Source organism: Parasaccharibacter sp. TMW 2.1884, assembly GCF_023337695.1.
In the GTDB taxonomy this organism is placed as follows: Bacteria; Pseudomonadota; Alphaproteobacteria; order Acetobacterales; family Acetobacteraceae; genus Bombella; species Bombella apis.
The window spans coordinates 165,977-223,647 of the sequence record NZ_QORR01000004.1 but is presented as its reverse complement, the minus strand read 5'-3'; the positions used below and the strand labels follow the sequence as shown (position 1 = coordinate 223,647).

47 protein-coding genes and 2 tRNA genes (2 of these 49 running past the window's edge) are annotated in these 57,671 nt (G+C 60.5%); 32 read left to right on the top strand and 17 right to left on the bottom strand.

Annotation, left to right across the window (positions count from 1 at the left end):
- Positions 1-599, top strand: the 3' portion of a protein-coding gene (locus DTI93_RS07740) for an SDR family oxidoreductase (protein WP_103765305.1). 154 nt of this gene lie to the left of the window's left edge; only the last 599 of its 753 coding nucleotides appear in the window; the start codon falls outside the window, past its left edge; the stop codon is at positions 597-599.
- Here DTI93_RS07740 and DTI93_RS07735 read toward each other — a convergent pair.
- Positions 535-1,101, bottom strand: coding sequence for a hypothetical protein (locus DTI93_RS07735; RefSeq protein ID WP_146046901.1), 567 nt, complete (start codon positions 1,099-1,101; stop codon positions 535-537). The genes DTI93_RS07740 and DTI93_RS07735 overlap by 65 nt on opposite strands.
- Before the next feature lie 79 nt (positions 1,102-1,180).
- Complete coding sequence (locus DTI93_RS07730) at positions 1,181-1,498, bottom strand: TIGR02300 family protein (protein WP_043558425.1); 318 nt, start codon at positions 1,496-1,498, stop codon at positions 1,181-1,183.
- Between the two features lie 223 nt (positions 1,499-1,721).
- Between DTI93_RS07730 and aroA the strand changes: the two genes are divergently transcribed.
- The 6 genes from aroA (at position 1,722) to DTI93_RS07700 (ending at position 13,344) form a co-directional block, all read left to right on the top strand.
- A complete protein-coding gene (aroA, locus tag DTI93_RS07725; RefSeq protein WP_043557972.1) occupies positions 1,722-3,050 on the top strand; it encodes a 3-phosphoshikimate 1-carboxyvinyltransferase in 1,329 nt (442 codons plus the stop codon).
- Positions 3,047-3,700 carry a d(CMP) kinase gene (locus DTI93_RS07720; protein WP_181005183.1) on the top strand — a complete coding sequence of 218 codons (654 nt, stop codon included), beginning with the start codon at positions 3,047-3,049 and terminating at the stop codon, positions 3,698-3,700. The genes aroA and DTI93_RS07720 overlap by 4 nt, the downstream gene beginning before the upstream one ends.
- 244 nt (positions 3,701-3,944) lie before the next feature.
- Entirely contained in the window at positions 3,945-5,654 is a 1,710-nt protein-coding gene (gene rpsA, locus DTI93_RS07715) for a 30S ribosomal protein S1 (RefSeq protein WP_249080180.1), read from the top strand.
- Between the two features lie 229 nt (positions 5,655-5,883).
- Entirely contained in the window at positions 5,884-9,261 is a 3,378-nt protein-coding gene (locus DTI93_RS07710) for a glycosyltransferase (protein ID WP_249080178.1), read from the top strand.
- Positions 9,262-9,269: 8 nt separating this feature from the next.
- Complete coding sequence (locus DTI93_RS07705; protein WP_249080176.1) at positions 9,270-12,278, top strand: glycosyltransferase; 3,009 nt, start codon at positions 9,270-9,272, stop codon at positions 12,276-12,278.
- 31 nt (positions 12,279-12,309) lie between these two features.
- Complete coding sequence (locus DTI93_RS07700; protein ID WP_249080173.1) at positions 12,310-13,344, top strand: glycosyltransferase; 1,035 nt, start codon at positions 12,310-12,312, stop codon at positions 13,342-13,344.
- A gap of 99 nt (positions 13,345-13,443) precedes the next feature.
- Here DTI93_RS07700 and DTI93_RS07695 read toward each other — a convergent pair whose 3' ends face one another.
- Entirely contained in the window at positions 13,444-16,176 is a 2,733-nt protein-coding gene (locus DTI93_RS07695) for a pitrilysin family protein (RefSeq protein WP_249080172.1), read from the bottom strand.
- Positions 16,177-16,324: 148 nt separating this feature from the next.
- Here DTI93_RS07695 and DTI93_RS07690 point away from each other — a divergent pair, with 148 nt between their 5' ends.
- Together DTI93_RS07690 and DTI93_RS07685 are read left to right on the top strand one after the other, a co-directional pair.
- Positions 16,325-16,855 carry a hypothetical protein gene (locus DTI93_RS07690; protein ID WP_043558433.1) on the top strand — a complete coding sequence of 177 codons (531 nt, stop codon included), beginning with the start codon at positions 16,325-16,327 and terminating at the stop codon, positions 16,853-16,855.
- Complete coding sequence (locus DTI93_RS07685) at positions 16,845-17,399, top strand: MliC family protein (protein ID WP_249080170.1); 555 nt, start codon at positions 16,845-16,847, stop codon at positions 17,397-17,399. The genes DTI93_RS07690 and DTI93_RS07685 overlap by 11 nt, the downstream gene beginning before the upstream one ends.
- 168 nt (positions 17,400-17,567) lie before the next feature.
- Here the strand turns inward: DTI93_RS07685 and metE are convergent, their stop codons facing one another.
- On the bottom strand, positions 17,568-19,898 hold the full coding sequence (gene metE / locus DTI93_RS07680; RefSeq protein WP_103765300.1) for a 5-methyltetrahydropteroyltriglutamate--homocysteine S-methyltransferase: 2,331 nt from the start codon (positions 19,896-19,898) through the stop codon (positions 17,568-17,570).
- Between the two features lie 253 nt (positions 19,899-20,151).
- Here metE and DTI93_RS07675 point away from each other — a divergent pair, with 253 nt between their 5' ends.
- Both DTI93_RS07675 and metF read left to right on the top strand, forming a co-directional pair.
- On the top strand, positions 20,152-21,144 hold the full coding sequence (locus tag DTI93_RS07675; protein WP_227449691.1) for a metalloregulator ArsR/SmtB family transcription factor: 993 nt from the start codon (positions 20,152-20,154) through the stop codon (positions 21,142-21,144).
- Positions 21,145-21,170: 26 nt separating this feature from the next.
- Positions 21,171-22,049, top strand: a complete 879-nt coding sequence (metF, locus tag DTI93_RS07670) for a methylenetetrahydrofolate reductase [NAD(P)H] (protein WP_086442185.1) — start codon at positions 21,171-21,173, stop codon at positions 22,047-22,049.
- 152 nt (positions 22,050-22,201) lie between these two features.
- Here the strand turns inward: metF and infC are convergent, their stop codons facing one another.
- The 4 genes from infC to DTI93_RS07650 all read right to left on the bottom strand — a co-directional run bounded on the left by infC (position 22,202) and on the right by DTI93_RS07650 (position 26,649).
- Positions 22,202-22,762, bottom strand: a complete 561-nt coding sequence (gene infC, locus DTI93_RS07665; RefSeq protein WP_249080168.1) for a translation initiation factor IF-3 — start codon at positions 22,760-22,762, stop codon at positions 22,202-22,204.
- A 114-nt stretch (positions 22,763-22,876) separates the two neighbouring features.
- Positions 22,877-24,823: a threonine--tRNA ligase gene (gene thrS / locus DTI93_RS07660; protein ID WP_249080167.1), complete on the bottom strand. Its 1,947-nt coding sequence runs from the start codon at positions 24,821-24,823 to the stop codon at positions 22,877-22,879.
- 201 nt (positions 24,824-25,024) lie between these two features.
- Positions 25,025-25,984 (bottom strand): glycosyltransferase family 9 protein, encoded by a 960-nt coding sequence (locus DTI93_RS07655; protein WP_249080165.1) that lies wholly within the window; start codon positions 25,982-25,984, stop codon positions 25,025-25,027.
- 26 nt (positions 25,985-26,010) lie between these two features.
- A complete protein-coding gene (locus tag DTI93_RS07650) occupies positions 26,011-26,649 on the bottom strand; it encodes a nucleotide exchange factor GrpE (protein WP_052348887.1) in 639 nt (212 codons plus the stop codon).
- A 367-nt stretch (positions 26,650-27,016) separates the two neighbouring features.
- On the opposite strand from DTI93_RS07650, the gene DTI93_RS07645 reads away from it, so the two are divergent.
- The 6 genes from DTI93_RS07645 to DTI93_RS07620 all read left to right on the top strand — a co-directional run bounded on the left by DTI93_RS07645 (position 27,017) and on the right by DTI93_RS07620 (position 34,316).
- Complete coding sequence (locus tag DTI93_RS07645; protein WP_081562832.1) at positions 27,017-27,793, top strand: response regulator transcription factor; 777 nt, start codon at positions 27,017-27,019, stop codon at positions 27,791-27,793.
- Between the two features lie 59 nt (positions 27,794-27,852).
- Complete coding sequence (locus DTI93_RS07640; protein WP_249080162.1) at positions 27,853-29,601, top strand: sensor histidine kinase; 1,749 nt, start codon at positions 27,853-27,855, stop codon at positions 29,599-29,601.
- Positions 29,602-29,697: 96 nt separating this feature from the next.
- Positions 29,698-30,630: an RNase adapter RapZ gene (gene rapZ, locus DTI93_RS07635; protein ID WP_373364573.1), complete on the top strand. Its 933-nt coding sequence runs from the start codon at positions 29,698-29,700 to the stop codon at positions 30,628-30,630.
- A gap of 26 nt (positions 30,631-30,656) precedes the next feature.
- On the top strand, positions 30,657-31,178 hold the full coding sequence (locus DTI93_RS07630; protein ID WP_043558441.1) for a Fur family transcriptional regulator: 522 nt from the start codon (positions 30,657-30,659) through the stop codon (positions 31,176-31,178).
- Positions 31,179-31,369: 191 nt separating this feature from the next.
- Positions 31,370-32,770, top strand: coding sequence for a sugar porter family MFS transporter (locus DTI93_RS07625; protein ID WP_052348889.1), 1,401 nt, complete (start codon positions 31,370-31,372; stop codon positions 32,768-32,770).
- Positions 32,771-32,885: 115 nt separating this feature from the next.
- Positions 32,886-34,316 (top strand): sugar porter family MFS transporter, encoded by a 1,431-nt coding sequence (locus DTI93_RS07620; RefSeq protein ID WP_043557999.1) that lies wholly within the window; start codon positions 32,886-32,888, stop codon positions 34,314-34,316.
- 98 nt (positions 34,317-34,414) lie between these two features.
- On the opposite strand, the gene DTI93_RS07615 is transcribed toward DTI93_RS07620, so the two are convergent.
- Both DTI93_RS07615 and DTI93_RS07610 read right to left on the bottom strand, forming a co-directional pair.
- The gene (locus DTI93_RS07615) at positions 34,415-35,941 is read right to left on the bottom strand and encodes a glycosyltransferase family 2 protein (protein ID WP_043558002.1); all 1,527 of its coding nucleotides are present in this window, start codon (positions 35,939-35,941) and stop codon (positions 34,415-34,417) included.
- 30 nt (positions 35,942-35,971) lie between these two features.
- On the bottom strand, positions 35,972-37,030 hold the full coding sequence (locus DTI93_RS07610; protein WP_043558005.1) for a quinone-dependent dihydroorotate dehydrogenase: 1,059 nt from the start codon (positions 37,028-37,030) through the stop codon (positions 35,972-35,974).
- A gap of 139 nt (positions 37,031-37,169) precedes the next feature.
- Here DTI93_RS07610 and DTI93_RS07605 point away from each other — a divergent pair, with 139 nt between their 5' ends.
- The 7 genes from DTI93_RS07605 (at position 37,170) to hflX (ending at position 44,809) form a co-directional block, all read left to right on the top strand.
- Positions 37,170-37,451 (top strand): hypothetical protein, encoded by a 282-nt coding sequence (locus DTI93_RS07605; RefSeq protein ID WP_249080160.1) that lies wholly within the window; start codon positions 37,170-37,172, stop codon positions 37,449-37,451.
- Positions 37,452-37,538: 87 nt separating this feature from the next.
- Complete coding sequence (gene dusB / locus DTI93_RS07600) at positions 37,539-38,588, top strand: tRNA dihydrouridine synthase DusB (protein WP_249080158.1); 1,050 nt, start codon at positions 37,539-37,541, stop codon at positions 38,586-38,588.
- Positions 38,588-39,328, top strand: coding sequence for a helix-turn-helix domain-containing protein (locus DTI93_RS07595; protein WP_043558012.1), 741 nt, complete (start codon positions 38,588-38,590; stop codon positions 39,326-39,328). Before dusB ends, DTI93_RS07595 begins: the two co-directional genes overlap by 1 nt.
- Before the next feature lie 17 nt (positions 39,329-39,345).
- A complete protein-coding gene (locus tag DTI93_RS07590; RefSeq protein WP_249080198.1) occupies positions 39,346-41,703 on the top strand; it encodes an ATP-binding protein in 2,358 nt (785 codons plus the stop codon).
- 9 nt (positions 41,704-41,712) lie between these two features.
- Complete coding sequence (locus tag DTI93_RS07585) at positions 41,713-43,140, top strand: sigma-54 dependent transcriptional regulator (protein ID WP_248630674.1); 1,428 nt, start codon at positions 41,713-41,715, stop codon at positions 43,138-43,140.
- Positions 43,141-43,151: 11 nt separating this feature from the next.
- Positions 43,152-43,379, top strand: coding sequence for an RNA chaperone Hfq (gene hfq / locus DTI93_RS07580; RefSeq protein ID WP_081563414.1), 228 nt, complete (start codon positions 43,152-43,154; stop codon positions 43,377-43,379).
- Positions 43,380-43,486: 107 nt separating this feature from the next.
- The gene (gene hflX / locus DTI93_RS07575) at positions 43,487-44,809 is read left to right on the top strand and encodes a GTPase HflX (RefSeq protein WP_249080155.1); all 1,323 of its coding nucleotides are present in this window, start codon (positions 43,487-43,489) and stop codon (positions 44,807-44,809) included.
- Between the two features lie 69 nt (positions 44,810-44,878).
- Here hflX and DTI93_RS07570 read toward each other — a convergent pair whose 3' ends face one another.
- Positions 44,879-46,333: a SulP family inorganic anion transporter gene (locus tag DTI93_RS07570; RefSeq protein WP_043558022.1), complete on the bottom strand. Its 1,455-nt coding sequence runs from the start codon at positions 46,331-46,333 to the stop codon at positions 44,879-44,881.
- A gap of 274 nt (positions 46,334-46,607) precedes the next feature.
- Between DTI93_RS07570 and DTI93_RS07565 the strand changes: the two genes are divergently transcribed.
- Positions 46,608-46,683: transfer RNA gene (locus DTI93_RS07565), tRNA-His, on the top strand.
- 53 nt (positions 46,684-46,736) lie between these two features.
- On the opposite strand, the gene DTI93_RS07560 is transcribed toward DTI93_RS07565, so the two are convergent.
- Entirely contained in the window at positions 46,737-48,392 is a 1,656-nt protein-coding gene (locus DTI93_RS07560) for a hypothetical protein (RefSeq protein WP_249080154.1), read from the bottom strand.
- Between the two features lie 355 nt (positions 48,393-48,747).
- Here DTI93_RS07560 and rplM point away from each other — a divergent pair, with 355 nt between their 5' ends.
- The 3 genes from rplM (at position 48,748) to DTI93_RS07545 (ending at position 51,034) form a co-directional block, all read left to right on the top strand.
- Positions 48,748-49,218 carry a 50S ribosomal protein L13 gene (rplM, locus tag DTI93_RS07555; protein WP_043558027.1) on the top strand — a complete coding sequence of 157 codons (471 nt, stop codon included), beginning with the start codon at positions 48,748-48,750 and terminating at the stop codon, positions 49,216-49,218.
- An 11-nt stretch (positions 49,219-49,229) separates the two neighbouring features.
- Positions 49,230-49,733, top strand: coding sequence for a 30S ribosomal protein S9 (rpsI, locus tag DTI93_RS07550; protein ID WP_043558030.1), 504 nt, complete (start codon positions 49,230-49,232; stop codon positions 49,731-49,733).
- Positions 49,734-49,948: 215 nt separating this feature from the next.
- Positions 49,949-51,034, top strand: a complete 1,086-nt coding sequence (locus DTI93_RS07545) for a branched-chain amino acid aminotransferase (protein ID WP_043558032.1) — start codon at positions 49,949-49,951, stop codon at positions 51,032-51,034.
- Positions 51,035-51,058: 24 nt separating this feature from the next.
- Here the strand turns inward: DTI93_RS07545 and DTI93_RS07540 are convergent, their stop codons facing one another.
- The 5 genes from DTI93_RS07540 to DTI93_RS07520 form a co-directional block, all read right to left on the bottom strand.
- A complete protein-coding gene (locus DTI93_RS07540; RefSeq protein ID WP_154981130.1) occupies positions 51,059-51,814 on the bottom strand; it encodes a tetratricopeptide repeat protein in 756 nt (251 codons plus the stop codon).
- Between the two features lie 124 nt (positions 51,815-51,938).
- Positions 51,939-52,025, bottom strand: a tRNA-Leu gene (locus tag DTI93_RS07535).
- 16 nt (positions 52,026-52,041) lie between these two features.
- On the bottom strand, positions 52,042-52,713 hold the full coding sequence (locus DTI93_RS07530; protein WP_166651578.1) for a M48 family metallopeptidase: 672 nt from the start codon (positions 52,711-52,713) through the stop codon (positions 52,042-52,044).
- Positions 52,714-52,720: 7 nt separating this feature from the next.
- Positions 52,721-53,215, bottom strand: a complete 495-nt coding sequence (locus DTI93_RS07525; RefSeq protein ID WP_043558037.1) for a YcgN family cysteine cluster protein — start codon at positions 53,213-53,215, stop codon at positions 52,721-52,723.
- Complete coding sequence (locus tag DTI93_RS07520; protein ID WP_227449690.1) at positions 53,212-54,330, bottom strand: extracellular solute-binding protein; 1,119 nt, start codon at positions 54,328-54,330, stop codon at positions 53,212-53,214. The genes DTI93_RS07525 and DTI93_RS07520 overlap by 4 nt, the downstream gene beginning before the upstream one ends.
- Positions 54,331-54,684: 354 nt before the next feature.
- On the opposite strand from DTI93_RS07520, the gene DTI93_RS07515 reads away from it, so the two are divergent.
- The 4 genes from DTI93_RS07515 to DTI93_RS07500 all read left to right on the top strand — a co-directional run.
- The gene (locus tag DTI93_RS07515) at positions 54,685-55,128 is read left to right on the top strand and encodes a hypothetical protein (RefSeq protein ID WP_043558039.1); all 444 of its coding nucleotides are present in this window, start codon (positions 54,685-54,687) and stop codon (positions 55,126-55,128) included.
- A 348-nt stretch (positions 55,129-55,476) separates the two neighbouring features.
- Positions 55,477-55,671 carry a DUF1656 domain-containing protein gene (locus DTI93_RS07510; RefSeq protein WP_043558458.1) on the top strand — a complete coding sequence of 65 codons (195 nt, stop codon included), beginning with the start codon at positions 55,477-55,479 and terminating at the stop codon, positions 55,669-55,671.
- A gap of 14 nt (positions 55,672-55,685) precedes the next feature.
- Entirely contained in the window at positions 55,686-56,597 is a 912-nt protein-coding gene (locus DTI93_RS07505; protein WP_043558041.1) for an HlyD family secretion protein, read from the top strand.
- 1 nt (position 56,598) lies between these two features.
- Positions 56,599-57,671, top strand: partial view of an efflux transporter outer membrane subunit gene (locus DTI93_RS07500; RefSeq protein ID WP_043558044.1) — the 5' portion only. 436 nt of this gene lie beyond the right edge of the window; the window shows 1,073 of its 1,509 coding nt (coding positions 1-1,073); the start codon lies at positions 56,599-56,601; its stop codon lies beyond the right edge, outside the window.

The following is a 57,671-nucleotide window of genomic DNA, read 5'->3' as shown; positions in this document are numbered from 1 at the left end:
GGCAGATTGATGGTCATGGCTGTGTCGTGCAGGCTGATCTGGCGGAGGAGGCCACTCTGCTGCCCCTGTTGGCGGAGGTTGAGGCCAGGCTGGGGCCGGTTGGCGTTCTCATCAACAATGCGTCCGTTTTTGAACGGGATGAACTGGGCGGCGTGACCCGTGCAAGCTGGGATGCACATATGGAGCCGAACCTGCGTGCTCCGTTTGTTCTGTCCCAGGCTATGGCCGATTCCTTGCCGGACGGAGCGGAGGGGCTGATCCTCAACATGCTGGACCAGCGTGTCTGGAATCTGACGCCTCATTTTGTCAGCTATACCGTATCCCGCTCTGCCTTATGGAGCCTGACCCGCAGCATGGCTCTGGGGCTGGCACCCCGCATTCGGGTGAATGCCATCGGGCCGGGGCCTGTCCTGCCTGCCGCAGGCCAGTCTCTGGACCATTTCGAGAGCATGTGCCGCAGCACACCCCTTCAGCGGGGTGCGGGTCCGGATGAAATTGCTGCCATTGCCCGCATGTTCCTGATGCTGCCATCTGTCACGGGACAGATGCTGGCACCTGATGGCGGGCAACATCTGAACTGGTCGCCTGCGGCGTCCTGATCTCAAGGGCTGCCTTTTTGTAGCGTTCAACAAGATAGGAAAAACCACGCTGATCCACCCTGCGGTGGAGGATGGCCCGGTTTTCCAGCACGACGCCTGCGGGCAGCCCTGTGAAGCGGCTTCCAAGACGCTGCCGGGAAAAGGTGGTCTCACCAACGGCCTTGCCGAAAGGCACATGGCTTCCGGCCAGTTTCCGGCGGGCGTCTGGCGTCAGACGGTCGGGCAGGTATAGATTCCATGCCTCTGACCATACTGCCCGCCCGCAGAGAAGCTGGACGTGCCGGACGACCAGTCGTGTTGTTGGGGAGGCCTGCAGGGCCTGTCTGGCGTCCCGCTGGAGGGCAGGGGGCGCCGCTCTGTCCAGAAGATGGGCTGTAATGGGGCGGGGGCAGTGCTGTTGCAGGGTGGCTGTGGCACTGGCCCGTTGGCCCAGCTCGTGTGCGAGGGCCTCTGCTGTCGCTGGGCGGGGAGCTGCGGCATGGGCCTGCACGATGCCGGCCATGCAGGTGCCAATCCCCAGACAGAAAAGCCGCACCCGGGTGGGGGTGCGGCTCCTGCATGGGAAGAACAGGGAGAGCCCTTTATGAATCGTCCCGGTCATCCTTGTCGGTCGAGACCTCGATATCCTGGCTGATGTCATCATCGTCATCCAGATCATCATCACCGGAGATGACATCGTCATCATCGCCAGTGTCGATGTCCATATCATCCTCGTGCTCTTCCTGGGCGAGATTCTTGTCCTTCTCGTCGGCCAGCTCGTCCTCTTTCTTCAGGCGGGAGAGGTTTCCGGGCTGGGTTGTCCCACATTTCGGGCAGACAGCCGGTACGCGGTTGAGATCATAGAAGCGTGCATTGCAGTCAACGCATGTCCGTTTCAGACCGAGTTCTGGTTTTGCCATAATGCTGGAGCCCATGTTGCCACAAAAGAGAAGTGACTGGGCCATGCCACCGAAATGTCCCGCTGTCAAATATTTCTCCATGTGGTGGCAGAAGAGGCGGAGCTCTGCCTCGGGGTCCGTTCCTGCTGGCAGAATTGCCGCATGGGGGGACAGACTTTTCCAGATGGATGGAGTAGTCTGGTCCTATTGGATGATCCCACCCTTGATGATGTGAAGCAGGATTATGACAGCACAGCGTCCCTTGAAAGTCTCCTCTGCCCCGGCTGGGCTGGCCGGGCGGGTCCGTGTTCCCGGAGACAAGTCCATCAGCCATCGTGCGCTCATGTTCGCCGCCCTTGCCGAAGGGCGGACCCATATTTCCGGCCTGCTGGAAGGTGAGGACGTGCTGCGTACGGCAGAGGCCATGCGTGCCCTCGGGGCAAAGGTCGTCCGGGAAGAGGGCCGCTGGATTGTCGATGGCTGTGGTGTGGATGGGCTGAAAGAGCCTGCCGATGTGCTGGACATGGGCAATTCCGGTACGGCAGCCCGGTTGCTCAGTGGTGTTCTGGCGACGCATCCCTTCATGAGCATCATGACGGGTGATGCCTCCCTCCGCAGCCGCCCGATGGGGCGTGTCAGCGTTCCGCTGGGTGAGATGGGGGCACGATTCGTGACCCGTGCGGGCCAGAAGCTGCCCATGGCCGTGGAAGGAACGGGCAAGGGGAAACCGCTGCATTACCGCCTGCCGGTGGCCTCGGCACAGGTGAAATCCGCCATCCTTCTGGCAGGGCTGAACTGCGAGGGGGAAACGGTGGTGGAAGAGCCGGCCCCGACCCGGGATCATACCGAGAACATGCTGCGTCATTTCGGCACGGAGGTGAAGGTCGAGGAGCTGCCCGGAGCCGGACGGCGCATCACGCTGAAAGGCCCGGCCCGCCTCGTGGCGCAGGACGTGCTGGTGCCGGGGGACCCGTCATCAGCGGCTTTCCCCGTCGTGGCGGCCCTGCTGGTGCCGGGTTCGGAGATTGTCGTGGAGGCAGTGGGCCAGAATCCACTGCGGACCGGCCTGTTCAAAACCCTGAAGGAAATGGGGGCGTCCCTGGAGGTCCGTGATGAGCGGATTGAAGGGGGGGAGGTCATCGGAGACCTGCATGTTCGTGCGGGGCGGCTGAAGGCGGTGGATGTTCCAGCTGTGCGGGTACCCTCCATGATTGATGAATATCCGGTTCTGGCCGTGGCCTGTGCGTTTGCGGAGGGTACATCCCGCCTGCGGGGCCTTGCCGAGCTGCGGGTGAAGGAGAGTGACCGCCTGGCCGCCACCGTGGCGCTGCTGGAGGCCAATGGGGCGAAGGTGCATGTCGAAGGAGATGATCTGATCATCGAGGGGCAGAAAACCCTGCCCGGTGGTGGGAAGGTCCAGACCCACATGGATCACCGTCTGGCCATGAGCGCCACCGTGCTGGGGCTGGCGGCTGAGAAGCCGGTCCATATTGATGATACGGCCTTCATCGAGACCAGCTTCCCCGGTTTCGTATCCCTGATGAATGGTCTTGGTGCGGGGCTGGAGGCATGAGCCGGCGGGGCATGAAATATCCGGTCATCGCCATTGATGGCCCCGCCGCCGCAGGCAAGGGCACGCTCGCCCGCCAGCTGGCGGACACGCTGGAGCTGCCTTATCTGGATACGGGGCTGCTGTATCGGGCCGTGGCCCGCCGGGTGCTGGACCAGGGGGGCGATCCGGCTCATGACGGGCCGGAGCAGGCCCGTCAGCTCGTGCCGGAGGACATGCGCCGGACCGACCTGCGGGAGCCGGAGGTGGACCGGGCGGCCTCCGCCGTGGCCCGGCACCCGGAGGTCCGGGAAGCTCTGCTGGAGCGGCAGCGTCATTTCGGGCGGGCCCGGGGTGCCGTGGTGGATGGCCGTGATATCGGGACGGTCGTGTTTCCTGATGCCACCGCCAAATTCTTCATTACGGCCTCGGCAGAGGTCCGGGCCCAGCGGCGTTATGTGCAGCGGCATGGTCAGCCATGCACGTCTCCGGCCCAGCTGGCTGAGGAAGTGGCGGCCATCAATGCACGGGATCAGCAGGACGCCTCCCGCGAGACGGCACCGTTGCGCCCGGCCGAGGATGCCGTGCAGATTGTAACGGATGATCTGGATGCAGCCGACGTGCTGGACCGTGTCTGCCAGATTTTGCAGGAAAAGGGCATCATCCGGCGCTGATTCATATCTTCGCTGTTGACAGTCCCCCCCTTATGCGTGTTGGTGAGGGGGTATGACGCCGCACAGCCCGTGGTGTCATGAATCCCCTTGGGGGATCTGCGATTTGTGATGACTTCCGCTCCGGGCTGTGGGGTCGGGGGGAGACGTCGTTTTTTGGGCCCATCACTGTGTTTTTGGGCAGAGGGAGACGGCGCATGGCTGGGTGCCGGGCACTGGCTGCGGCACTCTGGAATGCTGGAAATACATGGCTTCTGCCACTCAGAATACACCGGAACACGGTAAAGAAGATTTTGCTGCCCTGCTGGATGAAACACTGGGCAGTGACAGTGCGTTTGACGGGACCGTTGTCCGCGGCCGTGTCATCCGTCTGACAGACGATCACGCCATCGTCGATGTCGGCCTGAAGAGCGAGGGGCGTGTTGCCCTGCGCGAGTTCGGCCCTGTTGGCACAACCCCGGATGTGAAGCCGGGTGATGTGTTCGAGCTGTTCATCGAGCGCTACGAGGACCGTGACGGTTCCATCGTTCTGTCCCGTGAGAAAGCCCGCCGCGAGGAGGCATGGACCGCTCTGGAGAGCGCTTTTGCCCACAACCAGCGTGTCAACGGCACGATCTATGGTCGCGTGAAGGGTGGCTTCACGGTCGATCTGGGTGGTGCCATGGCCTTCCTGCCGGGCAGCCAGGTGGACATCCGCCCCGTGCGTGACGTCGGGCCGCTGATGGGCCAGCCGCAGCCGTTCCAGATCCTCAAGATGGACCGGGCCCGTGGCAACATCGTCGTGTCACGTCGCGCCGTTCTGGAAGAGACCCGTGCCGAGCAGCGTTCCGAGCTGATCCAGGGCCTGAAGGAAGGCATGATCCTCGACGGCGTCGTCAAGAACATCACCGATTACGGTGCGTTCGTTGACCTCGGCGGCGTTGATGGCCTGCTGCATGTCACCGACATCGCCTGGAAGCGCATCAATCATCCGTCTGAAGCTCTGCAGATCGGCCAGCCTGTCCGCGTGCAGGTGATCCGCTTCAACTCCGACACGCAGCGCATCTCCCTGGGCATGAAGCAGCTTGAGGCTGATCCGTGGGAGAACGTGGCCGTCAAGTATTCGGTCAATGCCCGCTTCACGGGCCGCGTGACCAACATCACGGACTACGGTGCCTTCGTTGAGCTGGAGCCGGGTGTTGAAGGTCTGGTGCACGTCTCCGAAATGTCCTGGACGAAGAAGAACGTCCATCCGGGCAAGATCGTGGCCACCTCCCAGGAGGTCGAGGTCATGGTTCTGGATGTGGACAGCGCCAAGCGCCGCATCTCCCTGGGCCTGAAGCAGGTTCAGCGGAATCCGTGGGAGCAGTTCGCTGAAGAGCACAAGGTTGGCTCTGTCATCGAAGGCGAGATCCGCAACATCACCGAGTTCGGTCTGTTCATCGGCCTGTCCGCCGACATCGACGGCATGGTCCACATGTCCGACCTGTCCTGGGACGAGTCCGGCGAAGAGGTCATGAAGCGCTACGAGAAGGGCCAGGTCGTTCAGGCCAAGGTTCTCGACGTGGATGCCGAGAAGGAGCGTATCTCCCTGGGTATCAAGCAGCTTCAGGAAGACCCGGCTGCCGATGTGCTGGACCGCATCAACAAGGGTGATGTCGTCACCTGCGTTGTGACGGCTGTTCAGAGCAACGGGATCGAGGTCAAGGTCGATGATGTCCTGACAGGCTTCATCCGTCGTGGCGAGCTGGCCCGTGACAAGAGCGAGCAGCGTCCGGAACGCTTCGCTGTTGGCGAGAAGGTCGATGCCAAGGTGGTCGGTCTGGACCGTTCTTCCCGCAAGCTGTCTCTGACCATCCGTGGTCGTGAGGTTGAGGAAGACAAGCAGGCCATCAGTGAGTATGGCTCTTCTGACTCCGGTGCATCTCTCGGTGATATCCTTGGTGCGGCTATCCGTCGTCGTAGCTCCGAGGACTGAGAAGCTCATTTTCGGACCATGGCGGAATGGTAACATTTCTTCATGGATTCAAAGCGGTAAAAGGGCGGCCATTTGGCCGCCCTTTTATTGTTTTGTAATTATGTTGGTGGTAAATCTTTACTGGAGCTGCGCTTCAGACTGGCTCGTCCTCTGTAATTAAGCCGTTCTTACGGTCTGTCTGGTGCGGCCAGACTTGAAGATAGGTTTTTCTTGGAACTCAGGGTTGGCAATGGCGATTATCTACAACACGAATCATACCCATAACCCGAATGCCTATCTGACACTGGCAATACAGCGTGCGGCAGAAGAGCTGTTCGGGAAAGAAAACATTGTCGTTGCCGACAATATGAGTCTGGCCAGTGCGGCGGCCTCCGGCCAGCATGACACCCTGCTCTGTATTGATGGCCAGCGCATCAATCAGGCCCTGATCCGCCGTGTGCGCCCCGCCTTCAAGACCGTGATTCTCTGGACATTTGAAGACCCCTTCATGCAGGAGATAAACGGTCAGCTGGCTCCGCTGTTTGACCATGTTTTCACCAATGATCCGGCCTCCGTGTCAGTCTATCAGGGCAAGGGGCATTATCTGCCGCTGGCTGCGAGTCCCAGCCTGCATGAGCGGCCCGTGCGGGCTGCGGCTGATTGTGAGTATGATCTGTTTTTTGCCGGGACGATGTGGCCCAACCGGGTGCGGACTCTCCGGCGTGTTCTGGCCAGCTTTCCTGATGTAAGGCTGAAGCTTGTCTGCCCGGGCAATGAATATCTTCCCCCGCTGCCGGACGATATTGCTGCACTGGCCCTCCAGCGGCCTGTCAGCCATGAGGCCTTTATTGATTTCGCCAATGCCAGTGCTGTGACGCTGACCATGTTCCGGGACTACGCCAGCCATGGTGATGTCAGCCAGGCGACGGCGCCTGGTCCACGCTATTTTGAGCTTGGCCTCGCAGGGACAGCGCAGGTGGTTGAAGTGGCCCGTGGCATGGATATCGAGCACTTCAGGAGTGTGGATGGCGTTCATCTGGCCCATGATGATGATGAGGTGGTGGAGAGCATCGCCCGACTGCTGCGGGATCATGAGCTGCGGCAGGACTCCGCCCTGGCGGCGCAGAAGTCGGTCATCGGGCAGCATCTCTATGCGCATCGTCTCCAGTTCATCCGTGAAGTCACGCAGGCGGAGTTCACATGCCATGCTCCGGCCAGTGTGGTGCCGACACCACGCCGCAACCGCCTGCGGGTGCTGATGTGCACTCACTCCACCATTCATGAGCAGGTCTGGGGTGGGGTTGAGGTTTACCAGCGGGAGCTTTGCTCCTTTCTGGGCCGGGAGGTGGAGTTTTTCTTCTGGCTGCGGCGGGGGACGAACTGCCGCCTCCTGTCTGCCAACGGGCATGAGCTGGAGCGTTTCGATATTGCGGAATGCAGCTGGGATGATGTCGTCTGCGATGCGCAGGAAGAGATGCTCTTCTCCAGTGTGCTGAGCCAGTACAATATCGATGTGGTTCACTTCCAGCATCTGGGGCATCACGCTCTTTCCCTGCCGCTCATTGCCAAGGCAAGCGGGGCAGGCGTCCTGTTCTCGGCGCATGATTTCTGGCTGGTGTCATCCCGCTACAACCTGCTGAATCAGGAGATGCGGCATGTGGAGGACCAGTTTGGTTCCGTTCTGGCCATGGATATCATGCTGAAGCAGGCGGAAGGGATCGAGTATGGCGGGGAACAGACCCGCCGTGCCTTCATCGACCGGATGCTGTACCACGTTGATGCCATCATGTTCGGTACGGCCCATTCTCGGGACTTCATGCACAGGATCTACCCTGTGCTGGACAGGAAGATCAGTCTGGTCAACGGGATCCCGAGCCCCGACGTGACGGTGCCGGTTGTGCCCAACGCTTACAGGCCGCTGGAAGAACGCCCGCTGGGCGTGGCTGTTGTTGGCAATTTCGCCCGGACCAAGGGAGCGGATACCATCCTTTCCCTGATAGAGGCGGCCCATCCTGATCATTTCCATTTCCACATTCTGGGCTATGTCCATCCGGATTATCAGCCGGTGCTGGAGGGGATGAAACGCCCGAACGTAACGGTGCATGGGCGGTACGAAGTCGGCAATACGGATGTCATGAAACAGGCCGATGTGGCGCTGTTTCTCTCCATATGGCCCGAGACCTACTGCATCTCCCTCTCCGAGGCATGGCAGTACGGACTGGTGCCCATCGTGACGGGAATCGGGGCGCTGGATGACCGTGTGACGGATGGTGTCAATGGCTTCAAGGTACCGGTCAGCCGGGCAGACGTTGTGCTGGAACGTCTGGAGCTTCTGCGGTCTTCGGAGGATATCCGCCGGAAGATGATGGAGGCCATCACGCCTGATCTCTGGACGCATGAAGGAGATTATACGGCCGGGTTGCTCAGCCTTTACAGGGAGCTCGCACCAAAGCGTCTTCTCGGTGTGTCAGACCTGATGCTGGATGCCGGGCAGCTTGGCCTTCTGCCCATCTCTTCCTGGAAGAACCAGGCGCCGCCCCGTCATATTTTTGATCCCCCGCTGGTGCGGGATCTGGCCATCAATCTGCCATCGCACATCAATGACTGGTTCGCCATCCAGGGGGCCAACTGTTATCTGGATGACATCTGCCACCATGTGCTTGTTGAAGGGGCAGAGAAGACCTTCAAATCGGCTGATGAATTCCATCTCCGTGGCTGGCTGTTCATTCCTGGTGTCACGACGGCGGGACAGCTGCATGTCGTGCTGATCAGTGAAGATGAGCGGAGCCCGCTGATCTTCCTGAAGAGCGAGCGGGAAAGCCGGGGGGACATTTCGGAACTGTTCGGTGCCGATGTGCCGCGCCGGTCCGGTTTTTCCGTCAAGGCGGCGCTCCGGGGCAAATGGTGCGAGGGCTGGTACAGGATCGGCCTTGTCAACTCCATCAATGGCCGTGGGGCGTTCCAGCTGCTGGCCTATGGCCTGGAGGTCGAGGGCAGCAAGGTCAAGAGCATCAGGGCCTTCCGTCTGGACAATGATGTGATTCTGAACGATTTTTACAGGGTTGTGAATGATGACAATGTCCTGCGGGGTGTTCCGCTGACCCGTTTCCCGCGAGGGCGCCTCTTTGCGCAGGAGCAGGGGACGCAGTTCTATTTCATGGACCGTCTGGAGCTTCTGGCAGCCAATGAGGATACGACGCTGGTCGTGCCGCCCGAGGAGCTGGGGGGGGTCGTTCTGCGGGGCTGGAGCTTCATGGCGGGGCAGGGCCGGTCTGGTACGGTGTACGCTGCCATGGTCAGTGAGGAGACGGATGAGATCGTCCTTTTCGCCATGTCCCGTTTTGCCCGGGATGATGTCCGGACAGCCCATCACGATGCGCCACTCTGCTCTGGCTTTGAAGGGCTCCTGAGACCATGGAAGGGACGTGTCAGCCCAATGGGCGGCGTCTGGCATCTGGCTCTGGTGAATATCATCGGAGAGATTTTCGGGACGGTCGTGACGGATATCTGCATGCAGATGGAAGGGGGCCGTTGCCAGGTGCTTTACCGTGAAATGCCGACCGACGAGCAGCAGGAGCGTATCCGGCAGCTGGTGCTGGACCTTTCTGACCGACAGTCCCGGCAATGAGTTCTGGCGTGGCGGACAGGGCCGGTGGGCCATTGGGGGGACTGTCACCCCAGTGGCTTGAGTTCCAGCCGCAGTGGTATCTGCTGCGGTACCCTGATGCGCAGGAGCTGATGCTCCAGCATGGCTATGAAGATGCGCAGCGTTTCTACGAGGAGATTGGCTGCCACAGGGGGCATTCGCCCAACCGGTATTTTGATGAGATATGGTATCGGCAGGCCTATCCTGAAGTGCGACGTGGCCTGTTGGAAAAACGCTGGAAGTCCGGCTTCGAGCATTACCGGTCAGAGGGGTATCATCGCTTCTCGCCACACTGGCTGTTTGATGAGGTGGCCTATCGCCGTCGATATCTGGAGCTGACAGACCGTCATCTGGCGGAGCGTGGTTTCTGCAACGGGTATGACCATTACCTCTCCCATGGTGAGGCGCATGGGTTCAGGGCGGGGCCCTTTGTGGATGTGACGCTGCTTCAGGAAATGGCAGGCCGTCATGAGGAGTGGTTCGGCCCGGAGGGGCTGCTGGCCTCATGGCTGGTTCTGCCGGCCTATATCGCAGATGCTGCGCTACTTTCCTGGTATTTTGATGCCCCTTGGTATCTGGAAACCTACCCGCAGGTGCGTGACGCCATCGAGGCCGGGGATTATGGTAATGCGCTGCATCATTATCTGACAAATCCAACGCCGGAGGCCTTCAATCCGTCGCCCTGGTTCGATGAGGCCTATTACCGCAGGACATCCCCGGATATTCTTCCTTCTGTCGGTGCCGGGGGATTGCGGAATGGGTATGAACATTTCGTTCTGTTCGGGGCGCATGAGGGACGTTCACCAGCAGAGGGAATTGATCTGGCGCTTTATAAACGCCACCCTCTCGTCTGGTCTGATTGTGAGGGCGGTGTCTATGATAGTCCCTTTGCCCGTCTGGTAGCGGAAAAGGCTGGCCATGCCGTACCAGTGGGATGTGAAGACCCTCTTCCTGATGAGGACCAGACCCGCCAGCTGTTCCGGGATGATGCGGCCCTGCATCTGCCTGCCCTCGCCCGTCAGAAGCTGGATTTCCGGGTGCGGGGCATGGCGGAAGTCAGTGTCATCATGGTCGTGCATGACCAGATCGACCTCACCCTTCAGGCTCTGGCGTCCCTGCGGGCTGGATATGATGGAGCCATCGAGCTCATCATCGTGGATTCCGGCTCCTGTGATGAGACATCCGGTCTGGAACAGCTTGTCGAGGGGGCGATCATCCTTCGGCACAGGACCAATATCGGCTATCTGCTGGGCTGCAATGAGGCGCTGGAGCATGTCACGGCACCGGCTGTGCTGTATCTCAACAATGACATACGGCTTTATCCCGATGCGCTGCACCATGCGCTGAAGCGCCTGTATCGTCAGGAAACAACCGGGGCCGTGGCAGCCCGTCTGGTGCGGACCAATCTCTTCCTTCAGGAAGCCGGGTCCATCATCTGGAGGGACGGAGCGACCTATGGATACCGGCGGCAGGATGACCCCAACATTCCCGAGGCCAGCTTCAGCCGGGAGGTCGATTATGGCTCGGCAGCTTTTCTGCTGGTCAGGACAGGGCTGCTCCGGCGTCTTGGTGGGTACGATACCCGGTACTGGCCTGCCTATTTCGAGGATACGGATCTGTGTGTCCGGCTCCAGAAGATCGGGGCCCGGATTGTCTATGAACCGCTGGCGATGGTCGAGCATCTGGAGTTCGGCAGTTCCGGGCAGAGTGGCTCCCATCAGCTCATCCAGCGGCACTGGAAGGTCTTTGCCCAGCAGCATCAGGAGTTCCTGCGTCAGCAGCAGCCCCAGCATATCCGCAATGCCTTGCTGGGGCGCGAGCGGCGCAGGCCGGAGCGGCAGCGTGTCCTGCTGATCGAGGATCGGATCCCCTTGCGGGGTCTGGGTTCAGGCTATGTGCGTTCCAATGATATTGTCCGTGCGCTTGTGGCGCTGGATTATCATGTGACGGTCTTTCCCGTCATGCGGGAGCAGATACCGCCCTTCCTGCTTTACCGGGACTTCCCGGAAGAGGTGGAGCTGGTCTTCAATCAGGACATGTCCACTCTGCTGGAGTTTCTGGAGGAACGGGCCGGGTATTATGACCTGCTCTGGGTCGGGCGGACCCACAACATGGCCCGCCTTCTGCCTCTGCTGAATGAGGCAAGCCGCTTCCTGCCGCATTGTGGCTCCGTCCTGGATACGGAAGTGGTGGCGGCCCCGAGAACTCTCCTTCAGCAGAAGGTGACGGGCCTGATGGCTGATGGCAGCCCGGCTCCGGAGCTTGCGCCGGAAGCCTGGGAGGAAGAGCAGGACCGGCTGCTGGCGGAGGAGCTGCGCTGTGCCCATTACTGCCAGCAGATCGTGGCTGTGACAGAGCATGATGCCGGGCTGATCCGCCGGGCGGGCTATCCCAATGTGATGGTTTTGGGGCATGGCATGGCAGTCGAACCGACATCCCGGCCTTATGGGGAGCGGCGGGACATCCTCTTCCTTGGGGCCTTCCATAGCGAGGCCTCGCCCAATTACGACAGCATGACGTGGTTTGTCGAAGAGGTCCTGCCTTTGCTGAAGGCGTTGCCGGAAGATGTATGCCTGCACATTGCCGGGTATGTTCATCCTGCCGTGGACATGACCCCGCTGGGACAGCATGACCGCGTCGAGATTCTGGGAGCGGTGGATGATCTTGGTGCACTGTTTGACAGGTACCGGGTGTTTGTGGCGCCGACACGCTTTGCCGGTGGTCTGCCCTTCAAGGTGCATGAAGCTGCTGCCCGGGGTCTGCCCATGGTCGTGACGGATCTGCTTCGGGAGGAGGTGGGCTGGCAGGCTGGGGAGAGCCTGTTGAGCGCACCGGGAACGGACCCGGCAGGTTTTGCCGCAGCGGTGGAGCAGCTGTATGATGATGAAACACTCTGGCAGCGTATCCGCCAGTCTGCCCTGGAGGCTGTGAAACGGGATACCGATCTGGGGCAGTTCAGACATAGATTGAAACAGATTGTGGATGCCTCCCTGAACTGACATGGGGCAAGGCGTTGTGGGGGAGTGACAGATGAGCGCAGGTGAAGGGCAGACCGCCGTGAAGGACAAGGACAGCCGGAAGAAGAACAGGCCCAAAAGAAAAGAGCACAAAGTGCTGCTCTGTAGCGGTGGCCGTTATGAGAGCCACGCCAATGCCCAGGTGCGTGCCACCATCATGGAGGGACTGGAAGACTGCTTTGGCAAAGGGAACGTGGTGTCCGTGCATGTGACGGCCGCTGCCTCGGCCATCCATACCCTTCAGCCGGCCCTGGTGTTTGCCATGGGGTCTTACCTGCCGGAGAGCACCTATTTCGGGGAGGTCTCACGGGCTGCGAAAAAGGTTGGTGCCGTGACGACCTTCTGGGCCACGGAAGACCCCTATGAGCAGGATGCCCATTACCAGATCGCCAATGATTTTGATGTGATCTTTTCCTGCGACCGCTGGGGGCACAATTTCTACCAGCGTGACCGGGTGTTCCATCTGCCGCTGGGGGCCTGCCCCAAACAGCACTATGTGCCGCTCGACAGGCAGGCGGACAAGACCATAGATGTTCTCTTCTGCGGTGTGGCTTTCAGTTCCCGCAAGGAGGTCGTGCGCAACCTCATGCCGGTGCTCCAGAAGCTCAATATCCGTATCATCGGGCCGGGCTGGGGTGAGATGGGTGTGGGCTTCTCAGATGCCCGGATTGAGAAACAGCAGCTCATCGAGTTGTATAGCCGCTCACGTCTGGTGCTGAATCTGGGCCGCTCCCTGCATTTTGAGAACAAGCGCTTCATGATTTCCCCGTCCACGCCGGGCCCACGCACGTTCGAGGCTGCGGCGGCCGGGGCTTTCCAGGTTTTTCATGAGGAAACCTATGAGCTGCGCCGGTATTATGAAGCAGACGAGATTCCGGTTTTCTCGAACCGTGATGATTTCGAGCAGATCGTGAACCGGTATCTGCGGGATGATGACCTGCGGTTCGAGATGGCCAGGAAGGCGCAGGAGCGGACCATGAAGGAGCATCTGTATGGCAACCGCATCCTCCAGGCCGTGAATTATCTGATGGATGAAGGCCTGCTCTGACCTTCAGTGCGCCATGGGTCACGCTGACGTGTGGCAGGTATGGAAAAGGGCACCCGTGGGGGTGCCCTTTTTTTGTTCAGGGGGTTGAATGACTGCCCTTCATCGTGCCGGTGCGGGCCCCATGATGATGCGGGCCAGGTCTGTCGGGCGGATCCACCGGGCGAAGGCTTTCTGCACATCCGTTGCTGTCATTTCATAAACGGCTTTGGCGGCCTTGTCCGGGTTGTCCAGCGGCAGGTCGAGATCAATCAGAGAGAGCCAGAGACCGGCAAGGGAATCGAAGCTGGCCCGGCTCATCGGGAAACTGCGCAGAAGGCTGGCCTTGGCGAGGTCCAGCGTCTCGTCAGAGACAGGTTTTGTCCTCAGCCGGTTCAGGTCCTTGATGGCCAGGGCCTGTGCGGCGGGTACTTTGGCCGGGTCCGCTCCGAAGGTGATGGAGAAACTGCTGCGTGTGCGGCTGTAATTCAGTGCACTGCCAACACCATAGACATACCCTGTACGGACACGGAGGTCCTGCATCAGGAGGGATGAGAAGCCATCACCCAGAATGGTGTTGCCGACGGCCAGAGCATGACGGTCCGGGTTGGTGACGGTCAGGCCCAGTGTTTCTGTCAGTGTTACCTTGTCCTGGGAGCGCCCGGGGTCGGCAACCACCGTTCTGCTGGCACGGCTGGGGGGAATTGGCGGCAGGTCAATCTGCGGGGCCGGTCCCTTGGCCTGCCAGCTGCCAAAGGCAGCCGTGATTTTCTGTACGGCATCCTCTGGCGTAATGTCCCCGATGATGACGATGGTTGTCAGGTCTGGCCGGTAGGCCAGCCGGTAATAGGTGTTCACATCATTGAGGCTGAGGGCCCGGATACTCTCTGGCGTGGCTTCACGCAGGGTCGGGTCCTTTGCCGGGACCAGTGCTTTCTTGACAGCCCGGCCGAAGCGATAGGCGGGGGATTGCAACGTGCCCTGCTGGCTGCGGGCTTCCTGCTCCCGTGTGATGACGAAGGCCTGGGCCGGGAAGGCTGGGTGCAGCTCGTGCTCTGCCAGAAGGGACAGGCCCGTGGTGAAGGAATCTGTCAGGGTGCTGAGGCTGAAGCTGCTTCCGGCTTCTTCTTCGGCAGAGATGTCATCAAGGGCACGGGCCAGCGAGAGCCGGTCATGCTGCGTGCTGCCATAGAGGAAAAGCCGGTCCGTCAGGGAGGCTATACCCTCCTTGCCCTGTGGCTGCTCCAGGGCGGGGTTCTGGCGGATGCTGCCATACAGCTCGATTGTATGGCTTACATGCTCGGGCTGGACAATCAGTCGCAGGCCGTTGGGCAGTGTGGTGGCATAAGGCTGGGGGGAGGCTGGGGGCAGGGTCAGCCGGGCAAGAGCCTGCTCTGCCCAGTCCGGCAGGGTGACATGCTCCTTGGGCGGATTGGTGAAGGATTCGGCACCACCAAAGCCTTTATCTGCCAGCGGCTTGCCAGAGTTGCTGGGTGTCAGCGTCGCACTGATGGCGTGGTTGGGGTCCAGCCATTCCTGTGCCAGGGCATCAATATCGGCTTTGGTGACGGTCTGGAAGGCCCGGATCATGTCACGGGGATTGTGCAGGTGCTGGATGGCCACAGCCTGGGACCAGCTTTCCGCCTGTCCGCTGATGCTGTTGGCGTTGAATTCCAGCGCAGCGATTTCCCGCCGCCGTGCCGCTTCGATGAGGTCTGCCGGCAGGCCTGAGGAGCGGTAATGCTCCAGAATGGAGGCCATCTTCACCCGGACCGGGTCTGGATTGCCACCCTGCGGGAAGACCGCATAGGCCGTGGCAATGCCGCCCTGGGCTTCTGGTGCATACATGAAGCCGGTCTCAAGTGCTGTTCCCTGCGGGACGAGGGCAAAGAGATCAGCCCGCTGGCTGGCCAGCACGTCGGCCAGAAGCGTGGCGGCGGCAAAGCGGGGGTCACGCTGCCCGGGCATCTGCCATGCCAGCGTGACCAGTCCAGCTGGCAGGTCCGTTGGCAGGGACAGGGTCTGGCTGGCGACAGGTTTCGGCACAACCCGTGGGTGTTCTGGCAGGGTGCGGGCTGGCAGGGACCCAAAAGCGGCGTCAACCTTCTTCAGCGTTTCGGTCGGGTCCACATCACCGGTGATGACCAGCACGGCATTGTTGGGGGCGTACCAGCTTTCATAGAACTGCCGCAGCTGATCGACCGTCGTGGCATCGAAGGACGGGCGGCTGCCCAAGGCATCGGCTTCGTATGGTGTCCCCTTGTAGAGCAGGCCTCGCACCTGTGAGAGGTAACGATAGATCGGGCTGGAGAGATCACGGGAGACTTCCTGCTCGATGGCACCGCGCTCATGTGCCCATTCATCTCCGCTCAGAGTCAGGCCCTCCATCCTGCCTGCTTCGATACGCAGGAGAATGTCCAGATCACTGGCAGGGGCGGTGAAGTAATACTGGGTGACGTCTGCTGTCGTATCGGCATTGTCGTTGTTGCCGAGCCGTGCGCTGAGTGTGGCCAGCTGGTCCCGGCTGAGGGACTTCGAGCCATTGAACATCATGTGTTCAAGCGCATGGGCCGTACCGGGGAACCCTTTGGGGGTATCCACGGACCCGACTTCGTAATTCATCATTGTCTGCACGACCGGGGCCAGATGGTTCTGGACGATGATGACACGCAGGCCGTTCTTCAGGGTCGCCCGGGTAACGCCTTCCTCATCGGTTGTGGTCAGGGCAGCTGGTGCCGCTGGGGTCCGGGTCGGTTGGGGAGGCGTTTCGGCCAGGGCGGGCAGGGCCGTGAGGCTGGTGGTCAGCAGTGTGACCGCAAGCAGGGCCGGACGGAACAGTGAAGCGGGTAGAGCCATGAGGGCTGCGCATCCTTTCAGCAGGGGAAGGGTCTGTGTCTGTTTTCGGTGTGTTGGTTACATATCGTCAAGGGGTGTGTTCTGTTATACTCCCGGCTAGGAGTCAGGCCACGCCAAGATGGCATGGTATCAGAGAAAAGGAGACAGGATGAAGGAGGGGGTTCTTCAGGCACTGGATGATTTCATTCTGGACAGGCTGTTCCAGCCCGTTGCGGACCGTCTGCCGGGTGCCATGTCTGCCTGGAGCATCGGCATCAATTTTGAGCTTGGGTCCGTCGTTCTCCAGTTTGCCTGCCTTCTGGCACCGTTGCTGATGTACGGGGCCTCCATCAGCGAGAGTGTCCAGTCCGTTCTGGTACTTCTGTGCAGTATCGTGCTGTTTGTCGGCTTCCAGCGGTTCCGCCCATTGGTGAGGCCGAACACGCTCAATCCCCTGCGCCCGCTGATGCGCAGCCTGCGGCTGATCTGTCTGGCCTTTCTGGTCTATGAGACCATATCCGTTTTCATGGCTCCGTCTTCTCCGGCCACATGGTTGTGGAACCGTCTGGGCCTGCTGTCGCAGCTGGCGTTTGTGACGGGTCTGTATTTCATGGCCTGTCAGCCCCGTCCGCCGGAGGAAGAACGCAGGGCCGCAAGACGTCGTGTCGAACTGAGAGGAGTCGTGACTGATGGCATATGACCGGATGAAGGTAGCCTCCCTGTGTGGGCTGCTGCTGGGCGTGGTCTGGACTGGGGGGCATGAGGCCGTGGCAGGTGATGAAACGGCTGCGTCTCTCCAGGCTCAGTCTGTCGCACCGGTACAGGACAGAAAGCCTAGTCCATCATCCCGCAAAAAGGCCGTCCCAGCCCGGAAGGCCGAGAATCATCTCCTGATTCCCCTGCCGGCCGATGAGGTCGTGGGGCGGCAGGATGTCGATTATACATGCAGCCTGGATGAGAAGAAGGCGGGTGATGATGTCCGGTCCCTGCGGACTTCCCTGCCTGCTGGCCGTTTCACGGTGACCTATCTGACAGCAGATATCATGGCATTGGCCATTCTGCCCGTGGATGGTCGTGTGCTGGTGTTTTCCAATGTCGTGGCGGCTGATGGTGCCAAATATGTGGCAGGCAGCTATAGCTGGTGGTCGAAGGGTGATGAGGTCACGTTTGCCCGTGAGGGGAAGGATGATGTGTTCTTTTCCTGCCATGTCGTCCCTTCCGGTGGGAAAACGGCTGATCATTGAGCATGGGGCAGATGCCCTGCAGCAATGGAAGCGGAAATACAGAAAAGGGCTCCCCAGAGAGGGAGCCCTTTCCATGTGGGGGAGACTGTTTTAAATCGCCCCCCGGAACCCGGCTTCATTGGATGGATCGTGCTAGGTAACGAAGCCGGATTCCATCTCTTTCAGCCATCAGCCACGCAGGATCTCGGCAGCCTTGACCATGTTGGTGATGGCCGGGCGGACTTCCTTCCAGTTGCGGGTCTTCAGGCCGCAATCCGGGTTCACCCAGAGCTGGCGGCGGGCAACCTTCTTCTCTGCCGCACGCAGCAGCTCGACCATTTCCTCGACGGACGGAACACGGGGGGAGTGGATGTCATACACGCCCGGGCCGATCTCGGCAGGGTATTTGTGATCGGTGAAGGCTTCCAGCAGTTCCATCTTGGAGCGTGCCGTCTCGATGGAGATCACGTCAGCATCCATGTCGGCGATGGCCTGGATGATGTCGTTGAACTCGGAGTAGCACATGTGGGTGTGGATCTGCGTTTTGTCCTGCACGCCGCTGGCCGTGACACGGAAGCTTTCCACGGCCCAGTCCAGATAATGCTGCCAGTCCTTGCGGCGCAGGGGGAGACCCTCACGCAGGGCGGCTTCGTCAATCTGGATGACGGGGCAGCCAGCCTTCTCCAGGTCCTGCACTTCGTCACGGATGGCGAAGGCGATCTGGCGGCATGTCTCCGAGCGTGGCTGATCGTCACGGACGAAGGACCAGTTCAGGATCGTGACCGGGCCTGTCAGCATTCCCTTGACCGGCTTCCTGGAGCAGGACTGTGCATACTGCCACCAGTCGAGCGTCATGGCTGCCGGGCGGGAGACATCACCAAAGATGATGGGCGGGCGGACATAGCGGGAACCGTAGGACTGCACCCAGGCATGTTTGGTGAAGACGAAGCCTGAAAGCTTCTCACCAAAATACTGCACCATGTCGTTGCGCTCGAACTCGCCATGCACGAGGACGTCCAGCCCGACTTCTTCCTGCCACTTGATGGCGGATGCCGTCTCCTTCTGGAGGAAGGCCACGTAATCCTGCGTGGAGAGTTCCTTCTTGGCGTGGCGGGCACGGGCCTGACGCACTTCCTTCGTCTGCGGGAAGGAGCCGATGGTGGTGGTGGGGAAGAGCGGCAGCCTCAGGGCCTCTTCCTGCGCCTTCTGGCGGACAGGGAAGGCGGACTGACGCTGTGTCAGCTTGGCATCCTTCTGGGCGGCACGCTTCTTCACATCCTGATTATGGATGCGTGTGGAGGTGCGGCGGCTCTCGGCAGCAGCATCGGAGGCGTCCAGAACGGCCTTCACGCTCTCATGGCCTTCGTTGAGGGCCTTGGCGATGGTGGCGAGTTCGGCAATCTTCTGCACGGCAAAGGCCAGCCAGTTCTTCACCTCGGCATCCAGCTGCGTCTCACGCTCCAGATCAATCGGCGTGTGCAGCAGGGAGCAGGACGGGGCCACGATGATGTCACGCTTGGCGGCAACCGGAGCGATGTGCTTCAGAATTCTGGAAAGGTCGGCCTTCCAGATGTTCCGGCCATCAATCACGCCGAGGGAGAGCAGCAGGTCCGGGCGTGCCTTGGCAACAACGTCCTCCAGCTGGTGCGGGGCACGGACCAGATCGACATGCAGGCCATGAACCGGCAGGGACAGGGCTGTCTCCAGATTGTCACCCAGCCCGCCGAAATAGGTCGTCAGCAGCAGCCTGATGTCAGGAACGGCACTGGTGAGGCTCTGATAGGCCAGGGCAAAAGCCTTGCGGGTGGCATCATCAAGGTCCAGCACCAGGGTCGGCTCATCAATCTGGACCCATTCGGCCCCAGCCTGACGCAGCTCACGCAGCACCTCGGTATAGACGGAGAGCAGCCCCGGCAGCAGGTCCAGCTTGTTGAAGGCTGCACCGTGGGCCTTGCCCAGCAGCAGGAAGCTTACCGGCCCCAGCAGGACAGGGCGTGTCTCGATGCCCTGGGCCTTGGCTTCCCTGTATTCGTCAATGATCTTGGTGGAAGAGAGGCTGAAGCTCTGCCCTTCTTTGAATTCCGGCACGAGGTAGTGATAGTTCGTGTCGAACCACTTCGTCATTTCCGCAGCGGGAACATCGGTGGCGGCATGGTGATGACAGGAACAGTCGTGGGCATGGTCCCCGGCCTCTTCCCCACCGGCGACCTGACGGCCACGGGCGATGGCAAAATAGGTGGTGAGGTCCACCTTGCCACCCTTGTGGCCATAGATATCCGGCACGGCTCCGACCAGGGCGCTGGTATCCAGCACATGGTCATAGAGGGAGAAATCGTTGGAGGGGATGATGTCCGCTCCCTGCTCCTTCTGGCGGGTCCAGTTCTCCTTGCGGAGGCTGGCGGCGGTCTGGAGCAGCTCGGCCTCGCTGCTGTTGCCAGCCCAGAAACTTTCCAGAGCCTTTTTCAGTTCACGGCGACCACCGATACGGGGAAAGCCCAGTGTTGCGACGCGTACGGTCATGACATGCCTCCTGGCGTTGGGTGGGCACCGTTCCATTTGCCTTCCACCACCCTGCGGGATGTGCCGCCGGGGGAGAAAGGCAAACGGGCGGGCGGTATCTGCCCCACCGATGAGATCGGGACTGCCTCTGGGAGGCAGCCGGGAAACGCGTCCGGTCCATCTCCTGCACGGGGTGGGGAGACAGGCCGGGCTGTGCTTCGGGAACCAGAAGTGACAGGGCTTTTTAAATGTGTCAACAGATATTGCATATATAATGAAGTCATTATATATAGTCTGCATGGATCGTGCTCTTATAATCTTTCAGGCTCTTGCAGAGCCGACGCGTCTGAGAATTTTGCGCCTGCTGCGCGAAATGGAGTTGTCAGTTGGCGAACTGGCCCAGGTTCTGGGCCAGAGCCAGCCGCGGGTTTCCCGGCATGTGAAGGTGCTGGCGGAGGCCGAACTGGTGGAGCGCCGCAAGGAAGGAAGCTGGGTTTTTCTTGCCCTCGGGGACGAGAATGACCTGGAGCCCATTTTTGCAGCGTTGGACCATTGGCGGCGTTATCACGAGGAGGATGATGACGAGATGGGCCGGGCGGACCGGCAACGCCTCCAGGCCGTGCGGAATGTCCGCATGGGTGAGGCCGAGGACTGGTTTGAGGTTCATGCAGCGGAGTGGGATGCGATTCGCTCCCTGCATGTTTCGGAAGAATCTGTCGAGTCGGCCATCGTGAAACTGGTGGGTGATGGACCGCTCGGGCGTGTTGTGGATATCGGGACGGGGACAGGGCGCATGCTCGAGCTTCTGGCCCCGCAGTGTGAAAGCGCCATCGGGTTTGACCGCAGCCCCTCCATGTTGAGGTTGGCCCGGGTCAAGCTGGAAGAGAACCGGACGGCGGATGGAGAAGAGATCAAGCTGCGGCAGGGCAATTTCTATGCCCTGCCACTGGCTGCAGGCTCGGCTGATCTGACCATTCTGCATCAGGCGCTGCGTTATGCGCAGCACCCGGCCGCCGTCATTGCCGAGTCGGCCCGGATTCTCAGCCCTGGCGGGCGTCTGCTGGTGGTGGATTTTGCCCTGCATGACCGTGAGGAACTCCGCACACGGGATGCCCACATGTATCTCGGCTTCAGTGATGACCGCATGAAACAATGGTTCGAGGCGGCAGGGCTGGAAGCAGACCCCCCTGTCTCTCTCGATGGAGAATTGACGGTGAAGCTCTGGATGGGCCGCTTGCCGTTGGATCAGCAATCAAGGGTTACGTAGAACCGTATGTAAAAGGAACTGGCATCATGCCTGAGGTCTCATTTGAATTCTTCCCGGCGAAAACGGATGAAAAATCCGCAGCTCTGCTGCGTGTCGCCCAGCGGCTCACGGCTTATGAGCCCCGCTTCATGTCTGTCACCTATGGGGCAGGCGGTTCCTCACGGGAACGGACTCTGGAGACCTTGCGGCAGATGTCGGCCAGGGTATCGACTCCTCTTGCGGGGCATCTGACCTGCGTCAATGCGTCCCGGGGAGAGGTGGACGATGTGGCCAGAGCCTATTGGGACAATGGAGTGAAGCATATCGTAGCGTTGCGGGGGGATCCGCCGGTGGCAAAAGGGGCGGCGGCAACGCCCTACGTGCCACACCCGCAGGGCTACCGCTATGCAGCAGACCTCGTGGCGGGGTTGAAGAAGGTTGCTCCTTTCGAGATTTCTGTCGCAGCTTATCCGGAGACTCATCCGGAAGCGGAGTCGTCCCAGTCAGACATCGATCATCTCAAGGAGAAGTTTGATGCCGGGGCAGACAGGGCCATCACGCAGTTTTTTTTCAACCCCGAGAGTTTTCTGCGTTTTCGGGATCGTGCCGTGAAGGCAGGAATCACCAGGCCCATCGTGCCGGGCATCCTGCCCATAGGTCGGGCGTCGCAGGCATGGCGCTTTGCCCGGATGTGCGGTGCCTCCGTGCCGGAGGAACTCAAAGCCCTGTTTGAGGGGGTGGATGATCTGGCTCCGATCCGCTCCCGCCTGAGTGCCGTGGTGACAGACCGCATCTGCCAGCGTCTGAGAGATGAAGGGGTGGAGCATTTCCATTTCTACACGCTCAATCAGAGCGCACCCACGTCAACTCTCTGCACGTTGCTGGGCCGCCAGCGCTGCCATGCTCTGGTGGAGAACGTGGCCTGAGGGTGTTCCCGTATTCATGCGCTCCTTCTTCACCGGAGGGGCGCTGCAACGTGGGGGTCATGAAGGTAAAAACCCCCGGCTCTGCCATGCAGGACCGGGGGTTTTCATGGAGCATGTCTCAAGCCACCTTCAGGACAGGGTGGCTGGAAACATCATTTGGTGTCCCGCTGCTTGCTCGGGGCCAGAATCATGATCATCTGGCGATTCTCAAGGCGAGGCATCTGTTCGGCCTTGGCAATATCTTCCACGGACTCACGGATGCGATGCATCATCTTGGCACCGAGGTCCTGATGGGCCACTTCACGCCCTTTGAAGCGCAGGGAAACCTTGACCTTGTCACCTTCCTCCAGGAAGGCGCGGACGGCCTTGGCCTTGGTCTGGAAGTCGTGCTCACCCGTACCCGGGCGGACCTTCACTTCCTTGATCTCGATGACCTTCTGCTTCTTGCGGGCTTCGTTACGTTTCTTCTGCTGTTCGTACTTGAACTTGCCGTAATCGAGGATCTTCGCAACCGGGGGCTCCGCCGTCGGGCTGATTTCCAGCAGGTCCAGTCCTTCAGAAAAAGCACGGGAAAGAGCCTCACGCGTCGGCATGATGCCGATCATTTCGCCTTCGGCGTCGATAACACGTACCTGCGGCACCCGGATCTCTTCATTGACACGTGGCCCATCGCGGTTCGGGGCGGCGTGAAACGGCGGTCTAGCTATGGTCATCTCCTGTTGATGCTGTGGCCCCATCACTGATGAAAGAGCAACGGGACTCAAACTACCTGTTCAGATTCATACCCCCCGCACCGGTATGGTGCAAGGGGGCAGACGCAGGAGAGATCAGGCCGTTTTCCGGGAGGCAGCCCGCAGGATATCCGGCGGTGTGGCTTCCTCTACCAGTGCGGCGATGATCTCATCGGCAGCCATCACATTCTGTGCCTGTTCACCAAGACGGCGGACGCTGACAGTGCCTTCTTCCGCTTCCCGGCGGCCGACCACGAGCATGACCGGCACCCGGGCCAGACTGTGCTCACGCACCTTAGCGTTGATCTTCTCATTGCGGACATCCGCCTCGGCATGAAGACCGGCCTTGCGCAGACGTTCGGTGACTTCCAGCGCATAATCGGCGGCATCGGTGACGATGCTGGCTACCACAACCTGCGTCGGGGCCAGCCAGAGCGGGAACTTGCCTGCATACTGTTCGATCAGGATACCCAGGAAGCGTTCGAAGCTGCCAAGGATGGCACGGTGCAGCATGACAGGGCGGTGGCGGGCACTGTCCTCGCCGATGTAGGAGGCATCCAGCCGTTCCGGCAGGACGTAGTCCACCTGGAGTGTGCCACACTGCCAGTCACGCCCGATGGCATCGGTCAGGACAAATTCCAGTTTCGGACCATAGAAGGCCCCTTCACCGGGATTCAGCTCATACTCCACGCCGACCATTTCGCAGGCCCGCTTGAGGGCCCCCTCGGCCCGGTTCCACACCTCGTCAGACCCGGCACGGGTTTCGGGACGGTCGGAGAATTTCACACGGAAACTCTCGAAGCCGAAATCCCTGTAGACCTCGCCCAGCATGGTGACGAAACGGGCCGTTTCTTCGGCGATCTGGTCATCCGTGCAGAAAATGTGGGCGTCATCCTGCGTGAAGCCCCGCACCCGCATGATGCCATGCAGGGAGCCGGACGGTTCGTACCGGTGGCAGGCGCCGAATTCCGCCATGCGCAGTGGCAGTTCACGGTAGGAGCGCAGGCCGTGACGGAAAATCTGCACATGGCAGGGGCAGTTCATCGGCTTGAGGGCGAGGGTTTTGTCCTCATCCTCCACCGTGGCGATGAACATGTGCTCACGGTACTTGTCCCAGTGGCCGGAGGCTTCCCAGAGGGTCCGGTCCACCAGCTGCGGGGTGCGGACTTCCTGATAGTCATTCCGGTTCTGGGCACGGCGCATGTAATCCTGCACCGCCGTGTAGAGGCGCCAGCCCTTCTGGTGCCAGAAAATCTGGCCGACTGCCTCTTCCTGAATGTGGAAGAGGTCCATGTCCCGGCCGATGCGGCGATGGTCCCGCTTTTCGGCTTCCTCAAGCCGTAGGAGATAGGCCTTCAGTTCCTTCTTGTCCCGCCATGCCGTGCCGTAGATGCGGGTCAGCATGGGGTTGCGGTGGTCACCACGCCAGTAGGCCCCGGCCACCCGCATCAGCTTGAAGGCGTTGCCGACATCCGCCGTGCTGCGGAGGTGTGGCCCACGGCAGAGGTCCAGCCATTCGCCCTGACGGTAGATGGAGATTTCCTCACTTTCCGGCAGGTCCCGGATCAGCTCGGCCTTGAACTTTTCACCACGTTTCTCGAAGAAGGCAATGGCCTCGTCCCGGTCCCACACCTCACGGGTGAAGGCATCGCCCCGTGTGATGATCTCGGCCATCTTGGCCTCGATGGCTTCAAAGTCGGCTGGTGTGAAGGTTTTGTCCCGGAAGAAGTCGTAATAGAAACCATCCTTGATGCTCGGGCCGATGGTGACCTGCGTTCCCGGCCAGAGCTCCTGCACGGCCTCGGCCATGACATGGGCGGCATCGTGGCGGATCATCTCCAGCACGTCATCATCCTTGCGGGTGATGAAGCGGACGGTGCTGTCTTTGCTGATCGTGAAACCAAGGTCCACGGCTTTGCCATCAACTTCCATGGCCATGGCGGCACGGGCGAGACCCGGCCCGATGGCCTCGGCGATGGTTGTCCCGGTCACTGCCCCATCGAAGGTGCGAATGCTTCCATCGGGCAGGGTAATGGCGGGCATGGAGGAACTCCTTGGTTGTTGGTCAGAAGAGGATGCTGCCCTTGTATGAAAGGAAAGGCGCAGCAGACAGAGATGGGGGCGAAAATGGCCTTTTATGGCGCTGTCCTGCAAGCCCTAATATGCAGCCAGATGGAGAAAGGGCGGTTTTTTGCCGGTTCCTGCCAGTTTTCGGGGCAGGGTCGGCTGGTCACGTTTTGTCGATCAACCATGCCCCTGAAGCGTCAGGCGGGCCTGCATGAGGGGTCGGCCCCAGTCTTCCAGCAGTCTGAGAACCCGTTCAGGGTGCAGGGTGGAGAGGTCGGGGCAGTCCAGTACCCGGCTCTGCCCGGGCGTGATGCTGAGGGGGGCACAGCGTCTCGGGTCACTGTCGGCGGAAAAGAGGGTCAGGGTTGGGCAGTCCATCGTGGCGGCCATGTGCAGCGGGCCGGTGTCATTGCCTATGCAGAGCAGGGCACGGTGGAGCAGCCCGGCCAGAGCGGGAAGGTCCGTCCGGCCTGTCAGGTCCAGTGCCTGCGGAACCCGGGAGCAGATGATGTCTGCCAGTGGGCGGTCCGCCGTACTGCCGATGATGACGGGCTGGCAGCCCCACGTGTCGAGAGCCTGTGCCAGCGTGGCAAAATGGAGGGCAGGCCAGCGTTTCGCCGGGCGGTGTGGTGCGGCCCCGGGCACGAGCACGGCATAGGGGGCGGGCAGGTATGGGCCTCGGTTCTTGAGAAATTCCGGGACGGTACGGGGCAGGGAAGGGAGTCCAGCCGCCCGGAGCTGATCGGCCTGCCGCACGAGCGTGTGCATCTGGCGGGCCTGTGGATTGAGATGGGGCAGGCTGGCCCGCCTGTTCTGGCCGGACCAAACAGTGCCGGGGCGGACAAGATGGAAATAGCGGGCTGTCCGGCCGGAATTCTGGAGGTCAAACACCATGTCCATCTGTCGCAGGATGTGGCGGATTTTCAGCCAGTGGCGCAGATTGGTGAAGGGAGGCCGGTCATCCGTGGCGATGGCATCGAACCACGGGCAGCACGAGGCCAGATCATGATAGGGACTGGCTGTCAGGAGAGTGACATGGTCGTGGGGGAAAGCATGACGGATGGAGGCAAAGGCTCCAAACGCCTGAAAGAGATCTCCCAGAGCACCATGACGGATGATCAGTATCTTCTGCGGCATGAGGCTCCGGGTGATCGTTCCGGGAATCAGTCCTTCTTTTCGGGAGGCTGACCCGTTGAGGAAGCGTTGGAGACGATGACCATGGCTGGCTTCAGCAGGCGGTCTTTCAGCATCCATGTTGGCGTCCATGCCTGCACGACATGGTTGGGCGGAAGGTGGTCGACTTCCTGCTCCTGCATGGCCTGATGCAGGTTGGCATCAAACGGTCCGTGTGTCGGGTCCAGTCTGGTGATGCCATTCCGTTCCAGAATGGAGAGGAAGGAGCGCTCTGTCCCTTCGAATCCTTCCCGCAGGCGGGTGATCAGGGCATCCTCGCCCTCTTCATGCGGGGGCAGGGCGGACAGGCCACGGTGCAGGTTCTCGGCGGCTTCGACGACATCACGGGCGAATTTCTGAACGGCGTAATGGCGGGTGTCTTCAATCTCGCGCTTGTGGCGGGCACGGAGATTCTGGTTGTCCGCTTCGGAGCGCTTCCAGCGGTCTTCCATCTCAGCCAGTTTCTCTTCAAGGGCGGCAATGCGCTCCTCGGCAGTGCCGGTCCCGGCCTGTTCTTCCGTAGCGTGAGCCTCATGCGCCTCGGCCTGGGATGCCGTGTTGTGCGGCTGGGCTTCGTGCTGTGTGGTATCGGTCTGTGGCATGTCGGTATGAGAAGTCTGTTCTGTCATATCGTGACCCTGTTTCCGTCTTCGTGAGCACATTTCCTGCGGACTCGACTCACTATGCCCTTTCGGGTTTTCGTGATTGCAGTGGCAGGATGCGCTCCTTTCGTGCCTCTAGGAGATAGTGTCCCATGCGGCAAAAGCAAGGGGGGAGGTAGTGCTGGGGAAGGGTGGCGCTGAATTTTGGATGGCAGCGTAAAAAAACACAATTTACATAATGGGCTAGCGGAATTACCGGGATTCAATGTATAATGTTGTCAGAATAGTGGCATGTGTTGGCAGTCGTCTTCCTGTTAATATTTGCTGTAAACAGTCTTAACTTTGTGTTGAGATTTTTTTGTTGCTTGTTATGTTGCAAGGCACAGGAGTTTGCATGAAGAAGACCACTTTCCCTCCCGTGGTTCCGTCTCACACGGAAGAGAAACATGGTTCCAAGGCCCAGCAGGTTCCGGTCATTGCCCTGGTGGATGATGACCGGAACATTCTGACATCTGTTCAGATGACGCTGGAGGCCGAGGGTTTCACGGTTCATGTCTATACGGATGGGGAAAGTGCCCTGCAGGGTATCCTGTCCCGCTCGACATCCCTGGCGGTGCTGGATGTCAAGATGCCCCGCATGGACGGGATGGAGCTTCTGCGTCGGCTGCGCATGCGTTCGAGCAGCCTGCCTGTCATTTTCCTGACCTCCAAGGATGAAGAGATGGACCAGCTCATGGGGCTGCGCCTGGGGGCGGATGATTATATTACCAAGCCTTTTTCTGTTCGCCTGCTGGTGGAGCGGATCCGTGCCCTGCTGCGTCGGCATGAGGTCAGTCAGGCGGAAATCACGGGGGAGGCTGGGGCAAGCAGCAGCATCCTGGTCCGCGGTGCGCTGGCGCTGGATGAAGCCCGGCACCAGTGCCTCTGGAATGGTCAGGAGGTGGCGCTGACAGTTACCGAGTTTCTGCTCGTCAAGGCACTTGTCGTGCGTCCGGGGCTGGTGAAATCCCGCGACCAGCTGATTGATGCGGCTTATGGGGACAGCATTTATGTTGATGACCGTACGATCGACAGTCACATCAAACGGGTCCGCAAGAAGTTCCGTCGGGTGGATGAATGTTTCAATCATATCGAGACCCTTTACGGTGTCGGGTACCGCTATCGGGAGTGAGGTGATCCTATGGCCTGCCCTGGAGAGATCATGTCTGTCGGCACTGGCAGGGTTCTGTCATGATTACCGGGCATGACGAGCTGATAAGCCCCCTGCGGAGCACCTGGGAATATCTGCGTGCCGTGCGGCTGCGGCGCTGGGTTTCGCCGCTGACGAGCCGGCTTCTGCTGGTCAATTTTCTGCCGCTGCTGTTCATGGGGGGGCTGCTTCTTTCCATCAATGAGGTACGCAACACGCTGCTGAATGACAGTGTGGATAGCCTGCGGGAGCAGGCCCGCATTTATGCCTCTGTTCTTCAGCAGGCGCAGAAGGTCGATCCTGAAAGCGGGGAGGTCGAGCTGGATACGAAGGTGGCCCACCTTTTTCTGGATGACATGATCCGTTTCAGCCGCAATGCGCAGGTCCGGCTTTATGCGCCCAACGGGTCCTTGCTGACAGAAAGCGCCAGGGGCGGCGTCCTGACGGCATCCGGCACCCGCTGGCAGCCGAATGTCAATGTGGTTGACCGTATTTATGGCTGGGTCCTGTCCCTGATTCCTCTCAGGACCAGAGAGGGGGATGTCCCTCTGGACAATTCGACGACATCACAGAATTTCGGGCAGGATACGGGTGAGGATGTCCATCTCAGTGCCCGGGAGGACCTGCCACCCTATATTCGGCAGACTGCCCAGCATGAGCTGGTCATGACCGTTGTGGCGCCCGTCGTGGTGAATGGGGAGACGGTCGGCGTCCTTCAGCTGACCCGTCACAATGCGGATATCGACCGGGCCATCATCAAGGTGCGATGGGTCATCGTCATCATGATGCTGATGAGCATGGGAGCTGCCGTCCTGCTGTCGTGGTATTTTGCGATGACACTGTCCCGGCCCTTGCGTCGCCTTGTCGTGCGGTCGCGGGAGATGCGTGAGCCCGGGCAGGGGCGGGTGGATGGTCTGCCCTATGCTCTGCTCAGCCGCCGGGATGAGATTGGTGAACTCGCCCGGACCCTGCGGGAGAGTGCACTGGCCCTGTGGGCCAGAATGGATGATGTGGAACGTTTTGCATCGGAAGTCAGCCATGAGCTGAAGAATCCGCTGTCTTCCATCCGCTCGGCTCTGGATACCCTGCCCCGCATTGCGGATGTTCAGGCCCGGGACCGGCTGCTTGGTATCCTCGGGCGGGATGTCCAGCGGCTGGAGCGGCTGATAGCGGACATTTCCTTTGCCAGCCGGGTTGAGGGAGAGCTCAAGCGGGGCGGGCGTGTGGTGGTTGATGTCGTGGCGCTGCTGGAGCTGTTTGTCGAGGTGAACCAGGCCACTCGCAAGGAGCATGCTGCCAGGCTGGTGCTGTCCATTCCGGAAGGGGAAGAACCCCTCAATGTGATGGTCGGGCGGGATGGGCTTGTCCAGGTCCTGCATAATCTGATCGGCAATGCGAAGTCCTTTTCCCCGCCGGATGGTATCATCCGGCTTGCTGTCCGTGTCATGAAGGGGCTGCCGAAGCTGGCCGAAGATGGCACCATCTACCCCGGTGGCCCGACCATAGAGATTGCCGTGGAGGATGACGGGCCTGGCATACCGCCTGCAAAGCTGGACAGCATATTTGAGCGCTTTTACTCGGAACGTCCCCCCGGGGAGAATTTCGGGAAGCATTCCGGCCTGGGGCTGGCCATCAGCCGGCAGATCATTCTGGCCTTCGAGGGAACCCTGCACGCAGAGAACCGGGAAGAGCTGGATCCGGAAACCCAGCAGAGCTGCATCTGTGGGGCCCGCTTTGTCATCCGTCTGCCCCGCTTTACGGCTGCGGCACTTCCGCCTGTTCCGGAGTAGGCAGGCGGGGGTCTGTTTCTTGTGGGTTGGAGACTGTGATATGCTCCACTGCGCTGGCAGTTCCGCCAGCGTGATGCAGGGAAACAGGTCATGGGTATGAGGATGCAGGGCCGGTCTTCACGGGGTATTGTTCTGGTGACGGGTCTTTCCGGCGCCGGGAAGGCCTCCATCCTTCATATGCTGGAAGACCTTGATTACGAGGTGGTGGACAATCCGCCGCTGGACCTGTTTGAGGCGCTGATTACCCGGACAGGGTCCCGTCTGGCCATCGGGGTGGACGTGCGCAGCCGGGGGTTTGATGCCCATCGGATCGTGGATTTTCTGACACTGGCCCGTCGTGAACCAGACTGCTCGGCTCAGCTGGTTTTTGCCACGGCGGATTATGATGTCCTGCTGCGCCGGTTCACCGCCACAAGGCGGCGCCATCCTCTCGCCGGGGAAGGTGGCCTGCGCCCTGCGCTGGAGCAGGAGGCCGGACTGCTGGAACCGCTGCGGGCCGTGGCTGATTTCGTGATAGATACCAGTGACCTGCCCCTGCCGGACTTGCGCCAGATGATCGAGGCCCGTTTCAGTGCCGGGGTTGGGACCATGCTGTCCGTGGCACTCATGTCTTTTGCCTATCCGGCAGGTCTGCCGCGGGAGGCAGATATCGTGCTGGATGCCCGTTTCCTGAGAAATCCGCATTATGATGAGGAGCTGCGGCCCCATACGGGGCTGGAGGCCAGCGTGGCGGAGTATGTGAAGGCGGATCCGTTCTACCAGCCTTTTTACAGCCATGTATTGGGGCTGGTGCAGACCGTGTTGCCCCGTTTTGCGCAGGAAGGGAAAAAATACGTCACCATTGCTGTTGGCTGTAGCGGGGGGCGGCATCGTTCCGTCACGGTCGTGGAGGCGTTGGCACAGGACTTGGCAGCCGACCCGATGATCGGGGAGCTTCGGGCCCCGGTGATGGTGCTGCATCGGGAGCTGGCCCGCAACGGACTGGCCTCATGCCGCTGGGCCGTGCCACCATTGGATGGTACGGCATGAAGGCGGCGCATGGGAAGCCGGACAGGATGGAGGAACCGGGCGGGCCGGCGTTCAGCCGGGATGTCATGGCCCGGCTGGAAGAGGCCACTTGCTGGTGCCGACATCACGGGCAGAAACTGACCCCGGTCCGCCGCCTGGTTCTGGGACTTGTTCTTTCGGAAACCAGACCGCTGGGCGCTTACGATATTCTTTCCCTTTTGCGGGCCTATCAGCCAAGGGCCGTGCCGCCGACCGTCTATCGGGCTCTGGATTTTCTGCTGGAGCAGGGGCTGATCCACCGGATAGAGCGCCTGAGCGCCTTTGTGGGCTGTCATCACCGGCTGGACTGTGAAGAACATTGCACGTCCCATGGTGCGTGGGGTGCCCATAGGGCCCAGTTCCTGATCTGTCGGAGCTGTGGTCAGGTGCAGGAGCTGGAGCAGGATGTTGTGGCGGCGGTGCTGTTGCAGTCTGCCCGGGGGCAGGGGTTTCGGGCTGAGGCCGCCACGGTGGAGATTGAGGGAGTCTGTGCCCGTTGCGCCGGAGAAAGGAAGGTAAGGGAAAATTAAGGCCTGCCCTGTTTTCCTGCCATGCAGACATATGGTTTGTCTTTCTGAAAGATCAGGTAGATCAGGGAGTTATGCGACCTCTCAGAACTGTGATCCTCTGGTCAGTCATGGTGCGTAGGTTAAATTGTTTTTTATGATATGGAAGATTCTCTTCAGGGAGTTTTCCCTCCAGTAATAAAGGTCCGATTGTTATGAACGGGACAGCTGAATCTCCACGGTCTGCTGTGGATCCCGCTGCCAGGCGGAGAGTGCTTTTCATCTGCATTCTTGCCTCTTTGGCGGGGCTGATGTGCGGTATGGACATCGGGGTAATTTCCGGTGTGCTGAGGCCGTTTGGTATCGAGTTCCATGCCTCCACCGTGGCGCTGGAGTGGATTGTTGGGGGTATGCTTGTCGGCGCCACGATTGGCGCCCTGACAGGGGGACAGCTGACCCAGCGTCTGGGCCGCAAATACACGCTGACGACCGCTGCGGCTTTCTTCTCCATAGGGGCGGCTGGCTGTGCGGCTTCCCAGTCCATCACCATGATGATCATCTGCCGTGTGCTGGTGGGCATGGGCATGGGCCTTTCCGACTTCTGCACGCCACTTTATCTTTCCGAGGTAGCCCGGACGGAACAGCGTGGTGCCATGGTCTCGCTGTACCAGCTGCTCAAGACGATCGGTATTTTCCTGGCCTTCTTCTCCAACAGCTGGTTCGCCCCCTCCGGTGCATGGCGCTCCATGATGGTGGTAGAGGCCGTGCCGGCTGTCGTGTTTCTGGTGATTTTCCTCTGCCTGCCGCAGAGCCCACGCTGGCTGATGCTCAAGGGCCGTGAGGAAGAGGCTCTGGAGACGATGACAAAGCTGCGTGATGCGCCGTCCCAGGCCCGGCAGGAGCTGAAGGCCATTGGCGAGCAGTTGCAGACCAAGGAAGAGGGCTGGAAGCTGCTGCGGACCAACAGCAACTACCGCCGTTCCCTCGGACTGGGCATGTTGCTGATGGTCATGCAGCAGTTCGCTGGCATCAACATCATCATGTACTACGCCCCGCGTATTCTGGAGACAGCCCATTTCAGCCTTGAGGCCCAGATGTGGTGTACGGCGCTGATCGGCCTTGTGAACGTGCTGATGACATTTGTGGCCGTTGGTTATTCCGACCGCTGGGGCCGCAAGCCGATCCTCTATGCCGGGTATGCCAGCATGGCAGCCAGCATGGCCATTCTTGCCTTCCTGCTGTGGTACGGGACGACGACCCTTGCTCTTCAGCTTCTGGCTCTTGGCATGATCATCATCTTCGTGGGTGGGTTCGCCATGTCCGCCGGGCCGCTCATGTGGGTCATCTGCTCGGAGATCCAGCCTGCCGCAGGGCGCAGCCTTGGTATCTCCATCTCTACCGGGACAAACATGCTGAGCAACCTTCTTATCGGCACGACATTCCTCAGTGTGCTGGAGCTGATTGGCGGCCCCAATACTTTCTGGCTGTTTGCCGGATTCAACGCCATCTGTGTCGTGTTACTTTATCTCTTCGTTCCAGAAACAAAGGATGTTTCGCTGGAAACTATTGAGAAGCGCCTCATGAGTGGTGTAAAATTGCGTGATCTTGGTAGTTGATTGAAGATCAGCCCTGTTCATGCACTGCCGGGCAGGAGGGACAGTCCGTCTCTTCTGCCCGGTTTCGTGTCTGGCTGGTGGGGCTGGTCTGCATCAGGGAGGTTGCGCCCTTTACATGGTAGATGAAGTTGATCCCCGTTCTGTATCCCCAGGGACAGGCGATGATGACGATGCGTCATTTTTCGATCCCACGAAATTCAAGATTCTTGTCATTGGTGGTGTTGCGGCCCTTGCGGGGCTGATGTCTGGTATTGATATCGGCGTGGTTTCCGGTGCGCTGGATCTGTTTTCCCGGGAGTTTCATCCTTCCACACTGGCGCTCTCATGGGTTGTCAGTGCCATGATGGCCGGTGCGGCCCTTGGCTCGGTGAGTGCCAGCAAGCTGGCCCAGAAGGTCGGGCGCAAGCGGGCGTTGATCTGCGGGGCCGCAGTGTTCGTGATTGGGGCACTGGGCTGCTTCCTGAGCTGGTCTGTCGCCTCCATGATCTCCTTCCGGGTTGTGATGGGCTATGCCATCGGGCTGTCCGCCTTTACGGCGCCGCTCTATCTTTCTGAAATTGCCAGTGAAGATACCCGTGGTGCGATGATCTCCACCTACCAGCTCATGCTGACGATCGGCATATTCGTGGCTTTTCTGGCTGATGCCTATTTTTCCTATCGTGGCAGCTGGCGGAGCATGTTTGCTTTTGCAGCCTTCCCGGCAACGCTGTTTCTTATCGGGGTTCTGTTCCTGCCTTACAGTCCGCACTGGCTGGTGATGAAAGGCCGCCACAAGGAGGCGCGGAGAATCCTGCTGGACCTGCGGGATGACCCGCTGGAGGCCGCCAAGGAGATTCAGGCCATCCGCCAGCAGCTGGAAACGAAACAGGAAGGGTGGGCACTGCTGAAGCGCAACAGCAATTTCCGTCGTTCCGTGCTGCTGGGTATTGGCCTTCAGGCCATGCAGCAGCTGGCGGGCATCAATATCGTCATGTTTTATGCTCCGAAGATTCTGCAGGCTGCCCATTTTGATACACATGCGCAGGTCTGGTGTACGGCCATCATCGGGCTGGTGAACATGCTGGCCACGTTCGTGGCGGTTGGTCTGGTGGACCGCTGGGGCCGCAAGCCCATTCTTTATGTCGGTTTTGCCGTCATGGCGCTGACAATGGGGGCTCTTGCAGCCCTGTTGCATGAGGGTATGGCGGAGCAGGCTTCCCAGATGATCGCCGTGTTCGTGCTGATGGTTTTCTGCGCCGGTCATGCCATGTCGGCGGGGCCGCTCATGTGGGTGCTGTGTGCAGAGATCCAGCCCATTCAGGGGCGCAATTTCGGCATGTCCGCTTCTACCCTGATGAACTGGCTGGCCAATATGGGCGTGAGTGTCAGCTTTCTGCCGCTGATGGAGGCCTTTGGGGCCTCTGGCACGTTCTGGCTTCTGGCCGTTCTGAACTTCATTTTCATTGGTCTGACATATCTGTACGTGCCGGAGACCAAAGGCATGTCTCTGGCCAAGATTGAAGAACGGCTGATGAGTGGTGTGAAGCTGCGCAAACTTGGGCGCTGAGCCATGGCGGTCAGCCTGTCTGGCACGAAGAGAAAAAAGGCTCACCAGAGGACTGGTGAGCCTTTTTCAATGAAGGGAATGGGCCTGCTCCCCTGTTCTTACAGGATGAAGGGGGCCAGGGCGCCCAGATGGCTGTGCAGTTCCCTGTATTGTGGCGCCTGTAAATGGAGGGCCAGAAGAGGGAGAAGCCATACGGTGGTTTCCCGGTCGATGGCTGTCAGGGTGGAAATGGTGTCCAGCGTGAAGGTTGGAGCGCCCAGAGCCATCTCCAGCAGGTTGAAGGGCGACAGGCTCAACCAGGAGGCCCCTGAGGGTGTGGTCTCCTGAGGAATGGTGATGAAACATTCCCAAAGGCTGACGGCCTGCCTGTCAGGCGCCATTGGTTCCGTGGGAGGAGAGCAGAGAAAACGTTTCTGGCCCCCATGCTGCCTCAGGGCAATGGCGGTCTGTTCGATGACAGGCAGGATGTCGTAGCGGGGCAGGCCGGTGAGGCGGCCATCATGCAGGATGAAGAAGTCCCGTATCCTGTCCTTTTCATCCAGGCCGAACAGAAAGGCGGCTTCGGGATGGATCAGGCTCTGGATCAGGAAAAGCTGGAACTCACCCCCCTGCTGCTCGGCACTGCCAAGGTCCTGGAGCAGATCATTGACGAGACCGGGATGGCGGGCATCCTTCGGATGCAGGGAAAAGACCCGGAAGCCAGCCGGATTCTGCCGGGTTGAGGGGGGAGTCAGGCCGGGGATGGGAGGGTGCTGACGTCGCATCTCTTCCAGCACGGTCATGGCCCCTGCCGTGATGACCGGCCTGACCCAGCGCAGAACGTCCGACGTCTTTTCACGGGGGACCGTGTCTTCAATGTCGTTCCATTGGGCCAGCTGGTGGTCTGAAAGGGTGAGCTGGAGGTCTTTGCGGTTGAGGACCCGTTTGACGAACTGTTCCAGACTGCGCCGCTGGAAATGCATCAGGCTGGCAACAGCCCAGTCAGGATACCCTACCGTAATGCCGGGTACGGCAGACCAGGCAACAGGCGCACCGGATGAGGTGACATAACGCCCTTCAGCCAGCGCAAAATAATGGACATTGACCCATTTGCCTTTCTTCCAGCAATGAGGGCGGATGAAGCTCTTTACATGCCGGTTGATGGCCTCTCCCGCCGTGCTGTGGCGGCTGAAACTGTGGAAAGGCGGCAGGCTGGGTGTCGTGATGTGGTTGTCATGGCCATAAACCTGCCAGTGCAGGGCTACTGCACCGGCATCGGCAGGCAATGATTCCAGAAATTCCGGCAGGGTTTCGTGGGCGTACAGCCTGACATATTCGTCCGTATCCAGGAAACCCACCCAGTCGTAAGACTGTTCATCCATGGCAATGGCCGACAGGGCATCGAGATAGACCTGTCTCTGGCGCTCTGCATGGTCCTGGCTGGACAGGTCAAGGCTGTGCTCACGGATATGGAAAAGGCGCACATCCCAGTGCAGGCTGGCAGCCGTGATGAGATCCCTCGTGCCATCATCTGAATCATCATCAAACAGGATGAAACTGTCCACACCGAGGAGGGCATGCCAAGCCAGCCAGTACAGTATGTCGTGTGCTTCGTTTTTGACGATGCCGACCAGAGCAGTCTTCATGGTGCTACGTGGCCCCTGCGTTACGGTGATTCAGCGCCGGAGAGAGGCGAGGGTGCGGATACCGGAGCGGCTCATCTCGTGCAGCAGCTCCTGCTTCAGCCGGGTGAGGACGGCGGGCCCTTCGTAGATGAAGGCCGTGTAGACCTGTACGAGGTCCGCCCCCATTTTCAGACGCTCGAGAATGTCTTTTCCGGTTTCGATGCCGCCGGAAGAAACGAGGCAGAGGCGGCCATTGTTCAGGTCGCTCACGAGCTGGAGCACATGGCGGGCCCGTTCGGCCAGTGGCGCACCGGAGAGGCCTCCGGCCTCCTCACGGTGAGGGTCCGTCAGGCTGGCGGGACGGGCCAGCGTGGTGTTGGTGAGAATGAGACCATCAGCGCCACCGTCCAGTGCCGTCTGGAGGATGGGGCCATAGGCGTCATCTTCAAGATCAGGGGCAAGCTTCACCAGCAAAGGGGGGCGGTCGGGATGGGCGGTCTGTATGGCATCCAGCAGGCGGGCCAGCATGTCGGTAGCCTGAAGGTCCCGCAGGCCGGGGGTGTTGGGGGAGGAGAGGTTGATGGTGATATAATCGGCGTAGGATTTCGTCCGGCCTACCAGGGCGGGGTAGTCCACAAGCGGGTCTGCCCCTGTCTTGTTGATGCCCAGATTGATTCCCAGCGGAACACCGGCGGCTTTTACGGTGCCATTCCCGTCCGGGCGGAAAAGGGGTGTCAGGTTCTGGCAGAACCGGTCAATCCCACAGCTGTTGAAGCCCATGCGGTTGATGATGGCGTGGTCATCGACCAGACGGAACAGGCGGGGCCGGGGATTGCCCGGCTGGGGCCGGGGTGTGACCGTGCCGGTCTCCACAAAGCCGAAGCCGAGTCTGGCCAGCCCCCGCACGGCCCGGGCATTCTTGTCGAACCCTGCTGCAAGGCCGATCGGGTTGGGGAAGGAAAGCCCCAGAGCTTCCGTCCGGAGGGCCGAATGATCGGGTTTGCCGCGACCGGCGAGGCCGTGGGCAATGCTGTGGATGGCAAGCTCATGTGCAGTTTCAGGGTTGAGACGGCGCAGAAGCCACGTGGCTGTTTTTCCGATATCGAGCATTCACTCTTCCCTTACTGACAGTTAAGAACCTTTCAGAACGCATGGTCGTTCTTGTCAAGACAATTTGCGGTATTGATGACTGTTGTGTGGCTTTGCAGAGAGGGAGTTGCGCCATGTCGATGAAACGGGAGCCGGAGCCATGAGCTGGGATGACCTGTACCTGGAAACCTGCTGCCGTTCGGCCCTGCACCGGCTTGTGCTGAGCGGTGAAACGGGCCGCCCGGTCGGCCCCCCGCCGGAAGGGCGGATGCCCGATTTCCGGGCCTCTCTCAAGGACCGGTCCTGCCTACTGCGGCTGGCTGGCATGGGGCTGGCCCGGCAGAGGGATGACGGACGTTTTGAGGTCACACCGGCTGGGGAACAGCGTCATGACCGGGAGATTCTTTCCATGAGGCGGGCCCGGCGGCGCAGGCAGGGGTGAGGCAGCCGCCATTTGCGCTTTGAAGGCCGTAACTGTAGAATCCCGCCCCGGTCTGCTCCACGAAAACCTGACAGGTATCCCGTATCCATGCCAATGCCGATTCCTCTGCCGCCCATCACTCTGGGGACGGGCTGCGTGATTGATGACCCTGTCATCCTCGCTCCCATGTCCGGCGTCACGGACCTGCCGTTTCGCAGGCTGACCAGAGAGCTGGGGGCGGGGCTTGTCATTTCGGAGATGATCGCCTCATGGGCGATGGTGCGAGAGAATGAACGGACCCTGAGCATGGCCCGCAGCGCCGGGGGTGGTGGTGTCAATGCCGTACAGCTGGCGGGGTGTGACCCGCAGGCCATGGGAGAGGCAGCGAAGATCGCCGTGGCGGGTGGTGCGGATGTCGTGGACATCAATTTCGGCTGTCCGGTCAAGAAGGTGGCCATCGGCCAGATGGCCGGATCGTCCCTCATGCGGGATGAAGCTCTCGCCGCCCGCCTGCTGGAGGCGACAGTGAAGGCGGTGGATGTCCCCGTGACGCTGAAGATGCGGATGGGGTGGGACCATGAGCATCTCAATGCTCCTGCCCTGGCCCGTATTGCCGAGGATGTCGGCATCCGCATGATCACGGTGCACGGTCGGACCCGCCAGATGTTCTACAATGGCCGGGCGGACTGGAAGTTTGTCCGCAGGGTCAAGGAGGCGGTGAGGCTTCCGGTGATCGTCAATGGTGACATCGTGAGCATGGCCTCGGCCCGTCAGGCCCTGGCGGATTCGGGGGCGGACGGCATCATGGTGGGGCGGGGCTGCTATGGGCGGCCCTGGTTCCTCGCCCAGCTGACCCAGTCCCTGCGGAGCGGCGTGGACGTGCCAGACCCCGATCTCGCAACGGAGAAAGAGATTGTCCTGAAACATTATCACATGATGATGGACCATTTTGGGGAGCGACCGGGCCTGCGCCTCGCCCGCAAGCATGTCTCCTGGTATTCCGCCGGTCTTCCGGGGTCGGCGGCATTCCGGGCGGAGGTGAACCGGCTGGATTCCGCTCCTGCTGTCATTGCTCTGCTGGAGCGGTTCTATGATGACGCCATCGCGGCTGGTATCGTGCGTGATCGGGAAGGGGCTCTTGCCCGGCATGTGGCGTGATGGGTGAGCCGACGGCCCGGGCAGTCCGTGCGCTGCGCCCGTTGTTCCTGCATGGTGCCAGCTCGCAGGAGCGTCTGGACGTGGCCCAGAGGATTCACGCCCACAGTTCCTGTGCAGGCGGAGCTTTTGTCGTTGCGGGGCTGACGGCTGTTCCCCGTGCCCTGCGGGAGGAGCGGCTGTTTGGTACGGCAGGCAATGGCTGGCTGGAGCAGGCCCGTGGCGGCACGCTTCTTCTGGATGAGCTGGATTGCCTGTGCCCGACACTCCAGAAGCGTTTTGCGGCTGTTCTGGCCCACAGGCCGCCGGCACGGCGGGAGGAGGCCGTGCGTATCGTGGTGGCCAGCCGGCATGACCAGGCGACCCTGTTGCGTCACGGAGGGCTGGAGGATGGCCTGCGGCACTGGCTGGCTTCCCTGCCGATGGAGCAGTGCCTCGGGCCGGAACGTCTGCGGGCCGTGCGGGCTCTTTCCGGTGACCGGAGCGGGGGGCTGGCAGCGATGTTCGAGCCGGTCATGCGCAGTTATGTACGGGCAGGGCTGGAGGCGGGCAGCTGCAACCTGCATGGCAGCGTGGTGGGAGCAGTGGAACGTCCCCTCATCACCATGGCCCTTCAGCATACGGGTGGGAATCAGCTCCGTGCCGCTGCTCTGCTGGGGTTGAACCGCAACACCCTGCGCAAGCGCATCAGGGAACTTCATATCGTTGTCCCCCGGCCCGGAGCGAAGCCGGGGGACCGTTGAGCAGGAAAGATACCGTGATGATCAGACGTCTTGCCAGCAGGATGCGGGCCTCTCTCGGGCGTCTGACCAGCCCTGATGGCGTGGTGGTGCTGACGGTCGTGGCGCTGGTCCTCACGTTCGTGACATTCATCGTCCTTGCGGGTGGTGTTTCACTGGCCCGGGTACCACGGGCGCAGGCCCTGCTTTTCCTGCTGGATTTCATCACGCTCATGCTCATCGGTGCTGCCGGGGTACGGCAGATCGGCCGGATGCTGGCCGCACGGCGCATGGGGCAGGCCGGGGCCCGGCTGCACAGCCAGCTTGTCATGCTGTTTGGCGTGGTGGCCGTGGCGCCTACACTGATGGTCGGTGCCCTTTCGGCCCTGTTCTTCCATTATGGTGTGGAGATCTGGTTTTCAAACCGGGTCAACACGGCCCTGAGCGAGGCCCGTTCCGTAGCGGCAGGATATCTGCGGGAGCATAATGAGAATACGAGGACAGAGGCCTTTGCCCTGGCCAACACGCTTCTGACAGTCCAGAACGATGAGATGTTCGCCCACGGGACGGACCTGTTCCACGACCAGCCACGCCTTCAGGCCCTGCTGGAAGATGAGGTGACGGAACGGGGACTGAATGATGCGATCATTTTCAATCCGATCACCTACAAGATCATCGCTACGGGGGGGCTCATGGCCATCCGGGCGGGGGACCCGGAAAAGGAGCTGCCGCCCCGGTCTGTGGCGGCCATGGCCAGAACAGGAGAAGTCGTGCTTCTGGACCAGCCAGAGGCGCAGCTGGTGCGGGGGGTTGTCTCGCTGGGGGGCAATTCTGGTCTCATGCTGGTCATTACCCGGCCAGTGGACCCGGACATCCTCCACCATATGACACGGACAGACACGCTGGTGCAGGATTATCAGCGGATGCTCAACAACCGTGGCAAGACCCAGCTGACACTCATCGTGATTCTGGCGTTGATGGGCCTGCTGGTGCTGGCGGTGGGAATGCTCAGCGGTCTGTCCCAGGCCAACAGGATCACCCGGCCCCTCAGCCTTCTGATCCGGGCAGCCCGTCGCATTTCCCGGGGGGATCTGACGGCACGGGTCCCTGTGGAAAGCCGTGGCCTTCGTGAGGATGAGCTGGTGGCCCTCTCCCGTGCCTTCAACCTGATGGCCAGCCAGTTGGCCAGCCAGCGTTCTGAGCTGATGCAGGCTTATGACCAGATTGACGAACGGCGGCGTTTCACGGAGACCGTTCTCGCTGGTGTGTCTGCCGGTGTGATCGGGCTGGACCATGACCAGACTGTCGAACTTCCCAATCGGGCTGCCTCCTCCATTCTTCAGCGGGACCTGGAACAGGCCAAGGGGTGCCCTCTGGTCGATCATGTGCCCGAATTCGCCACTCTGCTTCAGGCTGTGAAAGAGCATCCCGAGAAGGAGCATGGGGCTGAAATCCAGATCGATACTGAAAGTGCCCGGGCGCCGGGTGGGCCGGGAGGCGGGGGTGGTGCCGGAGCCGGACGAACCCTGCTCGTCTCTGCCGTGGCGGAGCAGAACGGGCATGAAGGCCGGGGGGGATATGTTGTCACCTTTGATGACATCACCCTCCTTCAGGTAGCCCAGCGCAAGGCCGCCTGGGCCGATGTGGCCCGTCGCATCGCCCATGAAATCAAGAATCCACTGACCCCCATCCAGTTGGCGGCTGAGAGGCTGAGACGGCGTTTTTACAGGGAGATTACCAGCGATCCGGAAATCTACGATCAGCTCATCAGCACGATCGTGCGGCAGGTAGGGGATATCGGGCGCATGGTGGATGAGTTCTCATCCTTTGCCCGTATGCCCCAGCCAGAGATGGCCGAGCATGACCTTGTCCGCCTGTGTCGTGAGGCGCTGTTCCTCCAGCAGAATGCCCATCCGGAGATAGCGTATCGGCTGGATGTCCCGGCTGGTGGGCCGGTCATGGTGCGGTGTGACCATCGCCTGATTGGTCAATCTCTTATCAACCTGCTACAGAATGCAGCAGATGCCATCCTGATGACAGGGCGGCGCCTGGGGGTGGACCAGCCCGTGCTGGGCTGGATTGTCCTCCGCTTGACGCTTGAGGATGAAGCGGCAATCATTGGTGTGGCTGATAACGGCGTGGGGCTGCCCGCTGGGGAGCATCAGCGTCTGACAGAGCCTTACGTGACCCACAAGGAGAAGGGGACCGGGCTGGGGCTGGCCATTGTTCACCGGGCGATGGAGGCCCATAAGGGGCGGCTGCACCTGCGGTCCCTGACAGAGGAAGAGCGCCGGGTGCTTGCCGGTACCGGAGATGTGGGAACGGCTGGCACCCTGGTGGCACTCATCTTCCCGCTGGTGGGCAGGGGGCTTGCAGCAGAGGGCGTGAGCAAAGCATGAAGGTATCCCATGGAGCATGAAATTCTGATCGTTGATGACGAGCCGGATATCCGCCTCCTGCTTGCCGGGATTCTGGAGGATGATGGCTACGTGACCTGTGGAGCTGCGGAGGCTGATGAGGCCATCCGGGTTTTCCGGGAGAATCGGCCCTCGCTGGTGATACTGGACATCTGGCTCCAGAACTCTCGTCTGGACGGCATGGCCCTGCTGCGTCTGTTCCGGGAGGAGCAGCCGGATGTGCCTGTCATCATGATTTCCGGGCACGGAACGATCGAGACGGCCGTCTCCAGCCTGCATCAGGGGGCTTATGATTTTCTGGAGAAGCCCTTCCAGTCGGACCGTCTTCTGGTCATTGTCCGTCGGGCGCTGGAGGCAGCCCGGCTGCGCAAGGAAAATGCCGAGCTGCGCCTGAGAGCCGGAGAGCAGAGCACGCTCATGGGCAACAGTGCGCTTGTCAATGCGCTGCGGGGGCAGATCAACCGTGTGGCCCCTACCAATTCCCGTGTTCTTATCACCGGCCCTGCCGGTGCGGGCAAGGAGGTGGTGGCCCGGCTCATCCACGCTGAATCCAAAAGGGCGGAGGGCCCTTTCGTGGTGCTGAACTGTGCCGCTTTGGCCCCGGAGCATCTGGAGGAAGAACTTTTCGGGGTTGAGGGAGCCGGTGACAGGCCGGGCCGTCCGGGCCTGCTGGAGCGTGCCCATCGGGGCACCCTGCTGTTGGATGAAGTGGCCGACATGCCGCTGGAGACACAGGGCAAGATCGTGCGGGCGCTTCAGGTCAATACGTTCGAGCGTCTGGGTGGCAATCACAGCGTGAAGGTGGATGTCCGGGTGCTGGCGACCACCAGCCGGGACCTTCAGGCTGAAATTGTCCGGCGCCGTTTCCGGGAGGACCTGTATTATCGGCTGGCCGTCGTGCCCCTTCAGGTTCCGGCTCTTTCGGAGCGACCAGAAGATATTCCGGTCATGGCGCAGCATTTTCTGGAACGTTGTGCCCGGTCTTCCGGCCTGCCGGTCCGGACACTTGCCGTGGATGCTCTGGCCTGTCTCCAGACTTACGAATGGCCGGGGAATGTGCGTGAGCTGCGGAACCTGATGGAACGGATGCTCATTCTGGCCCCCGGTGGGGATGGTGACACCCCGCACGTCATACGGGCAGACATGCTGCCAGAGGCAGTCCGGGAGGGGGCTCCTTCCATGACCTGCCTGACAGCTGGTGCTGATGTGATGAGCCTGCCTTTGCGGGAGGCTCGGGACCAGTTCGAGACACAGTATCTGCAGGTCCAGCTGATGCGTTTTGGTGGCAATATCAGCCGGACGGCCAATTTTGTCTGCATGGAGCGGAGCGCACTGCACCGCAAACTCAAGCAGCTTGGTGTAACACAGGAAGATCGGTCTGCTGCCCCGTCCGAACGTGACGGGCAGGGTGGGAAATGATGAAGGAATCCATGTCAGAACAGAGAACAGGCGACGTGCAGGAGCAGTTTCTGGCCCATGTGCAGCAGCGGGAAGAACCGGTGACGGTTTTTCTGGTCAATGGTGTCAAGCTTCAGGGGGTCATCACACGGTTTGATGGTCGCAGTGTGCTGCTCCGCCGGGACGGGCATGTGCAGCTCGTCTACAAACATGCGATCAGCACCATCATGCCCGTGGCGGCTCTTTCGGACCTGCCCTGACTGGTGCCTCTCTTCCGGGGGGTGCTTGTGTCTGGCAGGGCTCCCTCCCATATGAGGCGGGCCTGAAGAAGGCCGATACAGGATTTTGAAGACAGGATGTTCCGGATTTGAGACGTCAGCCCAAGGAAACCGCCCGCAAGCCCACCCTCGCCGCCGTCATTCTCCCTGCGGAGAAGCAGGCCTTCGCTGAAGGCCGAGCCGCAGAAGCCCGGCTGGAGGAGGCGGTGGGGCTCGCGGCCTCCATTGGGTTGGAGATCGTCCATACGGCCATTTATCCGCTGCGGACGAAGCGCCCGGCGACCCTCCTCGGTGCGGGGCAGCTGGAGGAGCTGACAGAGGTCGTCAAGGCGGAGTCCGTGGGCGTGGTGGTGGTCGATGCCCGTCTTTCGCCCGCCCAGCAGCGCAACCTGGAAAAAGAGATGGGCTGCAAGGTGGTGGACCGGACCGGCCTGATTCTGGATATTTTCGGAGCCAGAGCTGCGACACGGGAGGGTGTGTTGCAGGTGGAGCTGGCGCATCTGGAATATCAGCGGTCCCGTCTTGTCCGGCTCTGGACGCATCTTGAGCGGCAGCGTGGGGGGTTCGGCTTCCTTGGTGGCCCGGGTGAAACGCAGATCGAGGCGGACAGGCGGATGCTGGATGAACGTCTGGTCAAGCTGCGGAAGGAGCTGGAGCAGGTCCGTCGGACTCGTGGTCTGCACCGCCATGCCCGCCGCAAGGTTCCGTTCCCGGTCGTGGCTCTGGTGGGGTATACCAATGCGGGAAAGTCCACCCTGTTCAATCGGATCACCGGGGCGGGTGTCCACGCACAGGACCAGCTCTTCGCCACGTTGGACCCGACCATGCGGAACCTGACCCTGCCTTCAGGCCGCCGGGTCATCCTGTCCGACACGGTGGGATTCATCAGCGACCTGCCGACCGAGCTGATCGCCGCCTTCCGGGCGACGCTGGAAGAGGTGGCGGAGGCAGACATCATCCTGCATGTGCGTGATGTCGCCCATCCGGACAGTGCCTCCCAGCGGGAGGACGTGCTGTCCGTTCTGGGTGACATGACAGCCGACGGGATGTTGGATGAGGCGTGGCCGGAACGGACGATCGAGGTGCTGAACAAGGCCGATCTTCTGGGCGGTACGGAAGCCGTGCCCCGCCGTGAGGGCAGCGTGGCCGTGTCCGCCCTGACGGGGGAAGGGCTGCCGGACCTCATGGAGGCTCTGGATGCCTTCATGACACGGTCCATGAAGCAGTTTTCGGTGCAGGTTCCTGTTACGGATGGTGCCGCATTGGCATGGCTGCATGAGCATGGGGAGGTGATGGAACGGCTGGATGATGAGGAGAGACTGCATCTCCGGGTCCGTCTGTTCCCGGCGGATCAGCAGCGTTTTGTCCGGCAGTTTCCAGCCTTGCCCCTCATGCCGGAACAGGAGGGCTGATCATGAAAAACCCCGGCGAGGTCATCCTGCCGGGGTTTTCCATATCCGGAGGCCGAGGTCGGGCCTCCTTCAGATGGTGAAAGCCTTTTCGTCGGACTGCTCGGTGAGGATGCCATGCTGGGCATGATCCAGCCCGCAGACGGTCACCTCCTTGCCGTGCTTGCGGAATTTCTCGACAATCTTCTCGAGGGCCTGCACGGCCGTGATGTCCCAGAAGCGCGCGTGGGAGAGGTCCAGCGTCACCCGGTGGGCATGGGTGGTGTAGGTCATGGCTTCGGCCATCAGGTCTGCTGAAGCAAAGAAGATCTGACCCTGTATGTGGTAGGTCAGTATGTCATGTTCTTCCGTGGAGCGGACCTGCACCAGCCGGGCCGTATGCCATGCAAAGAACAGGCCGGAGAGCAGGACGCCCACGAGCACGCCAGCCGCCAGATTGTGGGTCAGCACGACCACGCCGACGGTGACGAGCATCACGAGGCTGGTCAGCTTGGGGTGGTGGAAGAGGTCTTTCAGGCTGCCCCAGGCGAAGGTGCTGACGGACACCATGATCATGATGGCCACGAGGGCGGCGACCGGCACCCGGGCCACCCACGGGTGCAGCACGACCATCAGCAGCAGGAGGAAGGCCCCTGCCGTGAAGGTGGAGAGCCGCCCACGCCCGCCATAGCGCAGGTTGCCGACGGTCTGGCCGATCATGCCGCATCCGGCAATCCCGCCGAACAGGCCGACGAAAATGTTGGAGATTCCCAGCCCGGTACATTCTCTCTGTGGTGTGCCATGCGTGTCCGTCAGGTCATCCACCACACTGGCAGTCATCAGGGATTCCAGCAGTCCGACAGCCGCCACGGCCAGGGCATACGGAAAGGTGATGGTGAGCGTTTCAGCATTCAGGGGAAGCTGTGGCAGGGTGAACTGCGGCAGGCCTGTCGGCAGGGCCCCGAGGTCCGCAATGGTACGGACCGGCATCGGATGGATGATGGTGATGGCCGTCAGTACGATGATGCAGATGAGCGGTGAGGGAATGGCCTTGGAGAGCCGGGGCAGAAGATAGATGATGACCAGCCCGATGATGATGAGCAGATGGGTCTGCCAGCTCACTCCCAGCATCTGCGGGACCTGTGCGGAAAAGATGAGAATGGCCAGGGCGTTGACGAAGCCGGTACGGACCTCGCTGGAGACGAAGCGCATCAGGGAGTGGAGGCGCAGCAGCCCGAAGATGACCTGCAGGCCCCCGGCCATCAGGGTGGCCAGCAGCATGTACTGGAGGCCATGGGCATGGACGAGCGGTGCCAGCACCAGGGCAACAGACCCGGCGGCCCCGGAGATCATGCCCGGCCTGCCTCCGAAGATGGCGATGGAAACGGAGATGACGAAGGAAGCGAACAGCGAGACGGCCGGTGACACGCCAGCAATGTAGGAAAAGGCGATGACTTCAGGAATGAGGGCGAACGTGCCCACCATGCCTGCCAATATTTCCCTGACGGGTCTTTGGGTCCATTGCTGGATGTAGGAATCACTGGCCATGAATGCGGCTGGTCCTTCTCTCTGTTGAGGCTGTGGGGCAGATACAAGGTTCTGCCATGGTCACCGTACTGGCGGCCCGGTGCGGCCAATTGTGCGGCAACTATAGGCGGCTGCCGGGAGGCTGTGAAGCATTGTGGCCATGTCGTACCGGATACCGGCCCATGATGGCGGGTTTTTCGGCCCGGAGGGGGTACGTCCTAAAAAAATATGACAAAAATGCTTTTGAGGGCTGGACGGCAGAAGCAGGATTTAATAAATGTCAGGTCGCTGTGTGGCGGATGTAGCTCAGTTGGTAGAGCGCCGGTTTGTGGTACCGGTGGTCGCGGGTTCGAATCCCGTCATTCGCCCCAGCATTTCCCCTAAAACGTGATGTCGAGTGACGCAGGCAGGCTCTCCTGAGCCTTTACTGGTCCTGCGTTGTGACACTCAGTACATGCAGCCGGTCGAATTTGGCCGTGTCGCTGCTGTCGCTCGGGATATGGGCCAGTTCCTCCAGAGAGAGAGGCCCGGTCTTGAAGGTGAGGGTCCGCCGTTCGGGTGCCAGCAGGAAATCCAGTACAGGGGCCAGAATGGGTTTCTGGAGGGCCAGAACATTGAAGCGGGGTGTAACGACATACCCCTGTTCGGCCATCATGGAGCCTTTTGGAGACTCCAGTGTGGGTTTGGCGGCGCCCGTTCCATCGGCTGGTTTGTCCGTTTCGGAGGAGGCTTCAGCTTGGTGGGTCAGGATGCCGTAATAGGAGAAGATGTCCAGCCCCTGCACGGTCAGCTCTGTCCCTAGGCATTGCCCAGCCTGGAGGAAGCGTGACACGCTGTCATCGCCCAGATGGAACGGATTGACGTCAGGCAGACTGAAGACCACGGACATCAGGGCGGGGCTGTCCTTGCCAAAAAGGGTACGGAGCTGGAGGGTCTCGTCCCATTCCCCCATCCTTTTCCGGGAGGTGGCAATGATGTGGTAATCCGTCGGCAGAGCCACGGGAGAGGCCAGCAGTGAGGGGGGTGGCGAGAGCCGGGTCGTCAGGCCGGACAGGTCTCCTTCCGTGCGGAGATCATCATTCTCTCCGGCCCGCCGCTCGCCTGCCAGATGGGTGAGGATGAGGGTCCGTCGCAGGTCTGTCCGGCTGAAGAGAAGGGACAGGCCGTTGATTTCCAGTTTGCCAGGCTTTTCCCACAGGGTTGCTGCCGGGTCCTGCCAGAATGTTTCTGCCGGGTTGCCTGCATGCTGGAAGGGGCGCTTCAGCCACTGGATGTAACCTTCTCTGGCTTCCAGATGCTGGAGGGCCAGATTCAGTTCCATGGGAGATTTGGCCCCGGGCGTGGCGTCCGTGTTCCCGGGCAGGAGGATCTGCTGCAATACTGGCGGGAAGAGGCTGTTTTTGCCGCCGGGGAGGGAAACGGAGAGGGACAGGCCGTTCATGAGTGTATGGACACGGAGTCCCTGCCCGTAGCCTTCAACGATCAGGTTGTCAGCCGACAGTGTTTTTATGGTGAACGGGCGTGCAACTGCGGAGCCAGCCGCAATGGGCGGGGCGTTTTCTGATGGTGAGACACGCAGTTTTGTCAGCTGCATCTGTTCAAAGCGCAGGGCTGTCACGTCTTCCGGTTCAAACGACATGATGGCTGCCAGGGAGCGCATGCTGTCCGCTTCGCCATGACCTTCATGCAGCGTTTCTGCCGAGGAGGGGATATGGAGGTGATGGAACGACGCTTCGTCTGCCGTGATGTGATGTGTCTGGTCGGTATAGCTGGGTGAATCCAGCAGGAGGCTGGCCAGTCTCAGGGTTCCGCTGGAAAGCAGCTTGGGGTAGCCGAAACGGACACGCCGGGCGTGGAAATCTGTCGCCTGATAATGGAACGACACATCATACAGGGTCACCCCGCCAAGCAGGAATGCGGGCCGGACCTCGCTGTAATGAAAGTCCGCCCCGGCAGGCAGGGCAGCCCGGAACCGGTCCAGTGCGTGGGAAAGACGGATTCCGGCCTCGCGGTAGATGCCCAGTCCCCCCAGAATCAGGATGAGGAGGGCCAGACAGAGGGGAAGCCGTAACCGTTGCATGCTGCACTTACCTCACTTGGGCACTCTTGATATGCGAACCGGCACAATACCCTTTGGCAGAGGCATGAGCAAATGGGGATGGAGCTGTCTGCTGCCGGAAGGAGGCAGAAAGAAGGGATTATTTTGCGGTATTTTAATACCACATCATAAAAAATGGCTGTTCTCTGCCGCTTGTGGCGCAATGGTCCAGAATTAAAGGGCTTGACCTTTTTCCCGTCTCCCGCAATAACGCCCACATCCTGAATCTGTTTCCGGCTTTCAGGGTGTCTGGCCTCTTACGGAGCCGGCATCGTCGGGGCAGTCCTTTTCCTGATGCCGCATTGTCCGTGGCATCTCAAACTGGAAATGATACGTCATGAAGACCACACTTTCGCTGAAACCCGCGGAGGTGACGAGAAACTGGATCCTGATCGATGCCGAAGGGCTGGTTCTGGGCCGTCTCGCCACCATCATTGCCAACCGTCTGCGCGGCAAGCACAAGCCGCAGTACACCCCGCATGTTGATTGCGGTGATGCGGTTGTCGTCATCAACGCCGAGAAGATCGCCCTGACAGGCAACAAGGTCGGCCAGAAGCTCTTCCATTACCACACCGGCCATCCGGGTGGCATCAAGGAGCGCACCATCACTCAGCGTCTCGAGGGCAAGAACCCCGGTCAGGTCGTGGAGAAGGCTGTCGAGCGCATGATCACCCGTGGTCCGCTCCAGCGCGCCCAGATGAAGCACCTGTACGTCTATGCCGGCACGGAGCACCCGCATGAGGGTCAGAAGCCCGTCAAGCTGGACGTTGCTTCCCTGAACCGCAAGAATACCCTGAAACGTCAGTAAGGCCTGTCATCATGTCAGAAACTCAAGAGCGCCCCGCCGCCGAGCTTACCGGCACTTTGCAGGACCTGGCCAATGCGGCTCCTGCTGTTGCCAATGCAGCTCCCGTCTATGAAGCCAAGCGTGATGCGCAGGGCCGTTCCTACGCAACGGGCCGCCGTAAGGACGCCGTCGCCCGTGTGTGGATCAAGCCTGGCAAGGGTGAGATCACCGTCAACGGCCGCCCGGTCACGAACTATTTCGCACGCCCCGTGCTGCGCATGCTGATCACCCAGCCCTTCCTGCTGACAGATCGCTACAACCAGTTTGACGTGTATTGCACGGTCACTGGCGGTGGTCTTTCCGGTCAGGCTGGTGCGGTCCGTCACGGTATCTCCCGTGCCCTGACCCACTACGAGCCGGAGCTGCGTGGTGTGTTGAAGATGGCTGGCTTCCTGACGCGTGACAGCCGTGTCGTCGAGCGTAAGAAGTACGGTAAGGCCAAGGCCCGCCGTTCCTTCCAGTTCTCCAAGCGCTGATCTTTCAGCCATACGGAAAACTGGCCTGCGCCGGAAAAACCCTCACCCTGCCGGGTGGGGGTTTTTTTTATGGTGCATGTCTGGCATTCATGAAATAAAGTTTCAAAAATATGGTCTTGAAAGACATACTATTCCATATATTAGTCTCTTGACGGAACAGCACATAAATTCCGAAATGTGACATCTTTGAACCGACCGGGAAGGCAGGAAGCATCATGGCAGAGTTCAGCATTGAACGGACAGAGACCCCTACATCAGCCGAGCAGCGGCAGGCCCTGATGGTGGACCCAAAGTTCGGGCGTGTCTTTACGGACCATATGGCCGTCATCCGTTATACGGATGAAAAGGGCTGGCATGACGCCAGAATTATTCCTCGTCAGCCTTTGCAGATCGACCCGGCATCGACCGTCCTGCATTATGGGCAGGAGATTTTCGAGGGGCTGAAAGCCTATCGTGGCAAGGGGGGGGCTGTTACGCTGTTCCGGCCGGAGGCCAATGCTGCCCGGTTTGCGGCGTCAGCCCGCCGCCTTTCCATGGCCGAGCTGCCGGAGGAGCTCTTCCTCGGGTCCATCAAGGCCCTGCTGAAGGTGGATCATGACTGGGTGCCCACCAATCCGGAGCAGAGCCTCTATCTGCGGCCGTTCATGATCTCCAATGAAGTGTTTCTTGGCGTGAAACGGGCCAATGAATATCTGTTCGTCGTGCTGGCCAGCCCTGTAGGGGGGTATTTCAGTGGTAATGGCAGTATCCCGGTCTGGGTGTCGGAGCAGTATACACGGGCGGCTCCCGGTGGCACGGGTGAGGCCAAATGTGGGGGCAATTACGCAGCCAGTCTGCTGCCCCAGCAGGAGGCGGCGGACCATGGCTGTAGCCAGGTGCTGTTCCTTGATGCGAAGGAACGTCGCTTCATTGATGAAATGGGCGGCATGAACGTCATGTTCGTCCGCAAGGATGGCAGTGTGGTCACACCACCGCTTGGTGGGACGATTCTGCGAGGCATCACGAGGGACAGCATCCTCAAGCTGGGCCGCAGGATGGGCCTGACCATGGTTGAGGAGCCTCTGGCCATAGATGATGTCTTCAGGGCTGCCGCTGCTGGTGAGATCACGGAGGCCTTTGCCTGCGGCACGGCGGCAGTCATTTCACCGATTGGTGAATTCCGCCGGGATGCTGGCTCCGTGGCGTTTGGTGATGGAAAAACGGCTGGTCCGGTCACCATGAAGCTGCGCAACGCCCTGTGCGCTCTCCAGCGTGGCGAGGAAGCGGACCCGTTCGGCTGGGTTCATACCGTTTCCCTGTGAGGGAAGAGCGCAGGCCGGGTGTTGTCAGTCATCGCCCGGCAGGGCTGTTTTCAGCCGCTGCCTGAGTGTTTCCATGAGGTCCGGGTCCTGTGGGGCTCCGGGCCTTTCCAGCTCCCGCTGCATGGCCTGAAGAATATCTGGCGTGGCGTCCTTTACGGCCATGCGCCAGTAGCGCAGAGCATCTTCCGGCTGCCCCATACCCATCAAGGCGGTAGCATAATTATGCTGCCCCCGGTAATCGCCTCCGTCAGCAGAGCGCTGATACCATTCCAGAGCGGCAAGGGGATTGGCGGGGGTCTCCCATCCCTCCTCAATGAAACGGGCCAGCAGGTTCATGGATTTCGCATGGCCTCGCAGAGCTGCCCGACGGAAGAGAAGGAAGGCGGTTCGCCGGTCTGCCTGCACTCCCAGGCCCCGCATGTGGCAGATGCCGAGATTGTAGATGCCCCACAGGTCATCCAGCTGCGCAGCCCGGCTGTAATGGCGGACAGCTTCTGTCAGATCCAGCGGGCACCCCCAGCCGAACTGTGAACAGCGGCCCAGCATGTTGTGGGCCGGGCCATAACTGGCAGAAGCCGCAATGGTGAACCACTCCCGTGCTTTGTCCACATCCCGGGGGACATACTCGCTGTCCAGCAGGGCTTTCCCCCAGAGCACCTGCTCCAGCACATGGCCGTTCCGTGCCTTCTGGTAGATTTCTGCAAGATTGTCCGGCAGGTCGGGCTCTTGCGGATGGGCGGAAGAACGGCTGAAAAAGCGACGGAATCGGGCGAACACCATGGCGTTCCTTACTTTGCTGGACGGGTGCCAGGCCTTGGGATCAAACTGATAATCTTTTGCAGGAAGATGAGGATAGAGCCGGGCTGCATGGAAAGGCAATGGTACCGCGCAGAAAAGGCATCTCTGGTGCGCGCTGCGGGACTTGAACCCGCACGTTCTGACCGAACTCGAGATTTTAAGTCTCGTGCGTCTACCATTCCGCCAAGCGCGCAGAGGAAGCGGGCGTTTTATATCATGGCCAGCAGATGAGCACCATTCTGTGAAAGCCATTTTTCAGCTTTTTTGCGCCCCGGCTGTCCGCCCGGGGCGTATTGGTCCACAAGCGCCCAGAAGGCCGGCCCATGGTTGAAATGGCGCAGATGGGCGAGCTCATGCACCATCACGTAGGTGTAGATGTCCGGCGGAGCCATGATGAGCCGCCAGCTGAGCATGATGCGCCCTTGCCTTGTGCAGCTGCCCCAGCGGCTTTTGACATCCCGCAGGCTGAATTTTGCTGGTGAGGCCTCCATACGGAGGCTCTGTTGCCGGAAGAGGGGCGGGAACAGGCTTTCGGCACGGCGCTTCAGAAAGGAGAGCAGATGGCGGGCATGTTCTTCGGGAGGGTGGCCCACATGCAGCCCTTTGTCTGTCAGGCGTGTACGGCCATCCAGTATTATGGTGGGGAGGATGGGAATGGCCTGCCCCTCCAGCCATATCTGGCCCTGATCGACTGCCGGAGGAGGGAGGTCTGCCATGGCCTGTGCCAGCCATTGTGACTGGCTCTGGAGGAAGCGCAGCCCCTGTTGGCGGGTGGCTCCAGCAGGGAGGGTGATGACAATGGCCCGTCGGCGGAGGTCCAGACGGAGAATGATCCGCCGGGCCCGGGAGGACATACGCCAGAGAACGGGTGGAAGAAGCACGGGAGTGTCAGCTGTTACCATTCTGACGGAGCGCAACGCAGGGTGGGGCGCCCTCCGGCCAGGTACCGGGCCAGTCGGCGATGTGGTTTTCCAGCAGGCCGGCCCGGCGTTCGCTGATGCAGCGGCCACTGGCCGAGGCGCCGGCCTTCAGCACGGTGTCGTCCGTTCCACTGCGAAGGGGATGCCATTCCGGCAGGTCGAACCCGTCCCGCAGGAGGCGATAGGCGCAGCTCGGGGGCAGCCAGTCGATGTCGTCCAGCAGGGCCGGGGTCAGGGAGATGCAGTCCGGAATTTTTTTCTGGCGTCGCTCATAGTCGGTGCAGCGGCATGTCTGGGTATCAAGGAGACGGCAGGAAACGTCCGTCCAGATGATCTCATCGGTGTCTTCGTCCCGCAGCTTGTTCAGGCAACAGCGGCCACAGCCGTCACAGAGAGATTCCCATTGGCTGGCTGTCATGTCCTGAAGGGAAGTGGTCCGCCAGAAGGGAAGGTGATCTGTCATCGTGTGGTCTGTTCTGTCGTCAGGGGCCTGGAAAGAGGAGTGTGGGTGAGCCATGCGTTAAAGCGCTCACTCAGCAGCAGCTCATGTGTTGCCCAGAAACCGTCGCTGATTTCAAGTGATTCGGCAGGAATGGGGGAAGGAGGATAGGGCAGGTGTGGAGGGTTCTTCAGCAGGAGGGTGCGGATTTCGTTGGCCTGCTCAGTGGGCAGTGTCGCCGGAATTGCCCACATGGCGGGACTGTACAGAACGTTGCCCATCTCTGCCTGATAAGGTCGCACCAGTGTGTTTCTTGCCTTGGGAGAGAGAATGATGGCGCCGGGGGTGATTCCCATCAGCACGGCCTGTTTCTGGAGGATATGGTAGGCCTCGGAGGGAGAGCGCCACCAGATTATGTAGGGCCGCAGCTGGTTGAGCTTGTGGAAGGCCCGGTCGATCCCTGCCGGGGTGGAAAGCTGGGCGTAGACCTGGTTGGGGGGGACGCCATCAGCCAGCAGGGCAATCTCCAGCGTCATGCGGGGGCCCCGGAAGAAGGCTCGCTGTCCGGGATAGCGGGCAACATCCCACAATGTTGGCCAATGTGGTGGGGTGGTGATGCGGGATGTATCCCAGAAGAGGACATTGCGGAAAAAACCGGCCGGCCGACCACAACGGCCCAGGGCATGGAGGGGCTGCAACCAGGCTCGTGCACAGGCGATGGCCGATTCCGTGCTGTTCAGCATGATGGCCTGTACGGTCTGTGGATAGGCAAGGGCCTGCTGTTCTATTTCGTCCAGTCCACGTCCTTCACGGCTCAGGAAAGCAAGATTCATGGAGGTGGAATCACGCAGTATCGGGCCGATGAGATCATGCTCTGGAATGGCCCAGTAATAGGTCCTGTCCTGTGGGGCAGGGTCGGTCTGTGTGCTGGCCGCATCCGCCATGGCGGAGACAGGGGCTGCGCCAGCCATGGCTGTGAGGGCCAGACAGAGTGCAGGCAAACGCCCGATGGATGGATGAATTTTGTCCAGGAACTGCCTGACAGGACAAACCGCCCGCATGATGGAACGGAACAGACGGTGCCCCGTGTGGGGCAGTGAGGGGTGTTTCTGGCAGCTCCGGGGGCGGACTGTTTTCATGACGTAGCGGCACCGTACGGACTTGAGGTGGCGGTGGGATTCAATGGACAGGATAAATGCATGGAAGTGGTTGAGATGAAAGGATATTACATGATGATTCTTGAAACTTCGTTACAGAGGGGAGAAGAAAAAAGAATCAGAACATCTTTATGCCTTTTTTTCTTGATAAAATGAAAAAATATTTTCCATTCAACCTTTAATGAGGGATGGGTAGCGCCTCTTCATGGGGTGCTTTGGCTTTTTCCCGTGCAGTGCTATAGGTGAGGGAATGGTCGGCGGAGGGGTGTGTTCTGTCCTCCCTCTGGCAAGGGCCTTGGTGTTTTTCATGAATCTGGAAGGGGCAGCAGTCGTATCATGAATGGTCTACTGGAACTTGGTCAGGCAGTGCTCGCTGCCCAGGGAAAAATTTTCAGGGAATGTGCAAAACGGCACGGTATCCGGCTGTGCTTCCTTGTCGTGGCTCTCGTGTTTCTCGGCTTTGCAGCCATTACCCTGCACGGAGTGTTCTGGGCCTTTTTCAGGCAGGTCTGCCATCTGGGTCTTCTGCTGTCTGCTACCTGTGTACTGGGGATAGACCTGCTGTTCTTCATTATTTTCCTGCTTCTGGCGGTGCGTGCTGGTCATTCCGGCCTGGCAGAGGCCCGCGCCCGCATGGAGCGGGACAGGAAGATGCATGAGCTGAAGCAGAGCTTTGCGTTGACGTCCCTGCTTGGTCTCGCCAGTGGTCCGGTGGGCCGTTATGCGGGTGGGCAGGCATGGCGTATGGCCAAAGGTGTCTTCACACGCCGGAAAAAGTGATTTTGTCGGTTCCATAGGCATATGAGACAAAAGAAGCGGCCTTCAGGGGCCGCTTCTGCTATGGGCTTTCTGTTTCCAGGTGGGTTCCATCTGGTCAGACGCCTGTAATTGACGTTAAGAAGTGGTAAGAGCTGCTTCTGCCTCTGTGGTTGAAACGGGAAGATGGCCTGGCGGTGGTGCCGTGTCGTCCTCTGGATGGATACCCGGCATGGTACCTTCGGGAGGGAGCAGAGTCCGGCCCGTCTGGACGGACGCCGGGCCTTTTGCAGGTGCGATAGGGAACAACGTGAGCAAAGCATCAGACATATCACCCGCACGGTCCCGTTCTTTCGGGGATTGCGGCGCATGATGCTTTCGGAAGTCAGCCTCTGCGGAGTGTTCGTTTCTCCAATAGCTGTTTATGCTGTCTGCGCAGTGCTGGTGACTCTGGCCCTGCGCTATGTGTTGTGGCGTCTCGGAGCATTGGGCTGGTTCTGGCATGTCGCCCTGTTCGAGATTGCCCTGTATGTCTGTGTTCTCTGTCTTCTGGTTATTTTCGTCTGAGGTGGAGCGGGGGTATGAACTGGTTTCGGCGTCTTGTACGTCCATTGCTGACACTGATCATCATCGCTCTGGCTATTGGTCTGGGGTATGTCGTGTGGGACCTTTATGTCCTTGATCCCTGGACACGTGATGGTCGTGTCCGTGTTTACGTCGTTACGGCCACGCCTGAAGTGTCGGGAACGGTCGTGTCTGTTCCGGTTGTGGACAACCAGTTCGTTCATAAGGGGGATCCGCTTTTCACGGTGGATCCACTGCGTTTCAGGCTCAGGATCGATGAGGCACGGGCCCGTCTGGCGGGTGTGACGGAAGATTACAAGCTGAGCGTCATGAATGCGAAGAGGCGGCGCGGGCTTGGTGGCGTCGTGTCCCGTGAGGAACAGGATGTGTTCGACTCCGAGATGGAAGTACGCCGGGCACGGCTGGAAGAAGCCCGGTCTGCCCTCGATACGGCCCTGCTCAATCTCCAGCGTTCCACGGTCTATTCTGCCGTGGATGGCTACGTGACCAATCTCAATCTGCGTGTCGGTGATTATGTGACGGCTGGACAGTCCCGCATGGCCGTGATCGATGCGAACAGCTATTGGGTCTATGGTTATTTTGAAGAAACCAAGATGCATGGTGTGCATGTTGGTGATGAGGCCCGTATCAAGCTCATGGGATATCGTCATGTCCTGCGGGGGCATGTCGTCAGTATTGGCCGAGGCATCAATGATGCAAACGGCATGTCGGACAGGCTCGGCCTGCCAGATGTGAATCCGATCTTCACATGGGTACGGCTGGCTCAGCGTATTCCCGTGCGTATTGAAATTGATGAGATGCCGCCAGAGGTCATTCTGTCTGCAGGCATGACAGCCACCGTGGCGGTGGGGAAGGCAAAAGCCGGAGGCAGGGGGCTGTTGACGACATGGCTGCAGGATCACCTGTGAGATGAAGATGCGGTTTGTTCCCCTTGTTGTCAGCAGCTGTCTTTTCTTGACGTCCTGCATGGTCGGACCGGAATACAGGCCGGACAGGATGAAAGTGCCGGGCCATTTTGCCAGTGAGCCCCACCCCGCCACCAAGGAGGAAATTGCCGAGACGGAAGCCAACCTCCGGGACTGGTGGGCGCAGTTTCACGATCCTGTTCTGGACAGACTGGTGGAGCAGACCATCAGAGGGAATTACGACCTTCAGGTGGCCACCCAGCATGTTCTGGCTGAGCAGTCTGTCCGGCGGCAGGCACAGGCCAACTGGTATCCCCAGCTGGATGCCAATGCGGGTGGGGGAGACAACCGCTACTCCATCAATGTTGACAACTGGCCCCTGCGCCCGGGCAACCCGAACAATCACCCCCATGCGTCTGTGCTGACCTATGGCGCCCGGGCAAGCTGGGAGATTGATGTTTTTGGCCATATCTCCCGGCAGGTGCAGGAGCGTAAGAGGCTGGTGGAAGTCAGCATCGAGGAGCGGCGGGGACTGCTGCTCTCTCTGCTGAGCCAGCTGGTGACAGACTATGTTGAGCTGCGGACCATCCAGACCCGCATGAGCGTGACAGAGGATTCCATCCGCACGGCTCGGGACAGTACCCAGCTGGTGGAGAGGCTCTTCAATAATGGCGTCGGCAATACGCTGGCCATTGCCCAGTCCCGGACGGAAGAACATGCCGAGCTGGCTCGTCTGCCCCCCCTGCGGGCGCGGCAGGAGCAGCTCATCCATGCCATCAACGTGCTGATGGGTGAGATGCCCGGTAAGGAACAGCCTGATCTTGAAGAGCGGCGGCCCATCCCGACCCTGCCCCCGTTCCCGGCCATGCTGCCTTCCACCGTGCTGACCAACCGGCCCGACATCCGTTCGGCCGAGCGGCGCTATGCGGCGAGCGTCTCCCGCATCGGAATCACGATTTCCAATCTGTATCCCAATTTCAGCATCCCGCTGACCTTCAATCCCAATGCCTCTGCCGCCTATCAGGCGTTCCAGATTGGAGGGATGAGCTGGAATGTCATGATGATGGCCTCCCTGCC

Coding starts and splice junctions, on each gene's coding strand:
- DTI93_RS07735 (WP_146046901.1), bottom strand. CDS start 1,101: ATGGCCGGCATCGTGCAGGCCCATGCCGCAGCTCCCCGCCCAGCGACA.
- DTI93_RS07730 (WP_043558425.1), bottom strand. CDS start 1,498: ATGGCAAAACCAGAACTCGGTCTGAAACGGACATGCGTTGACTGCAAT.
- aroA (WP_043557972.1), top strand. CDS start 1,722: ATGACAGCACAGCGTCCCTTGAAAGTCTCCTCTGCCCCGGCTGGGCTG.
- DTI93_RS07720 (WP_181005183.1), top strand. CDS start 3,047: ATGAGCCGGCGGGGCATGAAATATCCGGTCATCGCCATTGATGGCCCC.
- rpsA (WP_249080180.1), top strand. CDS start 3,945: ATGGCTTCTGCCACTCAGAATACACCGGAACACGGTAAAGAAGATTTT.
- DTI93_RS07710 (WP_249080178.1), top strand. CDS start 5,884: ATGGCGATTATCTACAACACGAATCATACCCATAACCCGAATGCCTAT.
- DTI93_RS07700 (WP_249080173.1), top strand. CDS start 12,310: ATGAGCGCAGGTGAAGGGCAGACCGCCGTGAAGGACAAGGACAGCCGG.
- DTI93_RS07695 (WP_249080172.1), bottom strand. CDS start 16,176: ATGGCTCTACCCGCTTCACTGTTCCGTCCGGCCCTGCTTGCGGTCACA.
- DTI93_RS07690 (WP_043558433.1), top strand. CDS start 16,325: ATGAAGGAGGGGGTTCTTCAGGCACTGGATGATTTCATTCTGGACAGG.
- DTI93_RS07685 (WP_249080170.1), top strand. CDS start 16,845: ATGGCATATGACCGGATGAAGGTAGCCTCCCTGTGTGGGCTGCTGCTG.
- metE (WP_103765300.1), bottom strand. CDS start 19,898: ATGACCGTACGCGTCGCAACACTGGGCTTTCCCCGTATCGGTGGTCGC.
- DTI93_RS07675 (WP_227449691.1), top strand. CDS start 20,152: ATGAAGTCATTATATATAGTCTGCATGGATCGTGCTCTTATAATCTTT.
- metF (WP_086442185.1), top strand. CDS start 21,171: ATGCCTGAGGTCTCATTTGAATTCTTCCCGGCGAAAACGGATGAAAAA.
- infC (WP_249080168.1), bottom strand. CDS start 22,762: ATGACCATAGCTAGACCGCCGTTTCACGCCGCCCCGAACCGCGATGGG.
- thrS (WP_249080167.1), bottom strand. CDS start 24,823: ATGCCCGCCATTACCCTGCCCGATGGAAGCATTCGCACCTTCGATGGG.
- DTI93_RS07655 (WP_249080165.1), bottom strand. CDS start 25,984: ATGCCGCAGAAGATACTGATCATCCGTCATGGTGCTCTGGGAGATCTC.
- DTI93_RS07650 (WP_052348887.1), bottom strand. CDS start 26,649: ATGACAGAACAGACTTCTCATACCGACATGCCACAGACCGATACCACA.
- DTI93_RS07645 (WP_081562832.1), top strand. CDS start 27,017: ATGAAGAAGACCACTTTCCCTCCCGTGGTTCCGTCTCACACGGAAGAG.
- DTI93_RS07640 (WP_249080162.1), top strand. CDS start 27,853: ATGATTACCGGGCATGACGAGCTGATAAGCCCCCTGCGGAGCACCTGG.
- rapZ (WP_373364573.1), top strand. CDS start 29,698: ATGAGGATGCAGGGCCGGTCTTCACGGGGTATTGTTCTGGTGACGGGT.
- DTI93_RS07630 (WP_043558441.1), top strand. CDS start 30,657: ATGGAGGAACCGGGCGGGCCGGCGTTCAGCCGGGATGTCATGGCCCGG.
- DTI93_RS07625 (WP_052348889.1), top strand. CDS start 31,370: ATGAACGGGACAGCTGAATCTCCACGGTCTGCTGTGGATCCCGCTGCC.
- DTI93_RS07620 (WP_043557999.1), top strand. CDS start 32,886: ATGGTAGATGAAGTTGATCCCCGTTCTGTATCCCCAGGGACAGGCGAT.
- DTI93_RS07615 (WP_043558002.1), bottom strand. CDS start 35,941: ATGAAGACTGCTCTGGTCGGCATCGTCAAAAACGAAGCACACGACATA.
- DTI93_RS07610 (WP_043558005.1), bottom strand. CDS start 37,030: ATGCTCGATATCGGAAAAACAGCCACGTGGCTTCTGCGCCGTCTCAAC.
- DTI93_RS07605 (WP_249080160.1), top strand. CDS start 37,170: ATGAGCTGGGATGACCTGTACCTGGAAACCTGCTGCCGTTCGGCCCTG.
- dusB (WP_249080158.1), top strand. CDS start 37,539: ATGCCAATGCCGATTCCTCTGCCGCCCATCACTCTGGGGACGGGCTGC.
- DTI93_RS07595 (WP_043558012.1), top strand. CDS start 38,588: ATGGGTGAGCCGACGGCCCGGGCAGTCCGTGCGCTGCGCCCGTTGTTC.
- DTI93_RS07590 (WP_249080198.1), top strand. CDS start 39,346: ATGATCAGACGTCTTGCCAGCAGGATGCGGGCCTCTCTCGGGCGTCTG.
- DTI93_RS07585 (WP_248630674.1), top strand. CDS start 41,713: ATGGAGCATGAAATTCTGATCGTTGATGACGAGCCGGATATCCGCCTC.
- hfq (WP_081563414.1), top strand. CDS start 43,152: ATGTCAGAACAGAGAACAGGCGACGTGCAGGAGCAGTTTCTGGCCCAT.
- DTI93_RS07570 (WP_043558022.1), bottom strand. CDS start 46,333: ATGGCCAGTGATTCCTACATCCAGCAATGGACCCAAAGACCCGTCAGG.
- DTI93_RS07560 (WP_249080154.1), bottom strand. CDS start 48,392: ATGCAACGGTTACGGCTTCCCCTCTGTCTGGCCCTCCTCATCCTGATT.
- rplM (WP_043558027.1), top strand. CDS start 48,748: ATGAAGACCACACTTTCGCTGAAACCCGCGGAGGTGACGAGAAACTGG.
- rpsI (WP_043558030.1), top strand. CDS start 49,230: ATGTCAGAAACTCAAGAGCGCCCCGCCGCCGAGCTTACCGGCACTTTG.
- DTI93_RS07545 (WP_043558032.1), top strand. CDS start 49,949: ATGGCAGAGTTCAGCATTGAACGGACAGAGACCCCTACATCAGCCGAG.
- DTI93_RS07540 (WP_154981130.1), bottom strand. CDS start 51,814: ATGGTGTTCGCCCGATTCCGTCGCTTTTTCAGCCGTTCTTCCGCCCAT.
- DTI93_RS07525 (WP_043558037.1), bottom strand. CDS start 53,215: ATGACAGATCACCTTCCCTTCTGGCGGACCACTTCCCTTCAGGACATG.
- DTI93_RS07520 (WP_227449690.1), bottom strand. CDS start 54,330: ATGAAAACAGTCCGCCCCCGGAGCTGCCAGAAACACCCCTCACTGCCC.
- DTI93_RS07515 (WP_043558039.1), top strand. CDS start 54,685: ATGAATGGTCTACTGGAACTTGGTCAGGCAGTGCTCGCTGCCCAGGGA.
- DTI93_RS07510 (WP_043558458.1), top strand. CDS start 55,477: ATGCTTTCGGAAGTCAGCCTCTGCGGAGTGTTCGTTTCTCCAATAGCT.
- DTI93_RS07505 (WP_043558041.1), top strand. CDS start 55,686: ATGAACTGGTTTCGGCGTCTTGTACGTCCATTGCTGACACTGATCATC.